53 protein-coding genes and 1 riboswitch (1 of these 54 running past the window's edge) are annotated in these 57,671 nt (G+C 43.8%); of the genes, 29 read left to right on the forward strand and 24 right to left on the reverse strand.

The window, feature by feature from the left end:
- Positions 1–71: 71 nt before the first annotated feature.
- The 3 genes from FQ608_RS22350 to FQ608_RS22360 all read left to right on the forward strand — a co-directional run bounded on the left by FQ608_RS22350 (position 72) and on the right by FQ608_RS22360 (position 5,215).
- Positions 72–1,472, forward strand: coding sequence for a dipeptidase (locus FQ608_RS22350; protein WP_158860724.1), 1,401 nt, complete (start codon positions 72–74; stop codon positions 1,470–1,472).
- A gap of 359 nt (positions 1,473–1,831) precedes the next feature.
- On the forward strand, positions 1,832–3,823 hold the full coding sequence (locus FQ608_RS22355) for a protein-disulfide reductase DsbD family protein (protein WP_158860725.1): 1,992 nt from the start codon (positions 1,832–1,834) through the stop codon (positions 3,821–3,823).
- A gap of 66 nt (positions 3,824–3,889) precedes the next feature.
- Positions 3,890–5,215 carry an apiosidase-like domain-containing protein gene (locus FQ608_RS22360; protein WP_158860726.1) on the forward strand — a complete coding sequence of 442 codons (1,326 nt, stop codon included), beginning with the start codon at positions 3,890–3,892 and terminating at the stop codon, positions 5,213–5,215.
- A 213-nt stretch (positions 5,216–5,428) separates the two neighbouring features.
- On the opposite strand, the gene FQ608_RS22365 is transcribed toward FQ608_RS22360, so the two are convergent.
- Positions 5,429–5,854 carry a secondary thiamine-phosphate synthase enzyme YjbQ gene (locus FQ608_RS22365; protein WP_158860727.1) on the reverse strand — a complete coding sequence of 142 codons (426 nt, stop codon included), beginning with the start codon at positions 5,852–5,854 and terminating at the stop codon, positions 5,429–5,431.
- Positions 5,855–5,965: 111 nt separating this feature from the next.
- Between FQ608_RS22365 and FQ608_RS22370 the strand changes: the two genes are divergently transcribed.
- The 7 genes from FQ608_RS22370 (at position 5,966) to FQ608_RS22400 (ending at position 11,781) form a co-directional block, all read left to right on the forward strand.
- On the forward strand, positions 5,966–6,433 hold the full coding sequence (locus FQ608_RS22370; protein ID WP_158860728.1) for a GlcG/HbpS family heme-binding protein: 468 nt from the start codon (positions 5,966–5,968) through the stop codon (positions 6,431–6,433).
- 86 nt (positions 6,434–6,519) lie between these two features.
- Positions 6,520–7,674, forward strand: coding sequence for a methionine aminotransferase (locus tag FQ608_RS22375; RefSeq protein WP_158860729.1), 1,155 nt, complete (start codon positions 6,520–6,522; stop codon positions 7,672–7,674).
- A gap of 46 nt (positions 7,675–7,720) precedes the next feature.
- Positions 7,721–7,815, forward strand: a riboswitch (TPP riboswitch).
- 31 nt (positions 7,816–7,846) lie between these two features.
- The gene (thiM, locus tag FQ608_RS22380) at positions 7,847–8,644 is read left to right on the forward strand and encodes a hydroxyethylthiazole kinase (protein ID WP_158860730.1); all 798 of its coding nucleotides are present in this window, start codon (positions 7,847–7,849) and stop codon (positions 8,642–8,644) included.
- On the forward strand, positions 8,634–9,278 hold the full coding sequence (gene thiE, locus FQ608_RS22385; RefSeq protein ID WP_158860731.1) for a thiamine phosphate synthase: 645 nt from the start codon (positions 8,634–8,636) through the stop codon (positions 9,276–9,278). The genes thiM and thiE overlap by 11 nt, the downstream gene beginning before the upstream one ends.
- Positions 9,275–10,108 carry a bifunctional hydroxymethylpyrimidine kinase/phosphomethylpyrimidine kinase gene (gene thiD, locus FQ608_RS22390; protein WP_158860732.1) on the forward strand — a complete coding sequence of 278 codons (834 nt, stop codon included), beginning with the start codon at positions 9,275–9,277 and terminating at the stop codon, positions 10,106–10,108. Before thiE ends, thiD begins: the two co-directional genes overlap by 4 nt.
- A complete protein-coding gene (gene tenA, locus FQ608_RS22395) occupies positions 10,092–10,748 on the forward strand; it encodes a thiaminase II (protein ID WP_158860733.1) in 657 nt (218 codons plus the stop codon). The genes thiD and tenA overlap by 17 nt, the downstream gene beginning before the upstream one ends.
- Before the next feature lie 103 nt (positions 10,749–10,851).
- The gene (locus FQ608_RS22400; RefSeq protein ID WP_158860734.1) at positions 10,852–11,781 is read left to right on the forward strand and encodes a sugar phosphate isomerase/epimerase family protein; all 930 of its coding nucleotides are present in this window, start codon (positions 10,852–10,854) and stop codon (positions 11,779–11,781) included.
- A 4-nt stretch (positions 11,782–11,785) separates the two neighbouring features.
- On the opposite strand, the gene FQ608_RS22405 is transcribed toward FQ608_RS22400, so the two are convergent.
- The gene (locus FQ608_RS22405; protein WP_158860735.1) at positions 11,786–12,868 is read right to left on the reverse strand and encodes an endonuclease/exonuclease/phosphatase family protein; all 1,083 of its coding nucleotides are present in this window, start codon (positions 12,866–12,868) and stop codon (positions 11,786–11,788) included.
- A 158-nt stretch (positions 12,869–13,026) separates the two neighbouring features.
- On the opposite strand from FQ608_RS22405, the gene FQ608_RS22410 reads away from it, so the two are divergent.
- The 6 genes from FQ608_RS22410 to FQ608_RS22435 all read left to right on the forward strand — a co-directional run bounded on the left by FQ608_RS22410 (position 13,027) and on the right by FQ608_RS22435 (position 23,461).
- On the forward strand, positions 13,027–14,619 hold the full coding sequence (locus FQ608_RS22410) for an ATP-dependent DNA helicase (protein WP_158860736.1): 1,593 nt from the start codon (positions 13,027–13,029) through the stop codon (positions 14,617–14,619).
- Positions 14,620–14,774: 155 nt separating this feature from the next.
- Entirely contained in the window at positions 14,775–16,919 is a 2,145-nt protein-coding gene (locus FQ608_RS22415; protein ID WP_158860737.1) for a PA14 domain-containing protein, read from the forward strand.
- A gap of 112 nt (positions 16,920–17,031) precedes the next feature.
- Positions 17,032–19,851 (forward strand): excinuclease ABC subunit UvrA, encoded by a 2,820-nt coding sequence (uvrA, locus tag FQ608_RS22420; RefSeq protein WP_158860738.1) that lies wholly within the window; start codon positions 17,032–17,034, stop codon positions 19,849–19,851.
- Between the two features lie 336 nt (positions 19,852–20,187).
- A complete protein-coding gene (locus FQ608_RS22425; protein ID WP_158860739.1) occupies positions 20,188–21,183 on the forward strand; it encodes a formylglycine-generating enzyme family protein in 996 nt (331 codons plus the stop codon).
- Between the two features lie 20 nt (positions 21,184–21,203).
- Positions 21,204–22,523, forward strand: a complete 1,320-nt coding sequence (locus FQ608_RS22430) for a Gfo/Idh/MocA family protein (RefSeq protein WP_158860740.1) — start codon at positions 21,204–21,206, stop codon at positions 22,521–22,523.
- A gap of 23 nt (positions 22,524–22,546) precedes the next feature.
- Positions 22,547–23,461: a hydroxypyruvate isomerase family protein gene (locus FQ608_RS22435; RefSeq protein WP_158860741.1), complete on the forward strand. Its 915-nt coding sequence runs from the start codon at positions 22,547–22,549 to the stop codon at positions 23,459–23,461.
- 72 nt (positions 23,462–23,533) lie between these two features.
- Here FQ608_RS22435 and FQ608_RS22440 read toward each other — a convergent pair whose 3' ends face one another.
- Positions 23,534–24,040, reverse strand: a complete 507-nt coding sequence (locus tag FQ608_RS22440) for a YcxB family protein (protein ID WP_158860742.1) — start codon at positions 24,038–24,040, stop codon at positions 23,534–23,536.
- A 173-nt stretch (positions 24,041–24,213) separates the two neighbouring features.
- On the opposite strand from FQ608_RS22440, the gene FQ608_RS22445 reads away from it, so the two are divergent.
- Entirely contained in the window at positions 24,214–24,447 is a 234-nt protein-coding gene (locus FQ608_RS22445; protein WP_158860743.1) for a hypothetical protein, read from the forward strand.
- On the opposite strand, the gene FQ608_RS22450 is transcribed toward FQ608_RS22445, so the two are convergent.
- Positions 24,444–24,860, reverse strand: coding sequence for a Fur family transcriptional regulator (locus tag FQ608_RS22450; protein WP_158860744.1), 417 nt, complete (start codon positions 24,858–24,860; stop codon positions 24,444–24,446). The genes FQ608_RS22445 and FQ608_RS22450 overlap by 4 nt on opposite strands.
- A 12-nt stretch (positions 24,861–24,872) precedes the next feature.
- Positions 24,873–26,648, reverse strand: coding sequence for a sodium:solute symporter family protein (locus tag FQ608_RS22455; protein ID WP_158860745.1), 1,776 nt, complete (start codon positions 26,646–26,648; stop codon positions 24,873–24,875).
- Positions 26,649–27,097: 449 nt separating this feature from the next.
- On the opposite strand from FQ608_RS22455, the gene FQ608_RS22460 reads away from it, so the two are divergent.
- The 8 genes from FQ608_RS22460 to FQ608_RS22495 all read left to right on the forward strand — a co-directional run bounded on the left by FQ608_RS22460 (position 27,098) and on the right by FQ608_RS22495 (position 35,921).
- A complete protein-coding gene (locus FQ608_RS22460; protein ID WP_158860746.1) occupies positions 27,098–28,165 on the forward strand; it encodes a phosphotransferase enzyme family protein in 1,068 nt (355 codons plus the stop codon).
- 63 nt (positions 28,166–28,228) lie between these two features.
- Positions 28,229–30,322 carry an ATP-dependent DNA helicase RecG gene (gene recG / locus FQ608_RS22465; protein ID WP_158860747.1) on the forward strand — a complete coding sequence of 698 codons (2,094 nt, stop codon included), beginning with the start codon at positions 28,229–28,231 and terminating at the stop codon, positions 30,320–30,322.
- A 126-nt stretch (positions 30,323–30,448) separates the two neighbouring features.
- Entirely contained in the window at positions 30,449–31,288 is an 840-nt protein-coding gene (locus FQ608_RS22470) for an OmpA/MotB family protein (protein WP_158860748.1), read from the forward strand.
- Positions 31,289–31,290: 2 nt separating this feature from the next.
- Positions 31,291–31,878: a pseudouridine synthase gene (locus FQ608_RS22475; protein WP_158860749.1), complete on the forward strand. Its 588-nt coding sequence runs from the start codon at positions 31,291–31,293 to the stop codon at positions 31,876–31,878.
- Between the two features lie 162 nt (positions 31,879–32,040).
- Entirely contained in the window at positions 32,041–33,012 is a 972-nt protein-coding gene (locus FQ608_RS22480; RefSeq protein WP_158860750.1) for an AAA family ATPase, read from the forward strand.
- A gap of 84 nt (positions 33,013–33,096) precedes the next feature.
- A complete protein-coding gene (locus FQ608_RS22485) occupies positions 33,097–34,146 on the forward strand; it encodes a sensor histidine kinase (RefSeq protein WP_158860751.1) in 1,050 nt (349 codons plus the stop codon).
- Positions 34,147–34,160: 14 nt separating this feature from the next.
- Positions 34,161–34,895, forward strand: coding sequence for a LytR/AlgR family response regulator transcription factor (locus tag FQ608_RS22490; protein WP_158860752.1), 735 nt, complete (start codon positions 34,161–34,163; stop codon positions 34,893–34,895).
- Between the two features lie 270 nt (positions 34,896–35,165).
- Entirely contained in the window at positions 35,166–35,921 is a 756-nt protein-coding gene (locus FQ608_RS22495; RefSeq protein ID WP_158860753.1) for a LytR/AlgR family response regulator transcription factor, read from the forward strand.
- On the opposite strand, the gene FQ608_RS22500 is transcribed toward FQ608_RS22495, so the two are convergent.
- The 8 genes from FQ608_RS22500 to rfbC form a co-directional block, all read right to left on the reverse strand.
- Complete coding sequence (locus FQ608_RS22500) at positions 35,918–37,264, reverse strand: PhoH family protein (protein WP_158860754.1); 1,347 nt, start codon at positions 37,262–37,264, stop codon at positions 35,918–35,920. The genes FQ608_RS22495 and FQ608_RS22500 overlap by 4 nt on opposite strands.
- Before the next feature lie 132 nt (positions 37,265–37,396).
- A complete protein-coding gene (locus FQ608_RS22505; protein ID WP_158860755.1) occupies positions 37,397–38,137 on the reverse strand; it encodes a shikimate dehydrogenase family protein in 741 nt (246 codons plus the stop codon).
- Positions 38,138–38,139: 2 nt separating this feature from the next.
- Complete coding sequence (locus tag FQ608_RS22510) at positions 38,140–39,078, reverse strand: DUF368 domain-containing protein (RefSeq protein WP_158860756.1); 939 nt, start codon at positions 39,076–39,078, stop codon at positions 38,140–38,142.
- A 46-nt stretch (positions 39,079–39,124) separates the two neighbouring features.
- Complete coding sequence (locus FQ608_RS22515) at positions 39,125–39,895, reverse strand: phosphosulfolactate synthase (protein WP_158860757.1); 771 nt, start codon at positions 39,893–39,895, stop codon at positions 39,125–39,127.
- Positions 39,896–39,924: 29 nt separating this feature from the next.
- The gene (locus FQ608_RS22520) at positions 39,925–41,337 is read right to left on the reverse strand and encodes a tetratricopeptide repeat protein (protein WP_158860758.1); all 1,413 of its coding nucleotides are present in this window, start codon (positions 41,335–41,337) and stop codon (positions 39,925–39,927) included.
- A 93-nt stretch (positions 41,338–41,430) separates the two neighbouring features.
- Entirely contained in the window at positions 41,431–42,411 is a 981-nt protein-coding gene (locus FQ608_RS22525; RefSeq protein ID WP_158860759.1) for an NAD-dependent epimerase/dehydratase family protein, read from the reverse strand.
- Positions 42,408–43,157: a tyrosine-protein phosphatase gene (locus FQ608_RS22530; RefSeq protein ID WP_158860760.1), complete on the reverse strand. Its 750-nt coding sequence runs from the start codon at positions 43,155–43,157 to the stop codon at positions 42,408–42,410. The genes FQ608_RS22525 and FQ608_RS22530 overlap by 4 nt, the downstream gene beginning before the upstream one ends.
- Entirely contained in the window at positions 43,157–43,708 is a 552-nt protein-coding gene (rfbC, locus tag FQ608_RS22535; protein ID WP_158860761.1) for a dTDP-4-dehydrorhamnose 3,5-epimerase, read from the reverse strand. Before rfbC ends, FQ608_RS22530 begins: the two co-directional genes overlap by 1 nt.
- 284 nt (positions 43,709–43,992) lie before the next feature.
- Between rfbC and hflX the strand changes: the two genes are divergently transcribed.
- The gene (hflX, locus tag FQ608_RS22540; protein ID WP_158860762.1) at positions 43,993–45,258 is read left to right on the forward strand and encodes a GTPase HflX; all 1,266 of its coding nucleotides are present in this window, start codon (positions 43,993–43,995) and stop codon (positions 45,256–45,258) included.
- Between the two features lie 12 nt (positions 45,259–45,270).
- On the opposite strand, the gene FQ608_RS22545 is transcribed toward hflX, so the two are convergent.
- Positions 45,271–46,659, reverse strand: coding sequence for a methyltransferase RsmF C-terminal domain-like protein (locus FQ608_RS22545; RefSeq protein ID WP_158860763.1), 1,389 nt, complete (start codon positions 46,657–46,659; stop codon positions 45,271–45,273).
- A 122-nt stretch (positions 46,660–46,781) separates the two neighbouring features.
- Between FQ608_RS22545 and mtgA the strand changes: the two genes are divergently transcribed.
- Both mtgA and FQ608_RS22555 read left to right on the forward strand, forming a co-directional pair.
- On the forward strand, positions 46,782–47,474 hold the full coding sequence (gene mtgA, locus FQ608_RS22550; protein ID WP_158860764.1) for a monofunctional biosynthetic peptidoglycan transglycosylase: 693 nt from the start codon (positions 46,782–46,784) through the stop codon (positions 47,472–47,474).
- Positions 47,475–47,634: 160 nt separating this feature from the next.
- Complete coding sequence (locus FQ608_RS22555) at positions 47,635–47,955, forward strand: ATP-binding protein (RefSeq protein WP_199856453.1); 321 nt, start codon at positions 47,635–47,637, stop codon at positions 47,953–47,955.
- A 20-nt stretch (positions 47,956–47,975) separates the two neighbouring features.
- On the opposite strand, the gene FQ608_RS22560 is transcribed toward FQ608_RS22555, so the two are convergent.
- The 8 genes from FQ608_RS22560 to FQ608_RS22595 all read right to left on the reverse strand — a co-directional run bounded on the left by FQ608_RS22560 (position 47,976) and on the right by FQ608_RS22595 (position 56,145).
- Positions 47,976–48,578, reverse strand: a complete 603-nt coding sequence (locus FQ608_RS22560) for a DUF2179 domain-containing protein (protein ID WP_158860765.1) — start codon at positions 48,576–48,578, stop codon at positions 47,976–47,978.
- Positions 48,579–48,657: 79 nt separating this feature from the next.
- Positions 48,658–48,927, reverse strand: a complete 270-nt coding sequence (locus tag FQ608_RS27320; RefSeq protein ID WP_234364346.1) for a DUF4249 family protein — start codon at positions 48,925–48,927, stop codon at positions 48,658–48,660.
- Complete coding sequence (locus tag FQ608_RS22570; RefSeq protein WP_158860766.1) at positions 48,873–49,697, reverse strand: TonB-dependent receptor; 825 nt, start codon at positions 49,695–49,697, stop codon at positions 48,873–48,875. Before FQ608_RS22570 ends, FQ608_RS27320 begins: the two co-directional genes overlap by 55 nt.
- A gap of 157 nt (positions 49,698–49,854) precedes the next feature.
- Positions 49,855–51,030 (reverse strand): CynX/NimT family MFS transporter, encoded by a 1,176-nt coding sequence (locus FQ608_RS22575; RefSeq protein ID WP_158860767.1) that lies wholly within the window; start codon positions 51,028–51,030, stop codon positions 49,855–49,857.
- Positions 51,031–51,388: 358 nt separating this feature from the next.
- Complete coding sequence (locus FQ608_RS22580) at positions 51,389–53,293, reverse strand: metallophosphoesterase (RefSeq protein ID WP_158860768.1); 1,905 nt, start codon at positions 53,291–53,293, stop codon at positions 51,389–51,391.
- Positions 53,294–53,426: 133 nt separating this feature from the next.
- Positions 53,427–54,014, reverse strand: coding sequence for a LutC/YkgG family protein (locus tag FQ608_RS22585; RefSeq protein WP_158860769.1), 588 nt, complete (start codon positions 54,012–54,014; stop codon positions 53,427–53,429).
- Complete coding sequence (locus FQ608_RS22590) at positions 54,014–55,387, reverse strand: lactate utilization protein B (RefSeq protein WP_158860770.1); 1,374 nt, start codon at positions 55,385–55,387, stop codon at positions 54,014–54,016. Before FQ608_RS22590 ends, FQ608_RS22585 begins: the two co-directional genes overlap by 1 nt.
- Before the next feature lie 29 nt (positions 55,388–55,416).
- Positions 55,417–56,145 carry a (Fe-S)-binding protein gene (locus FQ608_RS22595; protein WP_158860771.1) on the reverse strand — a complete coding sequence of 243 codons (729 nt, stop codon included), beginning with the start codon at positions 56,143–56,145 and terminating at the stop codon, positions 55,417–55,419.
- A 149-nt stretch (positions 56,146–56,294) separates the two neighbouring features.
- Between FQ608_RS22595 and FQ608_RS22600 the strand changes: the two genes are divergently transcribed.
- Positions 56,295–56,492, forward strand: coding sequence for a hypothetical protein (locus FQ608_RS22600; protein WP_158860772.1), 198 nt, complete (start codon positions 56,295–56,297; stop codon positions 56,490–56,492).
- A gap of 257 nt (positions 56,493–56,749) precedes the next feature.
- Here FQ608_RS22600 and FQ608_RS22605 read toward each other — a convergent pair whose 3' ends face one another.
- Entirely contained in the window at positions 56,750–57,205 is a 456-nt protein-coding gene (locus FQ608_RS22605; protein ID WP_158860773.1) for a hypothetical protein, read from the reverse strand.
- 145 nt (positions 57,206–57,350) lie between these two features.
- Positions 57,351–57,671: the 3' portion of a hypothetical protein gene (locus FQ608_RS22610; RefSeq protein ID WP_158860774.1), read on the reverse strand. It continues 186 nt past the right edge of the window; 321 of the gene's 507 nt are visible here — the last part of the coding sequence; its start codon lies off the right edge, out of view; it ends in the stop codon at positions 57,351–57,353.

The raw sequence follows: 57,671 nt of genomic DNA on the forward strand, positions 1-57,671 counted from the left end.
TTATCGTTGCGAGATTCCATCTGACCGTTAAAAATCAAATTATAAACAGATGAAACTATATATATCCCTTTATGTCAGTCAAAGCCTATATCGAAACTAACAAAGAACGCTTTTTAAACGAACTGCTGGATTTGCTCCGAATCCCTTCCGTCAGTGCCGACCCCAAATTTAAGTCAGATGTGCATCAGGCAGCTGCCTTCGTAAAGGAAAGTCTGGAAAAAGCCGGAGTTGATAAAGCCGAAATCTGCTCGACAGCCGGATATCCCATCGTTTATGGAGAAAAGATAATTGACCCCACAGCTCCTACGGTTTTGATTTACGGGCATTATGACGTACAGCCTGCTGATCCTTACGAATTATGGGATTCGCCACCGTTTGAACCAGTAATAAAAAAGACCGATAGCCATCCTGAGGGAGCCATCTATGCCCGGGGATCTGCCGATGACAAGGGGCAATTTTACATGCATGTGAAAGCCTTTGAATCCATGCTTGCCAAGAATCAGCTTGCCTGCAATATCAAATTTATGATTGAAGGGGAAGAGGAAGTTGGGTCAGAAAACCTGGACCTGTTTGTCAAGGCCAACAAGGAGAAACTTCAGGCGGATGTGGTACTGATCTCTGACACCAGCATGATATCCATGGACCACCCATCAGTGACCGTCGGTCTTCGTGGGTTGGCCTATATGCAGGTGGAAGTTACCGGGCCCAACCGGGATCTTCATAGTGGCACTTACGGCGGTGCTGTCGCCAATCCGATCAATGTGCTTTGCAAACTAATAGCCTCGCTTCACGATGAGGACAATAAAATCACCATCCCTGGATTCTATGACAAGGTGGAGGAATATGATTTGGCCTATCGTACTCAATTAAATAAGGCACCTTTTGAGGAGGAAGATTATAAAAAGAAACTGGATATAGCGGAAACTTCCGGCGAAAAAGGATACTCGACCATAGAACGTGTTGGCATCCGACCAACCCTGGATGTAAACGGCATTTGGGGTGGATATACCGCAGAAGGCGCCAAAACCGTCCTTCCATCCAAAGCTTATGCGAAAGTATCCATGCGCCTAGTTCCCAATCAGGATCACAGGGAAATTGCAAAGCTGTTTGAAAATCATCTAAAGGCCATTGCACCCGCTTCAGTCAAGGTAAAGGTTGTGCCTCATCATGGAGGGCAAGCTGCCGTGGTTCCGACGGATTCGATAGGATACTATGCGGCTGAGGCAGCGATTGAAGAGGCTTTTGGAAAAAAAGCTATCCCAACTCGGGAGGGAGGCTCTATCCCCATCACCTCACTGTTTCAGCAAGAGCTTGGATTAGATCCGATATTGATGGGATTTGGATTGGACACCGACGCCATCCATTCTCCAAATGAACATTATGGGGTAAAAAACTATTTTATGGGTATAGAGACCATTGCCCTTTTCTTCAAGCATTTCTCTAGTATGTATGGAAAAAAGCAGGGTAACTAAGTTAAACCCGGATCCTGTATTTAGGCCCGCAGCAGAAATTCCTATGCATATTCCGAGTTAATAGTAGAGGTGGGGGGAACTAATAGCCTCCCACCTTTCTTTATTATAGCATCATAAACAAGAAATTGAATAGGCTCCCATGAAATCGAGCATGACGCCAGCAACAAACAGTGGGATGATTATAATTGCGAGATTTTCCCGAATAAATTCGGGACAGGCTATCCAGATAAACCGGGGCAAGTTATGACCATTGAAAAACAATTATAAACAGATGAAATCGAGCATGACGCAGGCGACGCACGGAGGGATGATTATAATTGCGAGATTCCATGTGGCAACTGAAAAACAATTATAAACACATGAAAAGTTGGATACCGGTAATCGTTGGTCTTTTAGTAGGAATAGGTCTTAATTTTTCGGCAGCGGCGCAGGTAATTTCACCCCCTTCTTGGGAGGTGTCGCTATCTGCCGAAACTCCCGCGGTAGGAGATGAGGTAGAACTTATATTCAATACAGCTATTCCTCCCGGCTGGTATGTCTATACCAATGATTTTGACCCGGATTTGGGGCCTTTATTGACTATTTTAAACCTTGAGCCTTCGGAGGAATTTGAACTTTCCGGAGAGTTGCGGGCCATCGAACACAAAACCAAGTACGATGACATCTGGGAGGGGGATGTAAACTACTTTGAAAAATCAGGAGAATACCGCCAAACTCTTCTGGTAAAAGGAACTCTTACTGAATTAAAGGGAAGCTTGGAGTATCAAATGTGCTCCGATGTCACCAATCAATGTATTAACTACGAAGAAGATTTTGCACTGGCTATAGGTCAATCGGCAGCGGTACTGGGAGATTCGGATCAAGAAGTCGAACCCACCGACGCGCTGATCGATGGGGATGAATCGGAACCTGCTGAATCGATCATCGGGTTTATGGTTATCGCTTTTTTGGCCGGACTTGCTGCTTTGTTGACGCCCTGCGTTTTCCCTATGATTCCCATGACGGTGACTTTCTTTACTGGTAGGTCTACTTCCAGGGTGAAAGCTATCCGTAATGCCTTTATTTACGGTTTTTCCATTATTGCCATTTATACCGTTGCCGGCACACTGGTGGCGGCCGTACAGGGTCCTGAGTTTGCCAATTGGTTAAGTACCCATTGGGCACCTAATATTTTCTTTACGCTTGTTTTCCTCTTTTTCGCTTTTGCTTTTTTGGGCATGTTTGAGATCACGTTGCCAACCGGCTTGGTAAATAAAATTGATGCCAAAGCAGATCAGGGGGGATTGGCAGGCATTTTCTTTATGGCCTTTACACTGGTTTTGGTTTCCTTTTCCTGTACAGGCCCCATTGTTGGATCAATTCTTATCAGTTCTGCAGGAGGCGAATTGCTGAAGCCTATCGCTGGAATGTTTGCCTTTTCGCTGGCTTTTGCCCTACCATTTACTCTCTTTGCGATTTTCCCTGAGTGGTTGAATTCTCTACCTAAATCAGGTGGGTGGCTAAATTCTGTCAAGGTGGTGTTGGGCTTTTTGGAATTGGCCCTTGCCTTTAAGTTTTTGAGTATTGCCGATCAGGTGTACCATTGGGGAATCTTGGATAGGGAGATTTATTTGGCCATATGGATAGTGATTTTCGCTTTGATGGGGCTTTATCTTCTTGGAAAACTCCGCTTGGCGCACGACAGTCCGATGGAACATATTGGTGTACCGCGCCTGATGCTTGCAATTGCCACCTTTGTATTTGTGATATACTTGATACCAGGTATGTGGGGTGCTCCGTTAAAGGCTCTTAGTGGTTATCTTCCCCCGATGTCTTCACATGATTTTGACATGGTCAGATACAGTCGGGAAGGCGGTGGAGGTACCGCATCCAATACCTTGGATGAGATCCCTAAGTATAGCGATTTCCTACATTTTCCACATGGAATACAGGGTTACTTTGATTATGACCAAGCCATGGCCGCCGCCAAACGTCAAGGGAAACCACTGTTTATAGACTTTACCGGACACGGTTGTGTAAATTGCCGGGAGATGGAAGCGCGAGTCTGGTCTGACCCGAGGGTGCTGACTCGCCTAAAGGAGGATTTTGTGGTTGTAGCACTGTATATTGATGAGCGGTATGAACTTCCAGAAATGGAATGGTACACATCCAGCTACGACGGCAAAGTCAAACAGACCATAGGAAAGCAAAACGCTGACTTTCAAATTACCCGTTTTGACAATAATGCCCAACCTTATTATGTGATATTAGGACATGATGAGAAAAAACTCCAACCGCCAAAAGCTTATGATACCGATATTTTGCGGTTTATAAAATTTTTGGATGATGCCAAGGCGGCATTTGATCGATAGGGGGTTTTTAGGGAGCCTTACGTTTATGTATCTTTGAAATAAAAATAGAAATCAACTATTTCGATTATGCTTCCCACTTCCCTCCCAAATCTAAAAATCTCACCAGATAACCGATATCTGCTTACGGAAAACGGAACACCCTTTTTTTGGTTGGGTGATACGGCATGGGAGCTGATTCACCGCCTGGATAAGGAGGAGTCCTTACATTATTTGCAGGACCGGGCGGACAAAGGCTTCAATGTAGTGCAGGCCGTCATCCTAGCCGAACTCGATGGCCTCACAGATCCCAATGCGCTGGGTGACCTTCCCTTGATAGAGCAGGATCCCTTGAAACCTAACGAGTCCTATTTCACCTATGTGGATTTTCTCGTAGATGAGGCAGCCAAAAGAGGCATCTATATGGGCCTGTTGCCCACTTGGGGGGACAAATACAATAAGGCATGGGGAGTGGGACCGGAGGTTTTTACTCCGGAAAATGCGTTCGCCTACGGGGAGTATTTGGGAAGAAGATATTCAGATGTATCCAACATTATTTGGATAATGGGAGGTGACCGACTACCAGCCAATACCGAGGATTACCAAATTGTTTGCCAAATGTCCCTGGGTATTCGGAGGGGCGGAGCAAAACAGCTGATGACCATGCACCCAAAAGGAGGGAATATCGCCTCTGGAATTTATGGAAAAGAGAGTTGGCTGGAAGTGGACATGTTTCAGTCATACCACATGAAAGGGTGCAGGGAATACCGTTTCACTAAAAGAGCCTTAGCAGCTGTGCCAAAGCGGCCGGTAATAGATGGAGAACCCGGCTATGAAAATATCCCCAATTTTCTTAACAAGATCCATCGAAATAGGCTTGATGCTTACGATGTAAGGCGGGCGGCATATTGGAATATGCTCTCTGGCGCAGCTGGTCATACTTACGGCTGCAATGAGATTTGGCAGATGTTTCGTCCCGGAAAAACACCCTTACACGGTGCGGAAATGCCGTGGTTCCAGGCCATGGACCTTCCCGGTTCCCGTCAGATGGGGTATATGAAGTCTTTTTTTGATCGACTGCCTTGGCAACGGCTTCGGTCGGCTCCTGAGTTTTTGGGTGGGTTTAACTGGAAAACTGCTGGCTATATAGTTGCGATGGTCGACGGACATAGGAAATTTGCCCTAACCTACAGTCCGGCGGGAAGGCGAATCCGAGCAAACTTGCAACTTCTTGAAAGCAGAGAAATTGTAGCATTCTGGTTTGAACCAGCTACGAATAAGATCACTGCCGTTTCTGAAAAAATTGAGCCGCGGCTGACTACATTCAAACCCCGTAACCTTACGGCAGAATCTCCTGACCGTTTGCTTTTGGTCATCGACAAAAGCTTGTTTGCTGCTTTGGATATTGAATTTTAGGCATCAAATGTTGGTCTAAAAAGATTAAAACTTGTCTAAATCCCCCAACCTTCAGCCATAATTTTAATAAAAAGGGAAATGATAGTAGGAGGTTTATATTCCCTGTCTTCAAACATTTAGCCCATGCTACTGAAAGTCGAAAATAATGTGGATAAAATTGTGGATAACAGGGGAAAAAGCGGTTTAAGTACGGATATTTTTGGAATGAGACCATTATATAGACCCAAAAGCAGTAAGTACCAATCTTCGACTCCCTCCACGATTGCGGAATTCCCCCAGATAAATTCCCTGCCAAGTCCCGAGATTTAATCTGCCGGAAGTAATGGGAATTTGGACAGAACAGCCGAAAATACTGCTTTTAATGTGTGCTGGCATGTCATCCGGGCCTTCATAAGTGTGGATAAAGCGGGGGAAATTCTCAGGTACCAGCTCATCGGTAAAACTGTCAAAATCGGTTCGCACACTCGGATCCGCATTTTCATTGATTGTAAGGCCTGCGGAGGTATGTTGTATAAAGACCTGCAGCATGCCTTTACGGATTTTCCGCATCTCCGGGAAGTTATCCACAATTTGCTGGGTAATTAGATGAAAACCCCTACTATAACCCGGCAATTTTATTTCTTTTTGAAGGAACTCCATAGCTTACTACGATTTTAACTGAATCCCAAAGATATAAAATTCCGCTTTGTCCTAATTTTTTTTATCTTTAAGCCAACACTAATCTACTTTATCCAATTAAACACCCTACCTATGAAAAAATTTGCAATACTCGGATTACTGCTTCTCACTGGACTTGTATCCTACCCGAATTATCTTCAAGCCCAAAATGCGCAAATGCTTACCTTGGCAGATGCTGAGAAAATCTCTGATGCCGCCGAAGCGCGGGCAAGGCAGGACAACTGGAATGTGGTCATTGTGATCATGGATGCCGGTGGAAATTTGGTTTTGCTGCGCAGAATGGACGGTACCCAAATCGGAAGCATAGACGTGGCCCAGAAAAAAGCAGAAACAGCTGTAAAATTTAGACGTCCTACAAAAGTTTTTGAAGACGGAGTTAAAGGTGGAAACGTGCACATCATGAGTTTGGGCGTCGCTGCCGTAGAAGGGGGGCTTCCGCTTATGCATGACGGCCAAGTCATCGGATCTATTGGCATCTCTGGAGTCACATCGGCTCAGGATGGCATCATTGCCGCAGCAGGTGCTGAAGCATTAAAATAATTAATCTATTAGTAGTGGAAATGGAGCCCCCTTGGAGTAGATGTACGATTTAGCAAATCTCAGGAGGGCTTCATTCTATATGAACAATGACAAAAACCTTCTCCATACCAACGAAACTGCCTTACGCCGGGACGACCATCTTTACCGTGATGTCCAAATTGGCCGCAGACGAAAATGCCTTCAACCTCTCCCAAGGATTTCCAAGCTTTGACTGCTCACCGGAACTGACCGGATTGGTGGATCACTACATGAAAAAAGGCTTTAACCAGTACTCTCCCATGAGCGGCATTACACCACTCAAAGAAAGCTTGGCAGAAAAAACCTCCCTAGTCTACGGAGTAGATTATCATCCCGACACCGAGGTGACCATCGTCTCCGGAGCTACAGAAGCAATTTTCTGTGCAGTAACGGCGGTGGTGCATCCGGGCGATGAGGTGATCCTGTTCGAACCGGCCTATGATAGTTACCGTCCTGCCATTGATATCAATGGAGGCGTCCCCGTGTACATCACCCTCAATGCTCCGGATTTTGCCATCGACTGGGAACTTGTCCGTACCAAAATTACCCCAAAGACCAAAGCGATAATGATCAATACTCCCCATAATCCGGTAGGCACTGTGCTTAGCCGACAGGATTTGGAGCAATTGGCCGCTATTGTTAAGGATAAAGATATTTTTATTATCAGCGATGAAGTGTACGAGCACATCGTCTTTGACGGTGAGCTGCACCATTCCATGATGACACACCCGATTCTTCGTGAGCGGTCATTTGTCTGCGGTTCCTTTGGTAAGACGTATCATATGACCGGCTGGAAAATTGGCTATTGTCTGGCACCCAAGGAGCTCTCGGACGAGTTTAGGCGTATCCATCAATTCATTACCTTCAGTACAGTTACCCCCATGCAGTATGCCTTAGCCGATTTCCTGAAAATCCCCAGCCACTACTTAAGGCTACCTGAATTTTACCAAAAGAAACGGGATCGGTTTAATGCCGCTATCAAGGACTCAAGGTTTACCTTTACGCCTTCCAAGGGAAGTTTTTTTCAAATCGTATCCTATGACCGAATAACCGATGAGTACGATTATGATTTGGCGGTTAGGCTCACCAAGGAAATCAAAGTAGCGGCCATCCCCGTTTCGGTTTTTTATCAGGATAAAAAAGACGATAAACTGCTTCGCTTTTGCTTTGCCAAAGATGATTGGATGTTGGATAAAGCCGGGGAGATTCTTTGCAAATTGTAAAATATGCCTTACTTTTATCCCTACTAGAAATACAAACATTACGAACTTTAAACTTTAGGGGTGTCCTTAAACTGGACTGAGATCATACCCTGTGAACCTGATACGGGTAATGCCGGCGAAGGGAAAAGTTGCCTGTCTGACAGACATCCCCGAAGTTTTTTAACCTACCCTCATGAAGGCTGTACTATCAAACTTACGGAAAGTCAGGGAAAATTCTCCCCTAGTTCACAACATCACCAATTTCGTTGTCATGAATAATACAGCCAACGCTCTGTTGGCCTTGGGAGCCTCTCCCATAATGTCTCATGCACATAAAGAGTCTGAAGACATGATCGGAATCGTGCAGACGTTGGTAGTGAACATCGGCACCATGGATGAATATTGGGTGGAAAGCATGCTAATTGCTGCCAAGAAAGCCCATGAAATGAAGAAACCATGGGTACTGGACCCCGTGGGTGCCGGAGCAACACCGTTTCGGAATGAGACACTATCCCGATTATTGGAATTTCATCCAACCGTCATCCGAGGGAATGCTTCCGAAATTCTAGCAATGGCTAAGGAGAATATAGAATCCAAAGGAGTAGACAGTACAAATACGTCTCAGGAGGCCCTTGAGGCAGGAAAACGGCTTTCGGTCACCACCAAAGCCGTGGTCTGTATATCCGGAAAAGAAGATTATATCATCGATGGGGACCTAGTGGTTGAAATAGCCAATGGCGATCTGCTGATGGCTAAAGTTACGGGTATGGGATGTACTGCATCTGCCTTAATTGGTGCGTTTTTGGGCGTGGAAAAGGACCCCTTTCAAGCAACTATTTCGGCTATGGCCGTAATGGGAGTGGCTGGAGAAATCGCAGCGAAAGAATCCAAGGGACCCGGCACCTTACAACTTCACTTTTATGACGCACTATATAACCTCACAGAATCCCAACTGGCAGATTCCCTTAAAATCACTATCCATGAACATTGAAAAATTCCCGTTTAAACTCTACTTGGTCACCGATGAGGCGGCCTGCTTGGGAAGAGATTTTTTCTGGGTATTGGAAGAAGCACTAAAGGCGGGTGTGGATCTTGTGCAGTTGCGGGAAAAGAACCTGCCTGCGGAGTTATTTGTGGACAAAGCCAAGCGGTGCATGGAAATTTGCAGCAGATACGAAGTCCCCTTAATTATCAACGATCTTCCAGAAGTAGCCGAAATGGTCATGGCACAGGGCATTCATGTGGGGCAACAGGATATTTCTATCGAGGCCGTTAAATGCCAATTGGGCAAAGATTTTCCTGTTGGATTGTCTTTGGACCGCAGAGAAGACCTGACCGCTAATGGTGCTGAGAGTGCTTGGTATTATGGGGTCAGTCCCATTTTCACCACGCCTACCAAATCTGATACTTTGGGAGAATGGGGTTTGGAAGGCCTTGGATGGCTTCGGGGGAAAACAAAAAAGCCCTTGGTAGCCATTGGAAACATAAATCCCCAAAATGCGGCCAATGTTATTTCAAACGGTGCCGATTGCCTTGCCGTTGTGTCTGCGATTTGCAGCGCACCTAGCCCTGGAAAGGCAGCCGCATCTTTTATCGAAGCGATAACCAAAGCAACATCGAGATGAATAAAAAATATATTTCCGTCCTCACTATAGCCGGCTCTGACAGCAGCGGAGGTGCGGGCATTCAGGCGGACATCAAAACTGTTTCCGCCTTAGGCTGCTACGCGACATCGGTGATAACGGCAGTTACATCACAAAACACAACCGGTGTCTGGGATATTCACCCCATTCCTATTGGACACATATCCTCCCAGCTGGAAGCCGTGATGTCAGACATACGACCCCGGGCAATTAAAATAGGCATGGTGGACAGACCCGCAGTTGCGCAGGTGATAGCAGACTGCTTAAACCAGTTTCCGGAAATACCGGTGGTATTTGATCCGGTCATGGTCGCCACAAGTGGGGATCGACTTATACAGGGTGAAACGGTTGACACCTTAAAGGAATTGCTATTCCCCCTTGTCACCCTGATAACTCCAAATTTGGATGAAGCTGGAATTCTGATCAAAAAGGAAATCACGAAAACCGATGAGATGCTGGATGCTGCCTTGGAAATCTATGATCAAGGCGCACCCGCAGTGTTGGTCAAAGGTGGTCACCTAAAAGGAGAAATAGCTACCGATCTCTTGCTCTGGGGGTATAATCTGTATCGGAAATATGAACTTCCCTACATACAAACCGACAACGGCCATGGTACTGGATGTACGCTTTCTTCGGCCATTGCCGTGGGTCTTGCACAGGGATTTTCCTTGCAGGAGGCTGTTCTTAGGGCAAGGGAGTATGTCTGGGAAGCAATTTTTGCCGGAAAAGATATTCGGACCGGCAACGGAAGCGGACCATTAAATCATTTTTTTCAACCCATAGAAATGAAAGGCCATGACTTGGACAACTAATTCTTGGGAGCGGATAGCTCCCCTCTACGAAAAAATTATTTCGCATCCGTTCAATAAGGAGCTTACAGATGGCTCCTTATCGTTGGATAGATTTTCCTATTATATCGGGCAGGATGCCTATTACCTGATGGAATTTGGACGGGCCTTGGCAATAATTGCGGGCAGAATGGAGAATCCAGATTACATGCTTGCCTTTAGCCGCTTTGCTTCGGGGGCAATCGTAGTCGAAAGAGCACTTCACACGGGATATTTTAAAATTTTCGGTGTGGAAAAAACGCCGGCCCCGTCACCGACTACTAACTTATACACCCAATTCCTTCTCACAAAAGCGTCCCTTTCCAGTGTGGAGGAAGCTGTGGCAGCGGTTTTACCTTGTTTTTGGATATACAAAAAAGTAGGAGACCACATTTATTCCCATCAAATCTCTGGGCAGGCTAATCCCTACCAAGAATGGATAAATACCTACGCCGGGGAAGAATTTGGAGATTCGGTTAGGGAAGCCATCACAATTTGCGACAACTTGGCGGCCAAAGCATCCCCAAATCTGCAAGAGAAAATGTATCAAACCTTTGAAATGGCCACCAAACTGGAATGGATGTTTTGGGACGGGGCATATTGGGAGGAAAAATGGCCAATCTGATTGCCGCTATTCCGGATAAATCACCTACGCATTTATGCGTATTTGGGTAATTTCCGTATTTTTAGCATTCAGCTTTTCAATCAACAGAAAAAATAAGAACCGAATGTTAACATTAGGATTTGTAAGTGCCATCCTGGCCGACAACAGTTTTGAAGAAGTTATCGATTTTGCCGCAAAGCATCAGTTTGGCTGCGTGGAAATGATGTGCTGGCCCAAAGGAAAAGCGGAACGCCGGTACGCCGGAGTCACCCATGTGGATGTTGGCGCATTGGATGAAGCTTCGATTGAGCACATTAAAGCCTATCAAAAAGAAAAGAAGGTAAGCATATCCGGCCTGGGCTTTTACCCCAACCCCTTGGACCCGGATCAGGAAAAAGCTACCCACGCTCTCGCCCATATCAAAAAGGTTATTTCTGCAGCAGCCAAACTGGACATTCCGGTGGTAAACACTTTTATTGGCAGAAATCCCTCCCTCAATATTTCAGATAATCTGCGCCTTTTTGCGGACCGTTTTCCCGATATCGTGAAATTTGCCGGGGACCAGGGGGTGAATATCGGCATTGAAAATTGTCCCATGTTTTTCACAAATGACGAGTGGCCCGGAGGAAAGAATCTTGCGATTTCGCCAGCGGTGTGGGATGAGATGTTTTCCATCATTCCGGACAAAAACTTTGGACTGAATTACGATCCTTCCCACCTGGTATGGATGCAAATGGATCCCATTCAGCCCATCTATGACTACAAAGACCGCTTGCACCACATACACCTGAAGGACGTAAAAGTCTATAAGGAGAAATTAAACCGTGTAGGGATTCTGGCCAATCCCTTGGAATACCATTCACCCAAAATCCCCGGGCTAGGCGATGTGAACTGGGGGCAGTTTGTAGCTGCCTTGACGGATGTGGGATACCGGGGCCCATGTTGTATTGAAGTGGAGGACAAAGCCTTTGAAAAATCCCCCAAAGATGTGCGCAAGGCCATTCTGACCGCCAGAAATTACCTGAGCCAATATATACCGCTGGAAGAGAAGTAGGTGATTAGATACTGACTATATTTGGGTTGGCTTTCTCAATTTTTTCCTCCGCCCACTCTCTTTCTTCCTGGTCAGGCTCTTCGTTCACCGGTTCGTTTTCCGGACTGGGACTAGAAAGCAGGTGGAAATGGCTAAATACCGGAAAATGATCCGAGCCTATAGTTGGAAGCACCTTTAGGTTCCGCAATTTAAAATGTTCGGAAACAAATATATGGTCCAAGGGCCAGCGAAAAAAGGGATATTTGGCATGAAAGGTATTGTACCAACCTCTACCAATTCGGGGGTCTAAAAGACCACTTATTTTGCGAAACAAGCGGGTCGTACGGGACCAGGCAACGTCATTCAGGTCCCCAAAAACTAAAATGGGCAGGGATTCATCTTTGGTGTTTTTCCCGACTATAAGGAGCTCGGCATCCCGGCTGGTAGAGGTGTCACTCTCTGACGGACTGGGTGGCTCGGGATGCAGGCAATGAATTTGCACTTTTTGACCGGATTTGAGGGATACCTGGCCATGAATGGATGGAATGTAATCTTCTACCAAGTATAAAACCTGAGGGTCAAGTAGCTCAAGTTTCGAATACAGGTGCATGCCATATAGATTGTCCAAAGGCACTTTTACGGTATACGGATAATCTTCCTCCAGCGGCTTCAGCTGTTTTTCCCACCACCTATCCGACTCCAGTGTAAGGAGGATGTCGGGTTGATATTGCCGGACAAGCCGGATTAATTTTTCCGATCCCCTATTGGGCGTGTAAACATTGCTGACTAGTAAAGAAATATCCTGACCATCTGCTTTACCTTTGTATTTCTTGACCTCTTTAGGGGAAAAGACGGTATAAGGATAAATGTTGTAGAATTGATAAACAAATGACAGAATCAAGCCAGCGACAAAAACTGATTCAAATATTCCGTTAATTCCATCCGCAAGGAAACTACACACTAGCGCAAGTAAGTGTATCACTAGAATCTGAATGCGCGGGAAATCAAAAACCCTCACCCACCAATCATCCCAGCGTATCAGGGAAGCGAGTGAAGCGATAAGCGAAAGGGAACCCAAGAGCCATTGCAGTACGACAATTACAACCATAAGGGAAAAACAGGGGTGGCGATTTTTTTAAGCATTGGAAATTTATATACAATTATAGTAAATTTACCTTTAAATTAGCGAATGAAGCTCATTTTCTAATCAACTCTATCTCCATCCCGGCGCATTTTTGATTAAAAGATTAACCCAAATTATTTAACATGTCATTCCTGAAAGATTTTTTGAAAAGTGAATTTGAAAAACAAGGGTTAGATACCTCCAATGACGCGTTTATACAGGCATTGGAAATCGCTCTTTACTCAGATCGGTCGATGTTTTTGACAGGCAGGGCGGGAACGGGGAAGACTACTTTTTTGCACACATTCACCCGGCTCAATCAAACAAAAAACATGGCGGTAGTAGCCCCCACAGGCGTAGCCGCCATCAATGCAAAGGGCCGGACGATTCACTCCTTTTTCCGTATCGATCCCCGCCAACTGTTCCTCCCCGGAGATGCGCGACTACAACCCTCAGCCAAAAACAAGAAAGAATCTATTTTCTCCACCTTCCAGTTTACCAAAAGCCGCCTGGATGTGATCAAGAAGCTGGATGTCCTCATCATTGATGAAATCTCCATGGTCCGGGTGGAAATGCTGGATATCATTGATCAGATTCTGAGAGTGTTCCGGCGCAGAATGCAATTACCCTTTGGGGGAGTGCAGTTGATCCTGATAGGAGACCCCTTTCAGCTACCGCCCATCGTGCGTGAACAGGACTGGAATCTGCTTTCCCCCTATTACCAAAGTCGGTTTTTCTTCAGTTCCCATGCCTTTCAGCAGCTCCGCCCCTTTCACCTGGAACTAGAGAAGATATACCGACAGAAGGATTTCCGATTTAAAGAACTGCTAAACCGGATCCGGGAAAGCCAGCATACCGCCGCAGACTTGGCCCTTTTGAATCAAACCTGTGCCCAATATGACTTTAGCCTGCTGGACAAAGGCTATATTCTTTTAGGCACACACAATCAGAGTATCTTGGAAGTGAATAGCCGAAAACTTGCTGAGCTTTCTGGAGAACCCCGGGTTTATAAGGCTGAGCTTAAGGATGATTTTCCGCCAAATATGGCTCCTTTTGATCCAATAGACCTGACCTTGAAGGTCGGCGCCCAGGTTATCTTTATGCGAAACAATCCCGAGTCCAAATTCTACAACGGGATGTTGGGAAAGGTGGTCAAGATGGAGGATAAAACCATTCAGGTAGAGGACGTCAAAGGTTTCCAATACGAGGTGCATAGGGAGGTTTGGGAAAATGTGGAGTTCAAATACGACGAGAAAAAAGAACGAGTGGATTCTGAAGTGATTGGTACCTTTGTACAGTTTCCGCTTAAGCTGGCATGGGCCATCACCGTCCACAAAAGCCAAGGACTCACCTTTGAGCGCTGCGTCTTGGATATCGGCCGTTCGTTTGAAGCGGGACAGGTTTATGTGGCTCTGAGTAGGTGTACCAGCTTGGAAGGATTGGTGTTGAAATCCAAGATAGCTATGGAAAGTGTGAAGGTAAGTGCGGACAGCTTGACTTTCAGCGCACAGCGAAGCCATACCGACGAGATTGAAGAGGAATTGGAGCGGGTAAGGGCATTGGTAGGTCTACGCCATGCTTTCCGCGCTTTTAGGACGGGTAATTACCGGCTGGCGGAGCAGTTTTTTCAGGAAGCCCAGCAGGTGGAGGACTTCCGGCAGTACCCCAAATGGCGGCAATTTCTCCGTCTACAGGACTGGTTGATGGACCGGAACGACAGCCAAAATAGAGGTTAAGATTCAAAAAACATGTGACCAAATGCATTTTTCTATCTATTTTTAAATAAATACTTGCCTGATTATTTGGAAGTTCTGTATTGAAGCTATATTTTTGCTGTACGTAACAGCAAAAACGTATTTCAAATCAATTTTTTCTTTTCGATACGGCAATTATGGAAAATATAAAATGTAGAATAGCAATTTTAAGTATAATACTTTTGTTTTTGACAGGTGGCGGGCTGTTTGCCCAATTAGACTGTGAAAGGGATTTACCCGATGACTGGGACGTGGTGTATCCGACGAATGCATGGAATGCCTTTGTATTCCAGTTGAATTCAGGATACAATGCATATGGCGACAGGAACGGAAGGGAGTTTTTCGCTCAGCGTGATTATAAGGGATATTTGATGCGTGACGGAGATAAATTCCTTCCTACTTACGGTTTAAATTTTGATACCGATTTTGATTCAAATGACGCACAGTCTGGACCTCCTCCAGGAGGTGGAGGCGGTAATGTAGATGATGCAAATTTCTTCGAAACTGGAATTACACCATTGGATGACGATGGCTGTGAAGTCAGACGAAGTCATTTCGGCCTTATTATGAGAGCTCGCTATGTCGTTCCGGAAACAGGAGTATATCTCGTTACCGTTGGGAGTGATGATGGGTCTTATATGCGGATGTTTAAGAAGCCTTTGGGAGTTAATGTATTGCTGAAAGACGTTAATGGGAATGATCTTATTCACGACAACTGGGTGAAGGAGCCATCAGACACGTTATATTTCGATGGTCTGTATAATTTTCTCTATGAAGATAATATTCGAAATTATTATGTGGAGCTTAATGTCGGTGATGAAATTTTTATAGATTTAAATTATTATGAAAAAACTAACGTCAATCGCTTAAGCTTTAATTTGGAGTTATATTACGGTCCGGGAGAAATACGTATCAACAATGTGTTAAAAACAGATTCAGAGACCTATTGTGCTGTAACCCCAGATCCGGATCCGTTTTTTTCCCAGGGTTCTGCAGTCTTTGAAAATGGGACTCTTGATTCCTATTTTTGGGAATGGTCGTTAAGTGATGATCCTGACGGGACTTGGACCAAAATAGAAGACGAAACTGGATCGACATATGATATACCGGGATATTCACCCGATTGGGAGGATGAAGGTACAAAATATTACCGTAGAGGAGCCGTTGGTACTGTTGAATTAGGAAGTGAAAATCAAACGGTTACCACCTATTCCAATATACTAGAAATTAACATGAATTCAATTGCCTATCCGGAAGGTGGGCTTGATCATCATGGAACAGAAGCGTGGCATGGATATTTTTATAGTGGTGTGGCGAGAAACCAAGATGATTATTTTGGAACCTATCCACACAGATTTATGGGAAAACACATTGTAGGTGAGGATGATCTCGTTCATGAAAGGTTCCCCAGTCCCGGTCCCGATTACAAGTTTTTCCCTAATCAACCCGGGAGCTGCGGGTTTCATCCAGCGAATTTTTCTGCTCAGTTCCTTCGGAAATTTGAGGTGCAGCCGGGAACCTATGAATTTACTGTTCGTGCACATGATGGATACAGACTCTTTATAAATGATATCTTGGTTACTACTGCAACACCAGACACGTGGAATCGAGGTAGAGGTCAACCTATAATAGAGCAAAAAATCACCTATGAGGCCCTCGAGCAAGGTACAATAGACCTCCGGCTAGAATATTATAATATAGCCTGGACAAGGGAAATTTATTTTTCCCATGTTTTCAAAGCCCTCCCTGTAGAATGGGGTCAAGTATCCGGAAATGCCTGTGGAGAAAGTAACTGCCTGACTTGGGAGACCCTTCAGGAGAAAAACACCAGCCACTTTACGGTGGAGCGTTCTTATGATGGACAGGAATGGACGCCCGTAGGTGACGAGGTAGCCGCACAGGGATTCAGCACCGAGTCTAACACCTATCAGTTATCCGATGCCGCATTTATGCGGGAGCGTTCTTTCTACCGCATTAAGCAAGTTGATCTCGATGGAAGTATGGACTACTCCGAAACTATTCGGATAGACAACCATTCCTTAAGAAATAAATTGGTTCCCTATCCCAATCCTACAGTCGACCGGGTTCGTTTTTACTCTGCCGAAGAAGTATTGATGATTCAGGTGACAAGCCATGATGCACGGGTCAATACCCGGGCGGATTTTGAACAGATAGACCAAAATATATACGAGTTAGACTTTTCACAGATGCAAAACAGTCATTATGTAATCACAGTTGTGACAAAGGATTCTCGAAAAACCCATAAGATTATTAAAAAGTAGATTTTATATAGTCATATTCACCAACAACCTACACGTTCCCAATTAAACGGGGACGTGTTTTTTTTTGCAACAAATTCCCATTTGACAGGTTGAGTTGGTATCTTTGCAAGTTATGGCAGAAACGGCAACAATAGACACTTCCGAGCTGGAAAATCTGGATACCAAGAAATTTATTATCATCAAAAATGCACGGGTAAACAACCTCAAAAGCCTGAGTATAGCCATTCCACGAAATAAACTGGTGGTTATTACGGGCCTTTCCGGTTCCGGAAAATCCTCCCTGGCTTTTGACACGCTTTTTGCCGAAGGCCAACGCATGTATGTGGAGAGCCTGAGTTCGTACGCCAGGCAGTTTTTGGGAAGGATGGAAAAACCGGATGTGGAATATATCAAGGGCATTTCCCCGGCCATAGCCATACAACAGAAGGTCACCACCAAAAACCCCCGCTCCACGGTGGGGACAACTACCGAAATTTACGATTACCTCAAACTGCTATATAGCCGGATAGGCCGCACCATTTCTCCCGTTAGCGGGGATGAGGTAAAGCATCATACCGTGACGGATGTGGTAGACTATATACATACCTTCGATGAAGACGAAAAAGTAATGATCAGTTGCCCGCTTCAAGTCGCTTCGGATCGGACTGTGGAGAAGGAACTTGAAGTTTTACTCCAGAAAGGGTACACCAGAATCCTGATTGGCGGAGAAGCACATTATGTGGAGGATCTTGTGGGTCAAAAATCTGTTCCTGCAGGAGACTATGAAATACTGATTGACCGGGTAGCGGTCAAAAAAGAAGACGAAGACAACCAATACCGCATTGCGGACAGTGTGCAAACGGCTTTTTTTGAAGGGCACGGCGAGTGTATCGTATTGATCCCCGGACGGGAGCGGAGAGTTTTCAGTGACCGGTTTGAAATGGATGGGATCAGTTTTGAACTTCCATCCGTCAACCTATTTAGTTTTAACAACCCTTACGGTGCCTGCCGGACCTGCGAAGGTTTTGGCAACGTGTTGGGTATAGACCTTGATTTAGTTATTCCCGACAAAAGCCTTTCCCTGTATGAAGGAGCCATAGCGCCTTGGCGGGGTGAAACCACAAGAAAGTGGTTGGAGCCCTTGTTGAAAAACGGCATACGGTTCGATTTTCCCATACATCGTGCTTACGAGGACCTATCCGAGGCCGAGAAGGAGCTCCTGTGGACAGGAAATAGCTACTTCAAAGGAATTGATGCCTTTTTTGCCTATTTGGAAAGCAAACTACATAAAATCCAGTACAGGGTGATGTTGTCCCGGTTTCGCGGGCGGACTACCTGTCCCGACTGTAAAGGAACGCGCATCCGAAAGGATGCCTCCTATGTTAAAATCGCCAACACCTCCATCACGGAGGTGGTCTTGATGCCCATTGAGAAATCCCTTCAGTTTTTCAATACCATCCGCTTAACCGACTCCGAGGCAAAGGTCGCCAGTCGGCTATTGGTGGAAATTACCAACCGACTGGAATATATGGACAGGGTTGGGTTAGGATACCTAAATCTAAACCGACTGACTTCTTCCCTTTCGGGTGGCGAATACCAACGAATCCGCTTAGCTACCTCCTTGGGAAGTGCATTGGTGGGTTCGATGTATATTTTGGATGAACCTAGCATAGGTTTGCACCCGCGGGATACCGACCGGCTGATTCAGGTGTTAAAATCGCTTAGGGATCTTGGAAATACGGTGATCGTGGTCGAGCATGAGGAAAAGATCATCCGGTCAGCGGATCAGATTATAGATATTGGACCGGATGCGGGAGTACATGGTGGCAACCTGATGTTCCAGGGCAATTTGCCAGAACTGCTTGCGGACGGAACAACCTATACCGCTAAGTATCTGAACGGGGATGAAACTATCAGTGAAAAATCCGGCAATCGGAAATGGAGAAACAGCTTGTGGATAAAGGGTGCCAGAGAAAATAACCTGAAAAATCTAAGCGTAAAAATTCCCCTGGGAATATTGACCGTCATCACCGGGGTAAGTGGGTCAGGAAAATCCACGCTGATCAAGAAGGTACTGTATCCGGGTATTGGCAAAATGTTGGGTACTGTAATGGATGAAAGCGGGAAGTTTGACAAACTGGAAGGCGATATCAAGCAGGTGGGTCGTGTGGAATTTGTGGACCAAAATCCAATTGGGAAATCTTCCCGTTCTAATCCTGTGACCTATGTGAAGGCGTATGATGCCATCCGTACCCTCTATTCGGACCAGCCCATTTCCAAACAGCGGAGTTATAAGCCCGCATTTTTCAGCTTCAACGTAGACGGAGGCCGCTGCGAAGCCTGTCAGGGTGAAGGAACTCAGAAGATAGAGATGCAATTTATGGCTGATATCTACTTAACCTGTGAATCTTGTAAAGGGAAGCGGTTCAAGCATGAGATCTTAGAAGTAAAATACAAGGATAAGGATATCTCCGATATCTTGGATATGACTATTGATGAAGCCATGGAATTTTTTGCGGACAAGGCTCCCATCATTAACAAACTCCAACCTCTGCAGGAAGTGGGCCTAGGTTATATCGGTATGGGGCAATCCTCCAATACCCTTAGCGGTGGTGAAGCGCAGCGGGTGAAGCTGGCCTCCTTTTTGGGAAAAAGTGAATCAAAAAGTAAAGACCATATCCTCTTTATCTTTGATGAACCAACCACGGGTTTACATTTTCATGATATCCGCAAATTGCTCCATTCCATAAATGCCCTAATCGATCAGGGGCATTCGGTATTGATTATTGAACACAACACCGAGGTCATCAAATCAGCCGACTGGGTCATTGATTTGGGCCCGGAAGGGGGCGAAAAGGGAGGATACATCACCTACGAGGGCACGCCCGAAGGACTGATGGAAGTTCCCGATAATTACACCGGCAGGTATCTTAAAGAAATGCACAGGAATTAATTCGATGTGGGGAAGAAGCTGTGGTAGGTAAAAATGAAAATTACCGAATTCTTCCGTTTTTTAATGGTTGTGATATTTAGATCCTTACGCTTTTTGGCTTTCTAAGGCCGTTACCACTTGCACGGAGTTGAGTAGCAATCTGCCTTTTGAGTAATTTGTTGGGCGAATAGTTGTGGATTTTTATCATTTTTAGGCTGTAAGCCCCTTACTGCTGGAAAAGGATTTTCAAATGTTAAAAAATAACAGTAATTTACACACCTAGAAAAATCATGCAATCTCCATATCTTTATGAAAAGGGATGATTGCCAATATAACCTTAGAAATTACCTTTTCTCCATGTTAAAGTTCAGTGCAAAGCTTGCTCTTGTTGTCATTTTTGTGTCCGCGACCGGTTGGATCACTTCATTTCAGACTAAAAACGATTTCATACCCTATACCCAGCCTATCCCGAATACAACCATAACCTTTGACATGGTCCCCATACCAGGAGGTACTTTTATAATGGGTTCTGAGAAAGGAAACCCAGCGGCTGCCCCTGATGAGTTACCCCAGCATGAGGTCACTTTAGATCCATTTTGGATGGGTACCCATGAGGTAACCTGGGATCTATTTGAGTTGTTTCTTGACAAGAATTTTGAGACTTCGATTAGCGAAGCACCACTTTCCCCGGAAGTAGACGGGTTAAGCCGCCCGTCGATTCCGTATTTGGATATGACCTTTGGGATGGGTAAAGAAAATAAGCCTGCCATAGGCATGACACAATATGGAGCCATTCAATATTGCCGTTGGCTTTACCTCAAAACGGGGGTTTTTTACAGACTTCCAACAGAAGCGGAGTGGGAATACGCCAGCAGGGCCGGTACAGCTACCACGTATTTCTTTGGTGACGATCCCGCTGACTTGGACAAATTCGCTTGGTACGCGGCAAACAGTCAGGGGGCTACGCAGGAAGTAGGCAAGAAAGATCCCAACCCCTGGGGGCTCTATGACATATTGGGCAATGTACAGGAATGGACGATTGACCATTACCTTCCGGATGCCTATGAAATGCGCAAATCAAAGGGAACTAAAAACCCATTGCACATGGATGAGGAACTTTATCCAAAAGTGATCCGGGGCGGTAGTTATGCAAGCCCCGTCGAAGACCTCAGATCTGCCAACCGAATAGCCAGTACGGCTACGTGGAAGCGCATCGATCCTCAAATCCCAAAAAGCCAATGGTGGTTTCCAGAGGCCCCCTTTTTGGGAATGCGTGTGGTCCGCCCTGTGACACCCCCGAGTGATGAGGAAATAGCTGCCTATTTTGGCACTATACCTTTAGAAGATTATTAACACTATAAATCAATATACCAATGGAACTTACCAAAAATAACCAAAGGCGGGACTTTATAAAGACCTCCGCCATTCTTACCGGAGGGGCATTACTTAGCCCATTTTCCCTTCCAGGCGCTTATGCCGCAGGTAGCGATGTCATTAAGATAGCCGTTGTAGGCTGTGGTGGCCGTGGCACCGGCGCTGTTTTCCAAGCATTCGAGACAGGCCATAACATTCAGCTCGTGGGCATGGCCGATGCCTTTCAAGATAGACTGGACCAAGCCTATGACCGGATTTTGAAAAAATATGGAGCCGATAAAGTGGTTGTGCCCGAGGGCAAAAAACTGGCTGGATTCGAAGGATATAAGGAGGTAATGAAGGAAGCGGATGTTGTAATATTGGCAGCACCTCCCGGTTTCCGCCCCGATCACTTCGAAGAGGCTGTGCGTCAAAACAAGCAGATATTCATGGAGAAACCTGTGGCAACCGACGCCGTAGGCATTCGCAGGGTATTGGCAGCTGCCGAAGAAGCCAAATCCAAGAAACTAAATGTTGTGGTAGGCTTGCAAAGGCATTATCAGGATAACTATATAGAGACAATTAAACGTGTACATGATGGTCAGATCGGAGATGTAATCGGTGGTCAGGTGTTCTGGAATGACGGCGGGGTATGGGTGCGTGAGCGTCAACCCGGTCAGACAGAGATGGAATATCAGATGAGAAACTGGTACTATTTCAACTGGCTTTGCGGAGACCACATCGTAGAGCAGCACGTGCATAACCTTGACGTGGCAAACTGGGTAAAAAACGGATATCCCGTAAAAGCAGAAGGTACCGGAGGTAGAACTGTGAGAAGAGGTAAAGACCATGGAGAAATTTTTGATCACCATGTAGTATTGTTCACCTACGAGGATGGTACAGTCATACATAGCGAATGCCGTCATTTCCCAGGTGCAGCTAACCGGGTAGATGAAAGCTTCCAAGGAACCACCGGAAAAGTATATATGAATGCCGGACACGTAGGTAGGATCTCCAATTATAAAGGTTCGTCAATCTATGACCATAATGGGGAAGGCAACATTAATCCTTATCAAAAAGAACATAACGAATTGTTTGCGGCCATATCAAAAGGTGAATATAAATTCGCTGATGCGGAAAATGGAGCAAAGAGTACCATGACTTCTATTTTGGGAAGGTATGCTACCTACTCCGGAAAAGTGGTGACATGGGACGAAGCCATAAATTCAGATATCAATCTTAAACCAGATAGACTCGCATGGGATGCGATGCCTAAAAACGTGCCCAATAGTGACGGGTTTTATGCCTCTGCAATTCCAGGTCAGAGCAAGGTAGTTTAATTAATTCTCCTAAATAACTTTTAATGGAAAGAAGAAAATTCATAAGAAACATGTCTCTGGGAACGGCTGTAGGGCTCACTGGAGCTTCCCTAGCACCATCATCTGAGGCCGCTTCATTGGCAGACAAGACGTTCAACCTTAACTATGCGCCACATTTTGGCATGTTCAAAAACTCAGCGGGAGATGATCTGATTGATCAGCTGAATTTCATGTATGAGAGGGGATTCCGCAGCCTGGAAGACAATGGTATGATGGGGCGTCCGGTGGACGTTCAGGAAAAAATAGCCAGCCAAATGGCTAAGCTCGGCATGGACATGGGCGTATTTGTTCTGGACAAAGGAGGCAACGGCGCTAATACATTTGCGTCCGGATCTCAAGAGCATACTGATATTTTTCTAGACGGTTGCCGCAGGTCAGTGGAAGTTGCCAAGCGGGTGAACGCGAAGTGGATCACCGTAGTACCCGGTGATTTTGACAGGAGACTTCCGATAGACGTGCAAACTGCAAATGTAATCGAAACCCTTCGAAAAGGGGCTGAGATCCTTGAACCACATGGTTTAGTTATGGTGTTGGAACCTTTGAGTGATACCCCCAATTTGTTTTTGCGCACATCTACCCAAACCTATTTGATCTGCAAAGGGGTGAACAGCCCTTCTTGCAAAATCCTGTACGATGTGTACCATATGCAAAAGAATGAGGGTAATTTAATTACCATGATGAATCATTGCTGGGATGAAATCGCCTATATCCAAATTGGGGATAATCCTGGACGGAAAGAACCCGGAACTGGGGAAATTAATTACTTAAACGTGTTCAAGTACCTCCATGAAAAAGGATATCGCGGCATTTCCGGAATGGAACATGGCAATGCGATTCCAGGTAAAGATGGTGAAGAATCATTGATAGCTGCTTATAGAAAAGCAGACAGTTTTATGTAAATTCCTAGAGGGAACATAAGAAAAAAAACACCTTTTGGAAAATCAAACAAATGAAATTCCGAAAGGTGTTTATTATTTTTGAGAAGCCTCCAACTGCGCTGGCTTTTTCTCCAGCAAGCCTTTACGCTTTAAAATAGTTTCCACAAAACGAATTTCATTTTCGGAATTGAAGGATTTGTACGGGAGATAAATAAATTGGGCTTTAGACATGATAAACAAGAATGCATCCTTTTTGATGGCTGCTTTTTTGATCATGTCCCACTTGATGGGCATTCCTTCCCGCGCACTGACTTTCATCAATATCTGTCGGGAGTCTATTTCATAGGCCATTTTATTGAACATGATCTTGTTCTGTTCCATTTGGGTAACACCGGCAAATTGAATCACCCAAAACAACCAGTACAACGCATAGGCCAACAAAGCCATGCTAATCCACCACCAAGAAGGAATCCATAAATAGCCCAGACAGATAGCAAGGGCTATAAGTGCCACCCACCATTGTTCCTTTAGGATATTCTTTAAACCAAGTTTGATATAGGTTCCAGTTGGCAACTGGTATTTCTTTGTTTTTACTATCATCAGTAACAAATTTTAATCCGCAAATATCCCACCATATCCCTTACATAGCAAGTTAAAAGTGCAATTGACAAGTTATTTTCAACTATTTTTAACAATGGGATAAAGTATGGCGTTTAATATATTGACTTGTTGGCATTAATATTGTAATTTCAAAGCGATTAAAGGGATTGTATATGAGTAGCTTAGTAATAGATTTGATTTTATGTGGCGTAGCTTACGTAGTATTAATTTATTTCGTAGCTACACTCACTAAAGCTCGGATTAATAGAAACCGAAATAACAATGATGACGATGGAGATGGGGGAGTTGAAGACTTTACCCCGCCGAAAATAGATCTCCCGCCAGGTATAATCTGGCCTACCGACGATATCGGAAAACCTACCAAAACTTCCCCACTGGAGGCTTAGCTGCAATTTTTACATATTCCCTGGACCAGTAGACTAGTCTCTTTGCTTATGTACCCTTCTGGCAACAATATTTTTGGAAGGTTCAATTCTTGAATACAGTTGGTATTTCCACATACCTCACATTTGAAATGAACATGCTCATGGTCATGATGGGCTTCGTCATGGTCATGGGCACAGAGTGCGTATTTTGTCGTACCACTGTCATCCAAGACCTTGTGAATAAGGTCACTATCCAAAAAGGTCTTTAAGGTTCGGTATATGGTAACCCTATCGAAATTTTCTTTTAGTTCTTCCTCCAGATCCGCATGGGATAAGGCCACTTTCTTTCCGATAAAGGTAGCCAATACGTCCCTCCTACAGCTTGTTACACGAAGATTGTTTTCCTTTAATATATCCGATGTTTTTTCGGTCATGATATTTCTCTCCTACCTCATTTTATTCCAACTCTTAAATATTAGGACTGCTCCGGCTATTGCGATTATGGTAGCGATGCTCCCACCCAGCACATTCCCGTAAATCCAAAATCCGGTAGCAAACAACGCCGCATATACCATAATGGAACCTACCAGCATCAGCCCAATTTCCATAGGCAACTGACCCTGCTCTGCTTTCTGCTCAGGATAGCGATCCAGCAAACTTTTCCATCCCCAGGATGCCGGCCGTACTTTCTGATAAAAGGCAAGCAAAACTTTGTCGTCCTCCGGTTTGGTGAACAAAGTTACTAAAATCCAGGTAATTGTAGTTATGCTTACGCCAAGAAGGAGTTTTAGGTAACTCATTTCCGGCGGAATAGGTAGAAAACCCAATTTATTATGAATTGATTCAAAATACACAGCAACGATAAAGGAAATTACCATTGCGGAAATTTCGGTATAGGCATTGATCCTCCACCAAAACCATCGCAGTATAAATATAAGTCCTGTACCTGCGCCAATTTGAAGCAAAATATTAAAGGCTTCCAACGCATTGGAGAGGTAGAGGGCTAAGATAGCTGCCAGAATCATCAATCCTACCGTCGAGAGTCTACCTACCAGTACCTGATTCTTGTCGGAGGCCTTTTTATTTACAAAGCGCATGTAGAAATCATTTACTACATAGGATGATCCCCAGTTCAAGTGCGTTGATAGGGTAGACATCACCGCTGCGATCAAAGAGGCCAGCACAATCCCTGTCAAGCCCGTAGGCAAATAGGTCAACATGGCTGAATAGGCCAAGTCATTCCCCAATTTATCTACAGGGATCTGCGGGAAGGCCGCCTGCATATCACTTACCTGAGGGAAAATAATCAACGATGAAAGCGCAATAATGATCCATGGCCAAGGACGCAATGCATAATGGGCGACGTTGAAAAAGAGCGTTGCCCCTATGGCGTTTTTTTCATCCTTTGCTGAAAGCATACGCTGGGCAATATATCCCCCTCCACCAGGCTCCGCTCCCGGATACCAAGTTGCCCACCACTGAATGGCAATGGGCATGATAAACAAAGGTATGAGCAGATTCCAATCGTCAAAATCCGGGATCAAATTCAGTTTGTCAGAGACGTTTGGATGGGTTAACAGGTTGTTTAGCGAACCGATTTCCGGCAAGCCAACGATGTAGTAAGCAGCGCCAAATGATCCAACTATAGCTATAAAAAACTGGAAAAAATCTGTCAAGAGAACTCCCTTTAACCCTCCCAATGAGCTATAAATTACGGTAACCACCGAAACTAACAACAAGGTAGACAAGGGACTGAGTCCCAACATAATGCCGAAGATCTTGATAGCGGCTAACAATACAGTCGCCATAATAACCACGTTAAAAAATACGCCCAAATATATCGCACGGAACGCCCTCAGAAAAGCGGCAGACTTACCCCCATATCGAATCTCATAAAACTCCAAATCCGTCGTTACTTCAGACCTTCGCCAGAGCTTGGCATAAACAAAAACTGTTAGCATACCGGTAAGCAGGAAGGCCCACCATACCCAGTTTCCGGATACCCCGTCCTTTCTGACAATATCGGTAACCAAATTTGGCGTATCTGCGGAAAACGTAGTGGCAACCATGGAAACCCCCAACAACCACCAAGGCATGTTCCTCCCCGATAAAAAAAATTCTTTGGCACTTTTTCCAGCCGTTTTGGAGGCAATCACCCCAATAAGCATGGAAATTACAAAAAAACCAATGATGATGGCCCAATCTAATCCGGATATATTCATGTGTTTATAATTGATTTTTAATGGTCATTACTTGTCCCGGTTTTACGGGGTAGCCTGTCCCGATTCTCGGGAGAATCTCGCATGGTGTATAATCATCCCAATGTGTGACGTTCCTGTCATGCTCGATTTGATGTGTTGATGAAGCTAATGATGAATAGGTGCTTTGGTAAATAATTTTTCGATGTCAATGTAATTTTGTTTCAAATAAATAAAATTTTAATCAACTCTCCCAGCTTTTATTATATTTTTAAATAATTGAATGCTTGTCAACACGCTAAAGCAAGTTTGTTTTCCTCCTTCGGGATTGGATTGGGAGTAAATATAAATGGTTTGAAACAGTAATAAACAAAACTATTGTATTTTTACAGGAGTATTACAAAAAAAGGCATCAAATAGACCAGTAGTCGGGATCGTTTTTTTTTTTTAAACTTCCCGTTAAAAACTAATGTATGGAAAACTCAATAGTTGAGGCTGTATTAAAACAATATCCCTTTGAAACAACTTCCTTGGAATGTGCACCTTTTGGATCCGGACACATCCACAGCACCTTTCGGGTAAAGGTTGGCGGCAACTTATATATATTACAGGAATTCAACGATCAGGTGTTCAAGTTTCCAGAACGAATATCAGGGAATTTGCAGGTGTTGTTAAACGAACTTCAACCTGGCGCGTTACCCTATGAATTACCATTACCTGTCAAGAATAAGCTCGGAGAATTTTTCACATCCATAAGCGGTCGGCTGTTCAGGCTGTTTCCGTTTGTGTCAGGTGTGACCAAAGACAGTGTGGACAATCCGCATCAGTCCAACTTGGCGGCTGAGGCATTTGCTAATTTCGTGAAGGTATTTTTACCTGTCGACGCAAGCTTGCTTCGTGACACCATCCCAAGTTTTCATGACCTTGACTTGAGATTTAGGCAGTTTGAAGAGAGTGTGCAGACTACCGATAGAGAAATTGATTCGGAAACTGCCCAGTTGATCGACTTCTATCAAAAGCAACATGACTTGGTGGAAACATATAATGCATACACCCAACTTTTGCCGAAGCGTGTCACCCACAACGATACCAAAATTAACAACCTGATATATAGTGAGGACCTTACCCGTGTTAATGCGGTCATTGATTTGGATACCATCATGGCCGGCTACGTGTTTTATGACTTTGGAGACTTGGTCCGAACAGTAGTATGTACAGAAGATGAGGCCTCGCACAATTGGGCCCAAATCCGTGTTGATCTGGACAAATATGAGTCGTTGATAGAAGGGTTTTACCTTCCTCTGATTGAATCCATTGAGTCGGAGGAACTAGCCTCCCTGACTTTTGGAGGCGAGATGATGACCTGTATCATGGGGCTGAGATTTTTAGCCGATTACTTAAATGGGAATAAGTACTACCATATAACCTACGAAAATCAAAACCTGCATCGTGCAAAGAACCAAAGCAAGCTGCTCCAATCCTTACGGGATAATCGACCTCAAATCCAGAAATTGGTCGACCGGGTGGGGGTTCGAAATTAATTTGCCACTTCCCAATTAACATTTGAAAATTGTCCGTTAACCTTTTAAATTTTACATACGCAATTGTCCGGTTATTTTGACACAAAGATTGAGTACCTAAAAGGTGTAGGCCCACAAAAAGCGGAACTCCTTAATAAAGAGCTGCAAATTTTCACTTTTGGAGAATTGATTTCCCATTACCCCTTCAGGTATGAGGATAGGACTACATTTTATAAGATCAATCAGTTGAATGCCGACCTTCAGCATGTGCAGGTAGTAGGTCAGATTGTTAGCGTGGAGACACTGGGAGAAGGACGAAGAAAGCGGTTGGTGGCCTATTTCAAAGACGAAACCGGGGTGATGGAGCTTACTTGGTTTAAGGGGATACAGTGGGTAAGCAAGAAATTGATAACGGGTGTCCCCTACGTGGTGTTTGGCAAACCCAACCAGTTTGGCCGGAAATTCAGTATTGCCCATCCGGAATTTGAACCGATTACTCAGCTAAAGGAGGAAAAGAGTTATTTACAGCCCATCTATCCCACGACTGAGAAGCTAAAAAATAGATTTTTGGACAGTAAAGGTATTTCCAAGATAATGGAAATACTTTTGAATCAATCGCTTGGATTGCTTCCCGAGACACTTCCGGGATACTTGATGGAGGCAAACCGGCTAATTCCCAAGCGGGATGCAATCTATCACATTCACTTTCCGGCGAATGAGCAAATGCTGCAGCGAGCCAGATACCGTCTAAAGTTTGAGGAATTCTTCTTTTTACAGCTCCGCTTATTAAAACTGAAATTGACCCGTACTGAGAAATTCAGGGGGCAACCACTACAGCAGACCGGTCTTTTGACTCGTTTTTACAATGAAAACCTGCCCTTCGAACTAACCAATGCGCAAAAGCGGGTCATAAGGGAAATTTATTCCGATCTCAAATCCGGAAAGCAGATGAACAGACTGATTCAAGGAGATGTGGGATCCGGAAAGACCATCGTTGCCTTTATTTGTATTTTGGTCGCCATCGATTCGGGCACGCAAACCTGTCTGATGGCACCTACTGAAATTTTGGCTTTTCAACATTATGAAAGCTTGAAACCTTTTGCGGAAAAGATGGGGTTGCGACTTGCCTTACTTACTGGGTCAACAAAAAAATCCCAGCGGGAAATCATCCATCGGGACCTAATTTCGGGCAACTTACCCATTCTGATAGGTACCCATGCGCTTTTAGAAGATGTAGTCCAATTTAAAAATTTAGGCTTGGCCATCATCGACGAGCAGCACCGATTTGGAGTCGCCCAGCGCGCCAAGTTGTGGGGCAAAAATCTAACATTTTACCCCCATGTATTGGTAATGACCGCAACTCCGATTCCGCGAACCTTGGCTATGACGCTATATGGGGATTTGGACATTTCAGTTATTGATGAGCTTCCCATAGGGCGGAAGGCCATTCAGACCGTTCACCGCTACGACAAAGACAGGCTGAAGGTGTTTGGATTTTTGAAAAAGGAAATTGATATGGGAAGACAGGTGTATATGGTCTACCCACTCATAGAGGAATCTGAAAAAATGGATCTAAAAAGCCTCATGGATGGACATGAAAGCATCTGTAGGGCATTTCCCCAATATCCCATTGGGGTGCTGCATGGCAATATGAAGCCTGTTGACAAAGATTTTGAAATGGCGCGGTTTGTAAAAGGGGAAACCAAAATCATGGTAGCTACCACGGTAATTGAAGTGGGTGTGAATGTCCCCAATGCCACGGTGATGGTAGTCGAGAATGCGGAGCGCTTTGGACTCTCCCAACTTCACCAACTCAGAGGTCGGGTGGGAAGAGGATCCAGTCAATCCTATTGTGTGCTTATGACCAAGTATGAACTGTCCAAAGACAGCCGGATACGGTTGGAAACCATGGTCCGAACGAATAACGGTTTTGAGATTGCCGATGTGGATTTGCGGCTAAGGGGACCGGGAGATCTCACCGGAACCCAGCAGTCGGGAATCACGGATTTGAAATTAGCAGATTTAAGTCAAGATGCGGGAATTCTAACCCAAGCCAGGGATGCAGCCCGGGATTTACTGGAAAAGGATCCACAAATTTCATTACCTGAACACGCGGCAGTCTACACCCAAATACAGAAACAAACCAAACAAGCATTGAACTGGAGCAGGATATCCTAAAAGTGAACAAAGGCGTATGGAATTGAGGAAGTTGTGAGGGAATAATAAGTTATTAAACGATTCCTTGCGCAGGTTTGGTACGATTATTATATATATGGTTGTATAAACATAAAATAACCCAGAAAAATGAATTTAAAAATTACGATGCTAATTATTGCTGTTGGTGTGCTGAGCCTATCCTCCTGTGTTTCGAAGAAGAAATTTACAGATGCAACCTCACACATCGGTAGGCTAACGGGTGAATTGGGTGATACAAAAGAGTCACTCGCTGAGACTCAGAAACAACTTGCGGATACACAAAGGCAACTACAGGAAAGAAACGAAGAACTAAGTCGGGAAAAGGAGTTGACCAAAACCCTTAACAACCGGCTGAGTCAGGCCGTCTCTACCTCTTCGTCCGTGCAGGAGCAACTCACCGAGAAAGAACGGACTTTGATGGAGCAACAGGAACGTCTTGATATGCTTCAGCGCTTATTAGATGAACAAAAGGCCGTAATGAGCAGCTTGAAGGCAACGGTAGACCGAGCCCTGAACCAATACCGGTCAGATGAATTACAAATTTATGAGCAAGATGGTAAGCTATATGTATCCTTGCAGGATAAACTGCTCTTCCCTTCAGGAAGTGCTACCGTAAATAAGGATGGTAGGGAAGCACTTGGAAAACTGGCGGAAGTGCTCAATACCAATGAGGAAATCCAAATTATGGTAGAAGGCCACACAGACAATGTACCCATCAGTGGACGGTTTGAAGATAACTGGGCACTTAGCACTGCACGGGCCACCGCGATTGTCAGGATACTGACAGCAACATACAACGTAGCTCCTGAACGGGCAATAGCCGCGGGAAAAAGCTATTACGAACCCAAGGATTCAAATGAAACTGCAGAAGGAAGGGCAAAAAACAGAAGAACTGAAATTATTCTGACTCCCAAATTGGACGAGCTCTTCAAATTGCTACAACAATAAGCATGCCCCGATATTTTGTGATATACAAGCCTTTCGGGATGCTCACCCAGTTTAGTGGGGAGGGAAATACCCTTGGGAATTTGGGAGACTTCCCACCGGATGTGTATCCGGTGGGAAGGTTGGACAAAGACAGTGAGGGACTCCTTATCATTTCAAATGACAAGACGTTGAACCACCGTCTCTTGGATCCGGTCCAAGGTCACCGAAGGGAATATTTTGTACAGGTGGAGGGGGATATTACCCACGAGGCCCTACACCAGCTTGAGTCCGGTCTGCTTATACAGGTTGACAAGCGGGCCTACAGGACAAAAAAAGCGGTTGCTAAATCTCTGAAATCCTCACCTATACTACCTGAGCGGGTTCCTCCGGTAAGGTATAGAAAAACGGTGCCGGATTCGTGGATATCGCTAACACTTACTGAGGGGAAAAACCGTCAAGTTCGAAAGATGACAGCAGCAGCGGGGTTTCCAACCCTGAGGTTGGTGCGGTGGGCTATCGAGGACCTTACTATAAAAGGATTTGAAAGCGGGCAGGTAGAAGAACTGTCACGGAAAGCGATATATTCTTCGTTGGGGATTTTGGAAAGGTAGCAGCCTTAGGAAAATGTTCATAGAAATTCACCTCTTTTCAGACAAAAAGAAAGATCGGTCCGTTCTAAATTGTGTTAAACAAGTATTTGTTCTAATTTAGGCCGGGCAAACCGTTGGCCTATGAATTAGAAGGGTAAATGGGGGAAAAATTAAACAGAGAACATGCATCAAGATAAAATAAAGGACGCGATCCGCGAAGTGAAAAAAATTGTTGTGGGTCAAGATAGAATGGTCAACCGGCTATTAATCGGCCTTTTTACAAATGGACACATTTTGCTGGAGGGTGTTCCCGGTCTGGCCAAAACGCTTACGGTGAACACATTGGCAAAAGTGCTGCATTTGGATTTCAAACGGATACAGTTCACTCCGGATTTGCTTCCTTCGGATTTGATAGGTACCATGATTTACAATCAGCTTACGGCTAGTTTTGAAGTCAAGAAGGGGCCAATCTTCTCCAACATCATTTTGGCCGATGAAGTCAACAGGTCCCCCGCGAAAGTGCAGTCTGCGCTTTTGGAAGCCATGCAAGAAAAGCAAGTTACTATTGGTGATACGACATATACGTTGGACAAGCCGTTTTTGGTTCTTGCGACGCAAAACCCGGTGGATCAGGAAGGAACCTATCCGTTGCCCGAGGCCCAGGTTGACCGCTTTATGATGAAGGTCAACATTGACTATCCCTCCAAAAAAGATGAAATGGAAGTGATGCGCCGAATGACGGATGCTTTTTTTGTTTCTGAGGTTAATCCAATTTTGGAAAGGGAGGATATCTTTGCGATCCGGGCGGAGATAAATAAAGTAAGAATAGCAGAACCCCTTGAAAATTATATTATAGAATTGGTGTTTTCTACCCGCTTCCCTGAAAAATACGGAATGAACGAAGAGGCCAAATACATACAGTTTGGGGCTTCTCCCCGAGCAAGCATCAACCTTAATTTGGCAGCAAAAGCGGTAGCTTACATGGATCAACGGGATTATGTATTGCCTGAGGATATTAAGGAAATCGCCGATGATGTCTTAAACCACAGGATTATCCTGAACTATGAGGCCGAAGCGGACAACGTCAGTACCAGAGATTTGGTTAAGCGTATATTAGATCGGATTCCCCTAAATAAATCAGCCGTTTTTAATTGATAGTGATCCATCAGCCATCCCAAGTGAGCATATTCAGAAAAGGAGGGGTGATGGATTGTTTTTTTCTATATTTGATTCCAATTTATGGATAAAAACAGATTATATTGGGTCCTACAGATAGGCGGTTGGCTGGGTTTTGCCCTTGTCAACCTTTTTTTCATGTCCCTGGACCGGGGAATTACCGCCATTCAGGTAGGAGCCTACTTTTCTTTGGCTACATTCTATTTTCTGTCTACGCATTTTTTAAGGTATACGATCAAGAAAAATACCTGGTTTGAATTTCCCCTTGAAAAGCTGACCAAAAAGGTACTTACCTCGGTAGTGTTGCTGAGTCTGGTGAATATGCTTGCTCAAATAGTTATCAACCTGGCATTCGATACGCTGAATCCAGTTTCGGATATCAAACCTTTGGTGCTGTTGGCCAACCTTTTTACCAGTTTTCTATTTTACTCACTGTGGGTGTTGATGTATTTTCTGTTTTATTTTTTAGACAATTACAATTCCTCGCTGAAGTATCAGGCGAAAATAAACGAAATCAAACTTATCCATTTACGCAATCAGCTGAACCCACATTTTATATTTAATGCCCTGAACAGTGTCAGGGCCTTGGTGGATGAAGACCCAGTAAAAGCCAAATCGGCCATCACGCAGTTGTCCAATATCCTCCGGTATTCCCTTGTCGTGGATAAGCACAAGGTGATCCCCTTCGGAGAGGAATTAAATACAGTCAAAGATTACCTAAATCTGGAACTGATTAGGTTTGAAGAGCGGCTAAAAGTCATTTACGAAATCGAACCCGCGGCTTTCCACTACAAAATACCCCCCATGATGCTTCAGACTATTGTGGAAAATGCCATAAAGCACGGCATCTCCAACTTGATGAAGGGTGGCATCATTGAAATCAAATGTAATCTGGGTCTGTTGGATGATTTGTATATTTGGGTAAGAAACAGTGGACAATACAAGGGAGACACTACCAGTAAGAAAAAGGGGGAAGGGCACGGGATCACCAATACAATCCAACGGCTAAAATTGATCTATGGTCCTAGGGCTTCTTTTAAAATTTACAATCAAGGACAAGAATTTGTCGTTACAGAAATAAAAATACCAAAACAAAACCTTATCTTAGACTAAAAATAGATATCCCAATGCGCGCATTAATAGTAGATGATGAAAGATTAGCAAGAAAAGAGCTCACAAACCTGCTATCCACCCATGAAAATATTGAGGTAGTCGGTGAAGCCCTGAATGTGGAAGACGCGAAAGAAAAAATCGAGCAACTGCAGCCTGATGTGATATTTCTGGATATACAGATGCCGGAGAAGACGGGGTTCGATCTGCTGGAAGAATTAGACCATGTTCCATTGGTTGTATTTATTACTGCCTATGACGAATTTGCCATACAGGCATTCCAAGTCAATGCCCTGGACTATTTGCTTAAACCCATAGAGCCAGCAAGACTCGCTGAGACGTTGGTGAAGTTGGAACGCAAAATGGAGGAATTGAAGAAAGAACAGACCCAAGAAGCTGGTGGCCCAACTAAAAAATTGACATTACATGATCAGGTTTTTGTCAAGGACGGAGACCGATGTTGGTTTGTAAAGCTTTCAAGCGTCCGATTATTCGAATCAGATGGCAACTACATCAAGGTTTATTTTGACAATAATAAGCCCATGATTCATAAATCGCTGAATGCGTTGGATGAGAGGTTGGATGAAAAGTCGTTTTTCAGGGCGAGCCGTAAACATATAATAAACTTAAGTTGGGTAGAATCCATTGAGCCCTGGTTCAACGGTGGCCTGGTTGTCACCTTAAAGGGAGGAGACCGGATAGAAGTAAGTAGGAGGCAGGCTGCAAGGTTTAAGGATTTGATGAGTTTGTAAACATTCCTCTCCCTACAAATAAAACCTTTATTTGCCACTTAATTACAATTTGTTGTATATTTAATCTTATATTGGTAAAGTAATAAAGACAATTCAATTTGAACATCTAAAAAAAACCTGTTGAAACGGATGTTTCACTTTTATAAGTTAGTTATGCCCACTTTGTCTCAAGGTGAGGTGGAAAAAGAGTCCACTATGGTTGGATTCTTAATTTAGTAGAGAGAATGTCTATTACACAGTTTAATTTTTAATTAAAAAATTAAGTTACATATGAAAGAGGAAAGAATCCTAATTGTAGAGGATGATGTGAACATTTCTGAAAACATTGAGGAAATTTTACAACTTTTAGGTTATGTTAACATCGACATAGCGAATTCAGCGAATCAAGCCGTGAAGGTGGTCAAAAAATACAGGCCGGACATGGTCTTTATGGACATCAAATTAAAGGGCGACAAAGACGGCATCGAATTGGGTGAGATCATTCAACAAATGGTGGATGCGCCTATTGTGTATGTCACCTCCTATAGTGACCCTGCAATTATAGAAAGGGCAAAAAGAACCCATCCTGCAGGATTTATCGTAAAGCCCTTCAACAGCAACGACATCCACGCAATGGTTGAGATTGTGCTTTACAATCAACGAACCCGACCTATGATGTCGGAGGCTGGGGGTCCTGTCGGTGAAATTAGTCCCTATTTGGTTACTGATGCGGTGTTTATCAAAGCAGATAATTCTTTTGAGCGTGTAGACTATACGGACATTTACTACGTAGAGGCAAATGGCAACATGGTTACGATTTTCACAAAAAACAGGAAATTTATCATCCGTAAATCAATGAAGGATATGGAAGAAAAGCTTCCGTCAAACCTTTTCCTACGAGTACAAAAATCATTTATTGTCCAACTTGCCCAGATAGACAACTTCAACACAAAGGAAATTACCTTAAAAACCAATGATGTCGTGCCCGTTGGAAGACAATATTACAACAGCTTTTTAGCCAAGCTGAATACGATCACAGAAAGTTAAAGAAGATCATTTGCCAGATTCGCCAATTCAGACCGTTCGCCTTTCTCCAATTTGATATGGGCATAAAGCGGATGGTTCTTGGCGCGATCTATCAAATAGGAAAGTCCGTTACTCTGACTGTCTAAGTAAGGAGTATCTATTTGAAACACATCTCCGGTGAATATGATCTTTGTGTTTTCACCAGCCCGGCTTATGATCGTTTTTATTTCATGGGGAGTGAGATTCTGCGCCTCATCGACGATAAAAAATATATTGGACAGTGATCTGCCTCGGATATAGGCCAAAGGTTGGATGATCAGTTTTTCCTGTGTAATCATTTCGTTGATTTTCTGGTACTCCTTGTCGGATTCTTTGTATTGGTTTTGAATAAACTTCAAATTATCCCAAAGAGGTTCCATATACGGATTAAGCTTAGATTTGATATCCCCAGGAAGGTATCCTATATCCTTATTGCTTAAAGGAACAATTGGCCTCGCTAAAAATATCTGTTTGAAATCCCGGCGCTGCTCCAAAGCTCCTGCCAACGCAAGCAAGGTTTTCCCTGTTCCGGCTACCCCCTGTATGGAAACAAGTTTAATCGCCGGGTTCATGATTGCATGTAACGCAAAGGTCTGTTCTGCGTTTTTCGGTTTTATATTATAAGCCAGTTTTTTCTCTATCTTTTCCAATACATTCTCTTCGGCATTAAAATAAGCCAGTACGGATTTGTTCAGGCTTTTAATAATGTAAAAAGTATTAGGCTCTATTTCACGTTTGCCCAAGATGCTTTTCGCATCAATAACCTGTTTCTCATACAGCTCGTTGATCAGCTCGGCATCAACGTCTTCTAAAACCCGTTTCCCCGTATTTTCCAGCTCGGAGATGTTCTTTATTTTGCCGGTTTCGTAATCTTCCGCATGTATTTCCAACGATTTAGCCTTCAACCTCAGGTTAATATCCTTGCTGACCAATATAACCTTTCTTCCTTTTTCGGATTGCTTTAGACTAAGCGCTGCGTTGAGAATCTTATGATCGTTTTTCTCCTCTCCAAAAATTTCATTTGCGTTCAGGCTGTTCTGAGGATTCATCAACACCTTGAAGTTGCCCTTCCCCTTGCCGTTAAGCGGGGTCCAATTGTGAATCATGTGATCCTTCGAAAGCGTATCGAGAAGGCGGATAAACTCCCGGGCCTCAAAATTCTTGGTATCGGATCCTTTTTTAAACTGGTCCAGCTCTTCAAGAACCGTTATCGGTATAACCACATCATGCTCAGCAAAATTCATGATGGAATTATGGGCAAACAAGATGACGGATGTATCGAGTACAAAAATTTTACTGTCGTTCGTGGCTTTTACTCTTGGCATAGATAAATATTAGTTGCTAATTCAATTTCAAATAAGTTAGAAAAATATTCCATAGCTTGGCTTGAATCCTTAACATATTACGCAAATTCTGATCCAGAATAGGATTATATTCTTGATAATCAACATGAAAATTTAATTCCAAATATCCCAAGCTGCTTCCGCTTGTAGATGAAGCATTTCCATACCATTTTTTACTTTTCCCCCCTTACTCGCCACAGCTTTCATAAGGGCGGTGTTTTCAGGATTATAAATTAAATCATACGCATAATGATCCTCTCCAATACGCTCCATTGGCAAGGGGGGCATTTCTTCCGTATGGGGGTACATGCCAAGTGGTGTGGTGTTAATCAATAAGCGATGACTGTCTAATATTCTGAGGTTATCTGCCAGCTCCTCGTAGGTAATGATGTGTTCGAGGTCGGATTGATTTCTGGATACCTGTAAAAAAGGGGTTTTAAGGTCAACTAAGGCCTGCATTACAGCTTTAGCCGCTCCCCCCGTGCCCAATATTAGTGCCTTCGGTTTGGAGCCTGGAATCCAATTATCCAGTGAATTACGGAATCCCACGTAGTCTGTATTGTAGCCGGTAAGTTTACCATTTTCTATCCGTATGCAGTTTACTGCACCAATGGCACTACAGGCAGGGTCCAATTCATTTAGATAGGGGATTACTTGAAGTTTATAGGGAATGGTGACATTTAAGCCCACCAATTCATTTTCCCTTTCCAACAAGGCAGGTAAATCCCGGATATCTGAAATTTCAAAAAGATCATATCTACAGTTGGCTAAATTTTCTCTTTCAAATTTTTCTGTAAAGTATTTTTTTGAAAAGGAATGGGTTAAAGGAAACCCGATTAATCCAAATCTTCTCATAGTTACTCAGGTTGTTGTTTGTAAGCAGCAATACGTTCAATGCCAACCACAAGTATAACACCCACCAAGAAAGCAAGTATGGCGACGAGAAATTGGGATTCCTGTCCGCTTTCAGCGAGGTAATGGTGTGGCCAAATATTTTCTGTGATGAAAGGTTGCTGTATTCCACTACTAGACATCCGGTAACTGAGGACCCGCTTCCAAGGCCATATTTTATTGATGGAACCCAACATAAACCCGGACAAAAAGGCGATGGTAATTGCGTGATAGTGCTTTAACAGCCATGAAATTACTCGGCTAAATGACAATAATCCAACAACACATCCCAGACCAAATACTCCAATTGTAACCAGATTTCTCTGATTCACCGCGGTCAGAATCTGCTCATATTGCCCCAAAATAAGAAGTAAAAAGCTACCGGAAATTCCCGGTAAAATCATGGCGCAGATGGCAATCGCTCCGGCAACAAAAGTAAACCATAGCGAATCCGGTGTGGTTACTGGTGGGATTTCCGTGATTTGATAGGCCAAATAGGCGCCTAAAGGAATAATCAGGATCGCAATTACGTTCCATTTCCGTATATCTCTGAGGATGATTAATGCACTGATAAGAATCAGTCCGCAAAAGAAGGACCACAAAGGAATAGGGTGGTTGGTCATCAAAAAGGTGATGAGTTTGGACAGGGAAAATATGGCCGTAAGTATCCCCACAAGCAATGTCAGGAGAAAGGAACCGTTCACATGTTTCCAAAATTCCCTAAACCTAAATGAGGCCAATAACCGAAGCGCATCCAAATCAATGGACTTGATGCTGTCCAGCAATTCCTGGTAGATTTTCGTAACCAAAGCGATAGACCCTCCAGATACTCCCGGCACAATATCTGCGGCACCCATGCCAACTCCCTTTAAAAATAAAAGGAGTTTATCTTTGACTCTATTCATGGTCTATTGCTAGTCAATAAGAATTGAAAATTGATTTGGTCTGGAATTATTTTTTCTCCAATTCCAAGAAATGATCAAAAGTATCACCCCTGAGTCCTAGACGTAAGGTCTCTAAGGGAATAAATTCGTTTGGAGCAATATTTCCCAGGTTGACATTTGCGCCAATCAGTTTGATAAACCAAACTTGTTGTTCTTTCTGTGGGGCCTCCCAAATGATTTTTTCCTCAGGGATTTTCGTCAGGATTTCCTCTACCAATCCTTGTCGGACTTCCCCCGAATCTCTGAAAAGACCAACCGTGCCACCCTCACGGGCTTCTCCAATTACTTTCCATGCCCCGGCTTCTAGTTCCTTCTGCATTTGCTCGATCCACTTGTATGGGGGGATAATTTTAGCGGCATCTTTGGACCCCACTTCCGATAGAACGGTGACTTGTTCTGAAAGCGTGCGAATGTATTCGCATTTCTTGTTGTGGTCCAAGACAATGGAACCGTCTGAGACCTCCGCAAAAGTAAGCTCATAAGTGTCCAACAGTTTTCGGTAATCGTCAAACTGGTCCCGGATGATAAAAGCTTCAAAAAGTGTCCCTCCAAAATAAACAGGAATACCTGCCGACCGATAGGTTTCGATTTTTGTTTTTAAATTTTTGGTAACGTATGACGTAGCCCATCCTAATTTGACAATATCCACGAAATCGCCACTCATACTAATAAAATCCTCCACCTCACGGAGACTTAATCCCCTATCCATGGCCATAGTAAACCCTGCTTGTCTAGGTTTTTCCGTCCGATAGGGGATACTTTTAAGAATATAATTCATTCAATCAATAGTTTGTATAAAGGGAAAATTTATTTGGTTGAATCAGTCTTATACTGATTTATGATTTTGTAGATAGCCTTTTGTTGCTCCAGCTCAGGCATAAGGTCAAACAAGATCACGTGTTTTTCAAAGTCCAAAGTTAATGCATTTTCCAAATATGAAAAGGCTTCTTTATATTTCCCAGTTTTAATCAAATAGACGACCAGGCGGTAATATAACTCCGGTTCTTCCGGTAGCTCTTCAATTCCCTCTTTGATCACATCCTCTGATTCCTCAAATCTGTTTTGATCAAAATAAATGATTGACAAGTTGATGTAGGTTTCTAAGAGGCCGGGTTCCAGGTTGATGGCCTCTTCATACGCTTCGGAACTTGCCTGTAGGTTTCCCAAATTATATTCAGACTCCGCCAGCCCAACCCAGTAATTGGCATTTTCATCGGAAAGGTTAAGTGCTTTTCTGAAATAATGAACGGCCTCAAAGTATTTCTTCCTTTTAAGCATGCACATCCCCAATCCAAACCAAGCATCATCGTATTCCGGGTCCAGTTTTGCGGATTTCTTAAAATACTTAAATGCCATGTCGATTTGGTCTAACTTCTCATAAGAGGCTGCCAAATAGCAACAATTCTCGGCATTGCTTCCTTCACAGTTGATGGTGTTTTGGTAAGCTTCCAGTGCCAACTCGTACTGCTTGGTATTCATCAGGGCATTGCCCAAGTTGAAATACGCTGAAGCAAAGGTGTCATCTATTAGTAGTGCATAATCATATGCCTTGATAGCTTCCTCGAACTTGCCCAGCCGATTATAAACTACGCCAAGGTTGTACCACGACCCCGAATTATAGGGATCCTCATCGATAAAATCCTGGTAAAATTGAAGGATATCATCAAAAGATCCATCCTCTTCCGTGATCATTGCGAGCTGGAAAAGGGCATCTTCGTGATTAATCTTCAACGTCACCGACTTTTTATAGCAAAAAATAGCCTTTTCGGTTTGATCTTCCATTCTATAGAAGTTGCCCAGCATATAATAGATCTCAGCTTTATCCTCTGCAATTGGAAGAAAACTCTCAAGAATTTCTATGGCATCTTTGTTTTGCCCCAGCAGTGAATATACATTGGCTAATGCCAAGAGGATCTCCTCATTATTGGGTGAAAGATTATTGAGGTTTTCCAGCAGCTCTACCCCTTCCTCCAGTTCATCGAGAAAGATAAGCCCTTGGGCAAGTAATAACTTTAATTCAATTGAAAATGGGAATTTATTGGTAGCGAGTTGACTGGTCTTGAGGGCCTTTTTGAATTTCAGATTATCCATGTAAAACTTGATGATATCCTCAAATTCCTCCTCGCCAAAATAAAGATCCTCGTTGGACTTTTGAGCATGTTCAAATCGCTGAACCAACTCTCTTTCCTGTTCTGAGTGGTTTTCAAAATCTCCCGTCATCGATCTTTTTTTAAATTCAATCTTAAGTTACCAAAATATTTGATAGCTTAAGGGGGTTAGGAAATAATTTTTTGCTTTTGCCTAAGATGGATATTAAACGGTTTGGTGCTTTTTTTCGTTCCTTATTGCCCATGCCAACGTTTCTTGGAGAGGTATGTAATTGTGTTTCAGGATGGACTGCACTTTTCCGTTGTCGAATGAGATATTCAGCTGGGCTACTTGGGCTGTTTGCCTATTCAATGGAAGGAGGGTTTTCCGAAACAGACTGGTTATTTTTGTCCAAACTAGGGCAAGATTCAAAATACCTGCAGATAATTTTTTGTCAGGAGCCTTTTTTTGGAAAACCGTGGCCATATTTTCGAAAAACTGTCGATATGAAATGGTTGCCGCATTTAGAATATAACGCTCGTTCCAAGGGGCCTTATCCATCAATGAGCGAATGAGCTTCACCGTGTCCCGAATATCGATGTAGTTTATTGACCCCAATGGATAATAGTCCTTTTCTTGGAGGACATATTGATAAATGGCTGCACTTGATCGATCATCATTTACTTTGCCCAGAATAATTGACGGGTTGAATACCATTACCTCCAACCCTTCTTGAGATCCTCTCCACACTTCTAGCTCTGCCATGTGCTTGGAAATCCCATAGGGAGTGTTCAGGTCTGACGTGACCCATTTGTAATTTTCATTGATGACACTCATTTCTGCGTCCCGGCCCAAAGCGGCAACTGAACTTATAAACGCCAGCCGCTTAATTCCCTTGTCAAGCATGACATTGACTACGTTGGCAGTGCCTTGCGTGTTGACCGCCAAAAGTTTTTTACTGTCTTTGGACGAAAAGGAAACCAACCCAGCACAATGAATTATAAAGTCCATGCCTTCGAAAGCCTCCTCCAAGGATTCATAATCCGTAATGTCACCTATATGCCATTGGATTTGATTTTCCAAGTCCCCCAAAAGCTCAAAGGTGCTACTGACCCTTCTCAACCCGTGGATTTCTCCCACTCCTTGTAATTCTCTAGCTAAATAGCTCCCCAGCAGTCCCGTGATACCGGTGATAAGAATTTTCATAGGTCAGGATTCAACAAGGTTAGATTCATAAGTTTGTGGTAATACTTTTCCTGTGGCAGGCGCTCCAGTGCTTCCAAATAGCGGATATTGTGACAATCTGTACCGACAACCTTTATTAGTCCACGGTCAATCAGTTTTTCCGCAAATTTTTTGATGGGTTTGGAATAATAACCGGTGAGGGACAGAAGGTTCATTTGAAAGAAGATATTTCTGTCGGCAAGCGAATCGAGCAATTCGGCGTCATGGTGGAGGTACAGGTATCTTTCCGGGTGGGCAAATACAGGCTGGTAACCAGCCATTTCCAGCCGGAAAAATGTTTCAATCAAAATTTGAGGTTTGCTCAAAAACCCAGTTTCAACCAATACCTTATTCCCTCCGAAAGTAAGGAGTTTCTGTTTTTTCTCTATCTTTTCAAAGAAAATTTCGTCCATATAGTATTCTGCCGCCGCTTCCAGTTCGATTGCAATTCCTTCCTTTGCCACTGCCTTCCGCATTTGCTTCAACCCTTCTTGGATGATTTCAGGGGTATTTCTGTAGAATTCACTCATGACGTGTGGAGTCATTATCAGCTTTTTCAAGCCTAATCCCTGAAGAATCCGGATAAGTTCGAGGGATTCCTCCACAGTTTTGGATCCATCATCGATGCCTGGGATGAGATGGCTGTGCATATCCACTTGCAACCATTCCAGATTGAGTGGTTCATTTTTTTTCGATGGGCTCTTTCTTATTAAATCAAATAGTGACATTAAAGGCCTCCTCCGCTAATTTTCACAAATTCTTTAAGGGTGGGCCAAGTTTGGTCTTTTTCGGACAAAACGGCTTCACTTACCCCCCAGTCTATACCTAACTCAGGATCGTTCCATAAAATTCCACCTTCGCTTTCCTTGTTGTACAGATCCGAACATTTGTAGGCGAATACTGCGTCCTCCAAGACCGAGAATCCGTGGGCAAAACCTTTGGGAATGTACAGCATATTTTGAAGTTTGGCATCTAGGACGACAGCATGGAATTTTCCGAAGGTAGGCGAGTCTTTTCTGATATCCACACACACATCGAGCACCTTACCGACAACAACGCGAGCAAGTTTTGCCTGGGCAAAAGCGCCTCGCTGGAAATGAAGGCCTCTTACCGTACCTGCCTCAGAAAAGGACTGATTATCTTGTTTCCACTGGGTTGGCAAACCGTGTTTTTCAAAAACATCCTGCTTGTATGTCTCTAAAAAGTAGCCCCGGTCGTCTTTAAAAATCCGTGGGTAAATCTCATACACATCTTGGATGGGGGTTTTTCTGATTTCCATAATAAAATAATCACATTTTAATAGTCAACTAATAGATGAAACAACAGGGCAATTAAATTGGAACACGCCACATAAATTTCGTCATTTCCACAATTTGTCAGCAAAATTAACTATTTTGCCTTTGAAGGGTAAAATATATCGCAAATTTTATTCTGATATGCCGATCCGGCATATGATTTGACCGTAAATGTGCTCAAGCGTGAGGTTATTTACGTATAATGAATCTAAAAGATGTGTAAATCGTTACCTCTTTACTAAAATTATTAATCAGTGAAATCGAGTGTATGAGTAAATACTCCAGAAAATTAAAAAAATTGAACGATACAGCTCCGGAACCTGAAACTGCTATCTTGGTTGCTTTGATCCATCAGCAGGATACGGAGAAAGGTGTGACGGATCATTTGGATGAGTTGGCGGAACTGACGGAGACATTAGGAGCCAAAGCCATCCATCGCTTCACCCAGCGGCTTGAACGGCCGGATGTTCGGACCTTTGTGGGGTCTGGAAAACTGGAGGAAATAAAAAACTATGTAGAGTTTTTTAAGGTGGACATGGTGATTTTTGACGATGACCTCTCTCCTTCCCAAATGAGGAATCTAGAAAATGAGCTGAAGGTCAAAGTCTATGACCGGTCTTTACTTATTTTAGATATATTTCTTAATCGGGCACAAACAGCCCAGGCTAAAACACAAGTGGAACTGGCTCGGTTTCAATACCTACTGCCACGGTTAACCCATATGTGGACGCACTTGGAGCGGCAACGTGGGGGAACTTCCACGAGGGGTGGTGCCGGTGAAAAGGAAATTGAAACGGATAAGCGGGATATTCGTAGCAAGATTACACTTCTCAAGGACAAGCTTGACAAAATAGAAAAGCAGGGATTCACCCAGCGAAAAGGCCGGGAAGGTATAGTCCGTGTCGCCATGGTGGGATATACCAACGTGGGAAAAAGTACGCTGATGCGACTGATGACAAAAGCCGACGTGCTCGCCGAAGATAAATTGTTTGCAACAGTGGACTCAACGGTTCGAAAAGTAGTGCTGGAAAACATTCCCTTCCTGCTTTCAGATACCGTAGGCTTTATTCGCAAGCTGCCCACACATCTTATTGAATCCTTTAAATCCACACTGGCCGAAATTAGGGAAGCAGATCTCCTTGTACACGTGGTGGATGTGTCTCATCCAGGATTTGAAGACCAGATCACCGTCGTAAACCACACCCTTAGTGAAATGGGGGTGAGTGATAAGCCTGTCATTTTGGTGTTCAATAAAATTGATATAGCAGCCAAAATGCCTTCCGAAGAAGAACGTATGTTTATGACGGAATTGGAAATTGAAGAAGGAAGCTTTATCGATTTCGAAAAACTGGAACAAAGCTACGCCAAGAAATCAGCCATCAGGCCGGTGTTTATGGCTGCAGAAACAGGGGAAAATGTAGAAGGTTTCAGGGCGGTGCTGACCGCAGAGGTGAAAAAATGCCACCAGAAAATATATCCCCATTACCTAGATGATGAGGTACTCGATCTTTCTCAATGGGAAGATTTATCTTAAAGGATTATCAAATCATGACCGGATTCTCCACGCTTTGGGGTAATAATTGTTTACCCGGTTACCTAGGTTTTTTACCCAACCAAGCGGCAAACCCAAGTAGGTAATTAATAGCCATCCTTTTTGGGAGTTATCCGCTGAAATCGAATCCTTTTTTAAAAATTTTAATGCCTCATCCCTCGACAGTTCAAGTCGGGGGATATTTTTTTTCTCCAACACCGAAAGGGCCCACTCGTGACTAGGGAGCCATTCACCACGAATCACCTGACCCAATTCTACACCGAAGTATCGAATATTTAAGCAGTCTGCCAGCTTTTCGAAAATTGGCTGTTTCTTTTCAGGTATGGCAAAATAGCTTTCCCCAAGCTGATACAGGCGAATTGCTCTTGTGCTATCAAGCTGGGAACTGATTTCTTCGGGAATGTCTTTAGGAGAGACACGCTTAAGGTGGGAATGGCGAAATTCTTTTGTAAGCCCCACCGACTGATCAGAATTCCCAGTGCGCCGCAGCACGCTGATAAATAATCCTTCCCCGGTGACCTGATGTGGAAAAAATCGATACCCGTAATAGGTGTCATCTTCCACAGCTATCTCACTTTCTCGGATTCCCCACTCCTCCCGCACCGGAATTCGGACGGGGTCGTAGGCAAACTCCCGAGTTAGAAAGGCAATACTTTCTTCATTTTCTTTTCGGTTGTAGGTGCAGGTGGCGTAAATTAGATAGCCTCCACCTTTGGGCAAGGCGCCTACCTGATCAATGATGCGTTGCTGCCGGGCTACACAGAGCGACACATTTTCGGGAGACCATTCAGAGATCGCCGCCGGATCTTTCCGAAACATCCCCTCTCCCGAGCAAGGAGCGTCTACCAGTACTATGTCAAAGAATCCTTCCAAATCTGAAAAATGCGAGGGATCATTTTGGGTAACTATTGTATTACCCAATCCCCATTTGATAATATTTTCTTTAAGTACCTGCGCCCTGCTTTTTATTACTTCATTTGCAACCACTATTCCAGTCTCCCCTAGATACGAGCTTAGCAAGGTTGATTTACCACCGGGAGCAGCGCAGAGATCCAGCGCAATGCTGGAAGGTGGAAGTTGTATGGTACTTAAGATGTGATGTAGGAATGTGGAGGAGGCTTCCTGTACATAATACGCTCCTCCGTGAAAACTGGGGTCTAGTGTAAACGACGGTCGCTCGGGTAAATAGTAGGCCGTAGGGCACCAAGGAACTGGATCCATGTTGGATGCCGATGAAATCGGTTTGTGTGGGTTAAATCGGATAGATGTAGGGCTGGCCTTTGCGAGACTCTTTCGAAAATCCTGGATTTCCTGTGGGTCCAAAACAGTTTCCAGCTGTTCTAAAAATTTACCGGGAAGGCTTTCCGATGGTTTATTTGGCATGAATTCGTTTTGTTATTTATCCCTATCAAGAATACAAAAATAGATGGATAAATATGTTATTGCATTTTTCATCTGAAATTTATCGTAAATTCGTGCAATAATTTTGGAAGTTTTCTGAAGGAATGAAGACTATAGTAAAGAGAATTGTTCGTTTCGGGGTCATCTTAGCCCTGGGTTTTTTTCTGGCCTCCATCGTTTCTGTGGCGATTCTCCGCTTCGTTCCGGTGTGGATTACCCCACTGATGGTCATTCGCAGTGTGGAGCAACTTTTTGATCCGGAAAAGGAGGTCATGTTAAAGAATTCATGGGTACCACTGGAGGACATTTCTTCCCACGTTCCGCTGGCTGTAATAGCTGCCGAAGACCAGAAATTTAGGACGCATGGCGGCTTCGATTGGGAGTCGATCAAAGAAGCTAGGAAGGATATCGATACCGGCAAGCGATTTCGTGGAGGAAGTACCATCAGTAATCAGACTGCCAAGAATGTCTTTTTATGGCAGGGCCGCAACCTGTTGAGGAAGGGAATGGAAGCCTATTTTACCTATTTGATTGAATGGTTTTGGGGTAAAAAGCGGATCATGGAAGTGTATTTGAATGTGATCGAAATGGGGGAGGGAATCTATGGCATAGAAGCCGCTTCGCAACATTTTTATAAGAAGCCAGCCAAAGAACTCTCCCGACAGCAGTCCGCTTATATCGCCGCGACCCTACCCAACCCCCGTCGCTGGAATCCCACCAAGCCAACAAACTACCTTCAGAGCAGACAGGCCTGGATATTGAGGAATATGAATAACTTGGGTCCGGTTGAATGGTAAGGAGGTTGAATTGACTATCGATTCTTTTTATTGGGGATAAAGTAAATAGATTTGGTAAATTTGACTCTAGTGCCCGACATCTTTTGGTATTAAATCGAAACGCAAAAACCCAGTCTGAAACAAAAACTAGCAGGGCATTTTAGAAATTTCTGAAATGGCCTTGCAAGAGCTTCTAGAAAACGCACTTATTCACCGAGACTATATAAAAAATGCTCCCGTTAGACTGATGGTATTCGATAACAGGATTGAAATTATAAGTCCGGGAAGTTTGCCCAACAGCTTGGTGGTTGAGGAACTTCGGTACGGAAACCCGGTGGTGAGAAATAACTTAATGGTAGGTTATGCCCTTCATACTATGCCCTACAGAGGATTAGGCTCCGGATTAAAAAGGGCTTATGAACATCAGCCTAATATTGAATTGATAAATGATGCCGAAGGCGAGCTGTTCAAAGTAATCATTCCGAGGCCGGAGAAGAAATGAGGTTAAATTTTAATCAAACCCTACTTCCTAATCTTCCCTATCACCCGAGAAGCAAAACTTGGCTTATCCCCGGTCAGCGTAAAATCATCCTCACTGACCCGCTTGACACTTTCTATCGTATAAAAAGCCTTGTCGTTTACCTGCTTTACTTTTTCAATATACGCTTTAAGGTTTTCCCGCTTCAAAACAGTAAACATCACCTGCACCCGGCCGTAGCGTCCCTCGGCTCCAACAATAGTAAATCGATGCTCTTTTTCCTTCATATAGTCCACCAGTTCGTTCATGGGTTCTGGTGTAATGATTCGTACTAGGACCCTCCCAAGAGCCAGCTTTTCCTCAATGGTCATCCCTACATAAATCCCCATCGCAAAGCCTCCTGAGTATGCAATGTACGACAAGGGGTTGTCAATGTTTTGAAAGATTTGCCCAATCGCCAAAAGCCAAATCATTGATTCAAAAAATCCCATTAGCGGGGCAATGAATTTCTTGCCGGACATTACAAATACAATACGTAGGGTATTGATGGATACATCCCCGATCCGAGCAAGAAAAATAAGCAGGGGCATAATTACATAGGAAAAAACATCGGATGATATCCCGAATGACTCAACGAATTCTTGCATGGAGGAACTGTTATGGAGAGGGCAAAAATACCCATTATATCCCGAAAAAAACAGGTAATTCTAGTTTTCGTCAATTGTCCTACTTATATTGAAATATATCCAAGGTAGAACCCATCAGTATTCCCAACCCATTGGGAATATTTGAAAAAACCTGTACGGGCTGGGCAAAGGGATCTCCTTCATTCCAATCCTGCAAGTCTGAAGTGGTATGATACTGATAGTAACTTTCTGTTACTGATTTTAGATTAAAATAAATCTCTCCCTCATAGGTTTCCTCCATCATAGTGCCTTGGATTAGCAAATCCATGATTGCTTCCTCTCCGTCAAAGAGTCTATCATCAAAAAGCAGAGTCTGTTCCGAATAGTAATCGGTCTCATAGACGGGATTTTTTGGAACAAAATAAGCGTTGCAGGAAACCTGATACTGAATGGGATTTCCATATGAATCTGATCGATGACGGAAGAAAGCCGACCACCATAGCGTAAAGGAAAACCACCCTTGATCAATTCTACGTTGTTGATAGCGTCTGCATTGAAAACACTGAAAAATCCGAATAGATGGGATGCGTTGTAAACAGGGACTCCATCCAGTAAGATTAGATTTTGGTCCGGTCCTCCCCCCCGTACATACAATCCACTGGCGCCTCCGGTACCGGATTGTACGCCAGGTAATAGCTGAAGAATTTTAAAAACATCCACCTCTCCCATAAGCGCTGGCAATTCCTTAATCTGCTTGATAGGAATATTAATGGTACTCATTCGGGTTACTTCCTGAATTTGATCCATGCTCTCCGCAGATACCACCACCTCTTCTAACATGGTGTCCAAACTCAGCTGGATGTTTAATGTCGTGTCTTGGGAAAGTATAAGCCGTACCCTAGCGGGCTGAAATCCTACAAAACTCACATAAAGATCTACGCTATCTGTTTGTGTGGTATAGCTGTAGAAGCCATAGGTATTCGTGACGGCGCCCTTTTGGGATATCCGGTCATATATATTTGCACCGATTAAGGTTTCCCCTGACGCTGACTCTTTTACCGTACCACTAATGGTAACCCGTTGCCCAAAACTCTTTTGCATAAAGCAAACGATGGCCAAACAGCATAGAAATATTCTCATCTCAATTATTTATTGGACTACTTAAAAAAGTAAAAAAACATCCTTTCAATAAAAACTTCCCTTGGCTAGGCTTTCTGGAAATTTCCCGCAAATATGCAAGAATTTTTTGAAAGGTAATCAGCCTTTTTAAAAAGCAATGGAATATTAAAATTAGGCTTCAGATGGTTCGGTTTTTACCCGCAAAATAGCCAAATCCGGCAAAACAAACCGAGCATGCCAACATCAGATATACCAAATTGTTCCAATTTGGCCAGATGTCTATTGCAACTCCAAACAACAAAGGACCGCAGGCTGCCAAATAGTATCCGGTGGATTGTGCCATGCCGGAAAGTGCCGCAGTGGTTTGGTCATTCCCAGACCGAACGGTGATCAGCATATAGGCCATGCTAAGGCTTGCCCCCATACATAATCCCGCAATGGAAATTCCAATGACATTGAGTAGCAGATGCGGAGATAACAAAAGGCCGAAACCTACTAGGTAACAGGATCCCAGAATTAAAATCATAAGAGATTGTTCACGGAACTTCAGGGCAATAATAGGGGATACAAAAGTTCCGATAAGTCCCACGACTTGCATCAGCGCAATGATCAACCCAGCATTAGTTGGGGTCACCCCCCGGAATATAAAAAAATCCGGCAGCCAGGTAATCAGCGTGAAAAACAGAAAGGACTGAACCCCCATAAACAGACTCACCTGCCAAGCCAGTTTGGAACGCCACACATTGGCCTTTTTATGCTCGTCGTGATTATTTGAAACAGTTTTTTTGGGTTTTATCTGTGGTATCCAAAAGAATATAGCGATACCCAAAAATAGCACCCAAAAGAGCAGTGATCCCCTCCAGCCCCAGCCTAAGTCCATTGCCAAGGGAACACTGATGGCGGAAGCTATGGCGGCCATTAGTGACATTGCCGTGGCATAAATGCCGGTGACTTTTCCCACTTTGCCAGGCATCCTTACCTTTACTAATGGAATTAACAAGACGTTACAGATCACAATGCCGATTCCTGTCAGGCCAGTTCCAATAAATAGTATCCAAGGACCACCCAAAACCCGAAACACAGAACCCACCGTGATCACAACCATACCGAGGAGGATCGCTCGGGCATGGCCCAGCCTTTTACCGATTGCGGCCGAGAATAAAGAAAATGTAGCAAAACTGATAAGCGGTAGCGTCGTCAAAAAACCTGCCCAGGCATTTGATAATGCCAAGTCTTCCCGGATAAAAGGAATCAAAGGTCCAACGGCCGTGATAGAGGGTCGCAGGGTAAAAGAGACCAAGAGAATTCCCAAAAGTAAAAATCCGGGTTTGTCGGATGATGGCAATTTATACATGTACGTAAAATTAGTGGAATTTATGCAGGGATGTGACCATTTAGGTCCGAGAAAAAATTAAATTAAAAAATATGGGGACAAAAAAATTTCGAAACAATTGTCCCCATTTTGGTAAAAACACTAAGTTTGAAAAGTTGCTTAATCACCCGATGTAAAGGTATGGCAATCCCATGGGTTAAAAAATACCCCGATCGGGGTATTTTTAGTATGGATTACTCACCATATTTACGAATTACTACGGTTAATACTACCATAGGCGTTTATAAACCAACAAAATACATTTTTTTATATTTAAAATATTTCCTTCTTGAAGGAAGTATTTTCACCGGTAAAATCAGAATTTAGCAACTTTGATTACCTATTTAAAATAGAAATTCAAGTCCGATACCAACCCCTTTTTTTCGTCTGGATTTGTGAAGAAAAATTGCCAGTAAAGCGCGTTTCTGTCAGGGAGATAGTACTCTAATCTAACGGGATGTAGGCCTTTTTCAAGAAATACTTCGCAGGTATAATCCACCTCACGATTATATTCCTCAATTTTCAGTTCTCCATGAAGATAAAAACGAAACAGCTGATAGGCATGTCCTGAGAAGGTATAATATCCACTTTCCGGAATCTCCAAATAACCGCTTAGCTCTGCACCCCAATTCAGGGCTTGCGCAGGAATCAGGTTTGGATCTAATGATGCTATTGTTCCCGTTGATTTCAGGGTCAGTTGATCGGATAGGTTACCTTTTGGATCAGTAAGTTTACCTATAAAGTACCTGTATTTTAAGCCTGACTGAAATGTTTCGTCTTTTGGAACAGCAGGCAGCAGATCGGTTTTTTCAAAGGTATATTCCGCCATGGGACTATCTCCCTGCTTATTAGATGCAATGGCTTTTACCGTACTGGATTCAGTGAGTTCGATAGGCCCCCCATATCGGGGAGATTTTCTGGATGGACTGCTCCCATCAAGGGTAAAATAAATGTCATCCGAAGCTTCAGCCGTCTGAAGTTCCAGCAAAAATTGATTGGTAAAGATTCTCCGTTCTGATGTCGGCTGCGGGGTTGTTGGGGGAAGTGAGGCAGTAGGCAGTTTTGGCCGACTGCCATCCAGCGTAAATTGATCGAATAAGTTACCGTCCTGATCAATGGCCTGAAATTGCAATTGATTGCCATTGATAGCAATATAGCCGTAGTGATGCAAGGTCCTCACTTTATTGGTGAACCATGTCCGGTTTGGTGCGGCCTTCTCTAGACCTCCACCTGACCCGCCCAAAATCAGATATCTTACCCCATTTTTTTCCACCACCTTTTCGTCCAAAATGGGCCAAGTGCGTTCGTACATGTGCAAGTGGCCGGAAAAAACAATATCCACGCCAAATTTTTCAAATAAAGGAACGAGCAACTTGGCTTCCCCATCCCCGTAAGTGGAAAGCTCGAAATTGGTGTCCCCGTAGTCATTTTCTTCGGAGGAAAAAGGTGGGTGATGTTGGACAACAAATTTCCATGTGGCCTGTGAGGTTGCCAGTGCTTTTTCGAGCCACCTGTATAGGGGAGTGCCCGGTTCTTGGAACTGATCTGTATCTATCATGAAAAATTCGGCATTTCCATACTTAAAACTATAGTAATGTTCCGGGTCCGGATTTTTCATGTATTGGTAGTAAAAAGCGGCATCATGCTCGTGATTTCCAAGGGTGGAGAAAATCGGAATTTGCTTCATAAACTGATAGGAAGGAGCAAAAAACTCTTCCACCCATTCCGATTTTCTATACCCTAATCCCACCAAATCACCACCGTGTATTGCAAAGTTTGGCCTCTCGTCCCGCGCCAGAGCAGTGATTTTTCCCCAAATCTCCGGGTTGTTTTGCGAATCGCTGAAAATGGTAAAGGCGAAGGGTGTTTCTTCAAAAACTGCTGTCTTGAATGGAAGAATTTCTGTCCGAAGGGTATCTCCTGCCTCCGTGACAGAAGATACACGGTAAAAATAATGCGTTTCCGGCTCAAGGGATTGCATGGTCAGCTCATGCATGTGCTTTAATACTCCGTCGGAAACCTGTTGGTCTAAAATTGCTTCCCCCGAGTCAAACCTTGCCTTTCCGAATTCGATGAGCGCAGTAGTGGGATGGGTTGTTTCCCATAGGAGGCTCATTTCTGTTTGGGTGCTAAGCTGAAGGTAGGGTTTGATTAGGAAGCCGGGCCGGTTGTCCCTTATCTGTTGGGATACGGCGGAATAGAATCCGGTAAACAAACCTAGGAAAATAAATAATGTTAGTTTCATTTGATGCTGTTTTAGATGTATTGAATATACACCTAAATCCTTCAAATGGGCTGTTCACTCTATTAAGAATAGATTAAATCTTATATGGAGTTCATTTTCTGCTTAGGGTTTTTAGTTATTTGAAACGAAGAACCTACTCTGACAACAAAAACACCGTCATACTTCTCGGACCGTGGGCACCGATAACCAGGGACTGCTCGATATCGGCTGTTTTTGATGGTCCTGCGATAAAGACTCCATACCCTGGATCATCTACTTTGATTTTTTCATAGACCGCATGCATATCACGCACCAGGTGGCGGCTCTCAATGACCACGGCTAGGTGCTGCGCAATAAAGGGCAATGCCCGGTGAGCCAAATTCTCCTCAGGCATCCAGATAGCAGCGTTTTCCGCCACCGCCCATGTGCCCTTCAAAACCGCTAATTCCACTGCTTCCAAATCATGGGGATCCAGTATGGTGGTAATATCCAGGCTACCCTTTAGCTCAGGTATCAGGGATACTATCTGTAGTTTTTTGTCAAAATGAACCTGTAGGTAGGAAGAGATTTCTTCTAAACGTTTGATAACAATTGTCTTCCCACCGTTTAACAAGCTGGCCTGCTGAAAATGTTCGATCAACTGATTTATTTCCTCCTTAGGGTATGAGAGGTGCTCCGGTAACCCTGTTGCATCGGGCTTGTTTTTTTTGACAGCTGCCAGTATTTGTTCCTTACTACTCATTACTTTCTGTTTTTCTTGTACCATTCCTTGAAACTTTCCTTGGGAACCTCCGGCAGGTCCCGCTTTTTTCCCCATGCGTTGAGCTTGGTGTATATAAGGCTGGCCGGTGTAATTTTCAGTGCGGTTCGAGCCGATTTTCCCATAAAATTATACCATGCCGGGCTGCCCAACACTTTCCCGGCCAACTTCATCGACCACTTTTTGGCGGGTTGTGCATCCCCCTCTTTCGTGATAACCTGTCTCCATTTGTAGAGCTGCTCGTGGATATTGATCTTTACAGGACATACATCCGAACAAGAACCGCAAAGCGTGGAGGCAAAAGGGAGGGTGCTATGTTTTTTCAAGTCTATCCCAGGTGATAAAATCGATCCGATCGGTCCGGGTACAGTAGATCCATAGCTAAATCCGCTGCTTCTTCGATAGATTGGACAGGTATTCATACAGGCCCCACAGCGAATGCACTTCAGGGAGTTGCGGAAATCTTCCCGGCCAAGCTGCTCCGTTCTGCCATTATCTACAAGGATTAGGTACATCTTTTTTCCTGCGGATGGCCTGTGAAAATGCGAGGTATAGTTAGTGATGCTTTGCCCTGTGGCGCTTCTAGCCAAAAGCCTTAAATACACGCCTAGGTCGGCAGCCCGAGGGATAAGTTTCTCAATACCCATACAGGCAATGTGAACATCCGCCAAATGGGTGCCCATATCGGCATTTCCCTCATTCGTACAAACCACAAATCCGCCAGTTTCCGCAATACCGAAATTCACCCCTGTTATGGCGGCATTGGCTTGGATAAATTTTTCCCGTAGGTGAATACGGGCTGCCTCGGTCAAGTACTGGGGATCATCCGCTCCAGCGTCAGTGCCCAGGTGCTTATGAAAGATATCCCCAATTTCCTTTTTCTTCAGGTGGATGGCTGGCATCACGATATGACTGGGCACTTGGTCGTTAAACTGAATGATCCTTTCTCCCAAGTCGGTGTCCACTACGTCGTATCCCTTCTCTTCCAGAAAGTGGTTAAGCCCACACTCTTCGGTAAGGATGGATTTACTTTTAACCAGGTTTTTCACCTTGTTTTCCTGAAAAATACGGTACACGTGTTCGTTGTGTTCCTGCGCATTTTTTGCCCAAAGAACCTCTATTCCGTTAGCTGTGGCATTTTTTTCAAACTGAACCAGCAATTCATCCAAGTGGGACAGTACATATTCTTTGATCTGTGAGGCATTTTCACGCAATACTTCCCATTCCGGAAGTTTTTGAGCAGCAGTATCCCTTTTGGTACGGACATGCCATAAGGTATCGTCGTGCCAATGGGTCCTTTCCTCGTCCTTCAAAAACTCGTCTGCCGCCGCTGCGTGGGTTTTGTATACCGCCATAATTCATTGATTTTTTTTGGGTTGTACGATTAGGAATGAATTGAATTTCCGTTGAGAATCTCCGCAATATGCATGATCTTTACGGGGCTTTTTTCTCTTTTTAGGAGTCCCTCCATATGCATAAGGCAGGACATGTCAGCCGCCGTAATCACCTCCACCCCCTTACTCAGGTGGTCAGCGAGCCTGTCCTTTCCCATCTGTACAGAGATGCCTTCTTCAAAAACTGCAAAGGTTCCTCCAAAGCCGCAACATTCATCCTTTCGGTCCAAGGTTACCAGTTCCAGACCAGAGACCTTTTCCAACAGGCTGACGGGTTTGTTAAAATCCACACCCACAATCTCCGAAGGCTTGGCCAGATGCAGTCCGCGCAGACCGTGGCAACTAGAGTGAAATCCCACTCGGTGGGGGAAGCTGACGTGCAATTCCTCTACTTTCAGCACATCAGTAAGAAACTCGCAAAGTTCATATATTTTCGGCCCTGTCCCGTCATGGGAAAGAAGGTGCTCTTTGACGTGCAAAGTACAGCTGCCGGAAGGAGCGACTATGTATTCGAAATCTCCAAAGTTTTTCATAAAGAGTTCCCCGGCATCCTTTCCATATTGTTCATATCCCGAATTGGCCATTGGCTGACCACAGCAGGTCTGATCCATGGGGTATGTTACATCTACTCCAAATTTCTCCAACAACTCCAACGAAGCGATGGCCGCAGAAGGGTAAAACTGGTCTACATAGCAGGGGATAAATAGTCCTACGTTCATTAGGGTTATATTACAGGTTTTAAACCAAGACAAGGAGGTAAAGTTTACCTTTGGTTCATAAAGATACTTATCAAAATAGTCAGGTTCAAAGATATCGTGTTATTTAGAAATACTGTCCTGTACTATGCTGTTGAAAAATTTGATATTCGTTGATATTGGATATTGATGGATATTATGAGGTAAATGAAATATGGTGGATATACGGTAGAAACATGGCCTACGGCCGAAATAGGGTGGAAATAGGACGTTATCGAAGAAAGAAATTGAAATATGGTAGATATACGGTAGAAACATGGCCTGTCGGCCGAAATATTGGGGAATTGATACTTGCAGAAAATGTATATTGATATTGGGACTGGATTGAAATATGGTTGAAAAATGGCCCAAGACCTAAATAGAGCGGTAATATTCGATGTCGAAAAATATAATTTTGTTATCGGCCCCGTTAGGGGTCAGATGTGGGTAGAATGGATCGATTTTTCTTCCCAGTTTTGGCGCCCAAGAAGGTTGAAATAGCATTACCTCTCCGCCAAAACCCGAGTCTATTAGTGTTAGCAACACACAGAACGTTGATTTACGGAGCTCTAGATAAACGAACGTTGCTTCAATTTTGAATTTCTACTGAAATTTCCTGTTGGGCAAATTCGTTTGGAATAATGCCAAAGCAGTAGATAACCCCTCTTCCTGTAAAATCAGAAATATCAATTTTTATTTTATACTCCAGGTCGGTATCGCCTATTCTATAAAACCCCTGATCCCTAAAAATGGGAAACCCCATAGATTCAAATCGAGTGGCTAACAGAAAAAAGTTACTGAAATCAACTTCCGGAAGCTCGACGTTGCAGGAAGCGAGTACTTCAAAATCTTCTGGGTTAGTGATCCTCATGCTGTTTTGTTGTGAAAAACTATCCTCAACGTTTTCATCCAAGCAGGTAAACGAATACATCCAATAGCTGTCTACCGGTATTTCAGTTACTGTGGGCTCTTCTTGACTTTCAACGCATGAAATCAAAAGCGTTAAGAAAATCAAATAACTTACTTTTGACTTAGGTTTTTTCAATTTATTGGTTTTTCAGGTCCTAAACTAATGATACGAAAAAATTTTAGATGTTTTAAAATTCAAATTTTCTCATTTAGAGCTTTCGATTTAATCTTTCTGCGACCGCAATCTTCAATTTAAAAGAGTAAACGTGCGGAACGGAACTTCAATCAACAGGCTTGAATAATAGGTATTTCCTTGGATCATGAAACAAAGCAAGTCCTTTAGTTGAGATTTGATACAAATACACTTTTTTCATTAACTCAATATATAAATATCCATCAGGGGTTTCACCTGCATAGGTGCTAGGCGCAAATAGAGAGAGGTCAATCTTGTTTGCTTCCAGCGGCGGCAGAAGAACGTATTCCCTCCAAACAATATTAGATGAAGTAAACCCCTCCAAAACGCCATCTTCCTTAAAAGTCAACGTAAAGCTCCTCTCCTGGCTATCTTCCGCCAACTTTATTGTATTCCGAGTCGCATCCAC

This window comes from Lunatibacter salilacus, assembly GCF_009797935.1.
GTDB lineage: Bacteria > Bacteroidota > Bacteroidia > Cytophagales > Cyclobacteriaceae > Lunatibacter > Lunatibacter salilacus.

Excerpts from the sequence above, each read along its gene's own strand:
- FQ608_RS22350 (WP_158860724.1), top strand. The coding sequence starts at position 72 with ATGTCAGTCAAAGCCTATATCGAAACTAACAAAGAACGCTTTTTAAAC.
- FQ608_RS22355 (WP_158860725.1), top strand. The coding sequence starts at position 1,832 with ATGAAAAGTTGGATACCGGTAATCGTTGGTCTTTTAGTAGGAATAGGT.
- FQ608_RS22360 (WP_158860726.1), top strand. The coding sequence starts at position 3,890 with ATGCTTCCCACTTCCCTCCCAAATCTAAAAATCTCACCAGATAACCGA.
- FQ608_RS22365 (WP_158860727.1), bottom strand. The coding sequence starts at position 5,854 with ATGGAGTTCCTTCAAAAAGAAATAAAATTGCCGGGTTATAGTAGGGGT.
- FQ608_RS22370 (WP_158860728.1), top strand. The coding sequence starts at position 5,966 with ATGAAAAAATTTGCAATACTCGGATTACTGCTTCTCACTGGACTTGTA.
- FQ608_RS22375 (WP_158860729.1), top strand. The coding sequence starts at position 6,520 with ATGACAAAAACCTTCTCCATACCAACGAAACTGCCTTACGCCGGGACG.
- thiM (WP_158860730.1), top strand. The coding sequence starts at position 7,847 with ATGAAGGCTGTACTATCAAACTTACGGAAAGTCAGGGAAAATTCTCCC.
- thiE (WP_158860731.1), top strand. The coding sequence starts at position 8,634 with ATGAACATTGAAAAATTCCCGTTTAAACTCTACTTGGTCACCGATGAG.
- thiD (WP_158860732.1), top strand. The coding sequence starts at position 9,275 with ATGAATAAAAAATATATTTCCGTCCTCACTATAGCCGGCTCTGACAGC.
- tenA (WP_158860733.1), top strand. The coding sequence starts at position 10,092 with ATGACTTGGACAACTAATTCTTGGGAGCGGATAGCTCCCCTCTACGAA.
- FQ608_RS22400 (WP_158860734.1), top strand. The coding sequence starts at position 10,852 with ATGTTAACATTAGGATTTGTAAGTGCCATCCTGGCCGACAACAGTTTT.
- FQ608_RS22405 (WP_158860735.1), bottom strand. The coding sequence starts at position 12,868 with ATGGTTGTAATTGTCGTACTGCAATGGCTCTTGGGTTCCCTTTCGCTT.
- FQ608_RS22410 (WP_158860736.1), top strand. The coding sequence starts at position 13,027 with ATGTCATTCCTGAAAGATTTTTTGAAAAGTGAATTTGAAAAACAAGGG.
- FQ608_RS22415 (WP_158860737.1), top strand. The coding sequence starts at position 14,775 with ATGGAAAATATAAAATGTAGAATAGCAATTTTAAGTATAATACTTTTG.
- uvrA (WP_158860738.1), top strand. The coding sequence starts at position 17,032 with ATGGCAGAAACGGCAACAATAGACACTTCCGAGCTGGAAAATCTGGAT.
- FQ608_RS22425 (WP_158860739.1), top strand. The coding sequence starts at position 20,188 with ATGTTAAAGTTCAGTGCAAAGCTTGCTCTTGTTGTCATTTTTGTGTCC.
- FQ608_RS22430 (WP_158860740.1), top strand. The coding sequence starts at position 21,204 with ATGGAACTTACCAAAAATAACCAAAGGCGGGACTTTATAAAGACCTCC.
- FQ608_RS22435 (WP_158860741.1), top strand. The coding sequence starts at position 22,547 with ATGGAAAGAAGAAAATTCATAAGAAACATGTCTCTGGGAACGGCTGTA.
- FQ608_RS22440 (WP_158860742.1), bottom strand. The coding sequence starts at position 24,040 with ATGATAGTAAAAACAAAGAAATACCAGTTGCCAACTGGAACCTATATC.
- FQ608_RS22445 (WP_158860743.1), top strand. The coding sequence starts at position 24,214 with ATGAGTAGCTTAGTAATAGATTTGATTTTATGTGGCGTAGCTTACGTA.
- FQ608_RS22450 (WP_158860744.1), bottom strand. The coding sequence starts at position 24,860 with ATGACCGAAAAAACATCGGATATATTAAAGGAAAACAATCTTCGTGTA.
- FQ608_RS22455 (WP_158860745.1), bottom strand. The coding sequence starts at position 26,648 with ATGAATATATCCGGATTAGATTGGGCCATCATCATTGGTTTTTTTGTA.
- FQ608_RS22460 (WP_158860746.1), top strand. The coding sequence starts at position 27,098 with ATGGAAAACTCAATAGTTGAGGCTGTATTAAAACAATATCCCTTTGAA.
- FQ608_RS22470 (WP_158860748.1), top strand. The coding sequence starts at position 30,449 with ATGAATTTAAAAATTACGATGCTAATTATTGCTGTTGGTGTGCTGAGC.
- FQ608_RS22475 (WP_158860749.1), top strand. The coding sequence starts at position 31,291 with ATGCCCCGATATTTTGTGATATACAAGCCTTTCGGGATGCTCACCCAG.
- FQ608_RS22480 (WP_158860750.1), top strand. The coding sequence starts at position 32,041 with ATGCATCAAGATAAAATAAAGGACGCGATCCGCGAAGTGAAAAAAATT.
- FQ608_RS22485 (WP_158860751.1), top strand. The coding sequence starts at position 33,097 with ATGGATAAAAACAGATTATATTGGGTCCTACAGATAGGCGGTTGGCTG.
- FQ608_RS22490 (WP_158860752.1), top strand. The coding sequence starts at position 34,161 with ATGCGCGCATTAATAGTAGATGATGAAAGATTAGCAAGAAAAGAGCTC.
- FQ608_RS22495 (WP_158860753.1), top strand. The coding sequence starts at position 35,166 with ATGAAAGAGGAAAGAATCCTAATTGTAGAGGATGATGTGAACATTTCT.
- FQ608_RS22500 (WP_158860754.1), bottom strand. The coding sequence starts at position 37,264 with ATGCCAAGAGTAAAAGCCACGAACGACAGTAAAATTTTTGTACTCGAT.
- FQ608_RS22505 (WP_158860755.1), bottom strand. The coding sequence starts at position 38,137 with ATGAGAAGATTTGGATTAATCGGGTTTCCTTTAACCCATTCCTTTTCA.
- FQ608_RS22510 (WP_158860756.1), bottom strand. The coding sequence starts at position 39,078 with ATGAATAGAGTCAAAGATAAACTCCTTTTATTTTTAAAGGGAGTTGGC.
- FQ608_RS22515 (WP_158860757.1), bottom strand. The coding sequence starts at position 39,895 with ATGAATTATATTCTTAAAAGTATCCCCTATCGGACGGAAAAACCTAGA.
- FQ608_RS22520 (WP_158860758.1), bottom strand. The coding sequence starts at position 41,337 with ATGACGGGAGATTTTGAAAACCACTCAGAACAGGAAAGAGAGTTGGTT.
- FQ608_RS22525 (WP_158860759.1), bottom strand. The coding sequence starts at position 42,411 with ATGAAAATTCTTATCACCGGTATCACGGGACTGCTGGGGAGCTATTTA.
- FQ608_RS22530 (WP_158860760.1), bottom strand. The coding sequence starts at position 43,157 with ATGTCACTATTTGATTTAATAAGAAAGAGCCCATCGAAAAAAAATGAA.
- rfbC (WP_158860761.1), bottom strand. The coding sequence starts at position 43,708 with ATGGAAATCAGAAAAACCCCCATCCAAGATGTGTATGAGATTTACCCA.
- hflX (WP_158860762.1), top strand. The coding sequence starts at position 43,993 with ATGAGTAAATACTCCAGAAAATTAAAAAAATTGAACGATACAGCTCCG.
- FQ608_RS22545 (WP_158860763.1), bottom strand. The coding sequence starts at position 46,659 with ATGCCAAATAAACCATCGGAAAGCCTTCCCGGTAAATTTTTAGAACAG.
- mtgA (WP_158860764.1), top strand. The coding sequence starts at position 46,782 with ATGAAGACTATAGTAAAGAGAATTGTTCGTTTCGGGGTCATCTTAGCC.
- FQ608_RS22560 (WP_158860765.1), bottom strand. The coding sequence starts at position 48,578 with ATGCAAGAATTCGTTGAGTCATTCGGGATATCATCCGATGTTTTTTCC.
- FQ608_RS22570 (WP_158860766.1), bottom strand. The coding sequence starts at position 49,697 with ATGAGAATATTTCTATGCTGTTTGGCCATCGTTTGCTTTATGCAAAAG.
- FQ608_RS22575 (WP_158860767.1), bottom strand. The coding sequence starts at position 51,030 with ATGTATAAATTGCCATCATCCGACAAACCCGGATTTTTACTTTTGGGA.
- FQ608_RS22580 (WP_158860768.1), bottom strand. The coding sequence starts at position 53,293 with ATGAAACTAACATTATTTATTTTCCTAGGTTTGTTTACCGGATTCTAT.
- FQ608_RS22585 (WP_158860769.1), bottom strand. The coding sequence starts at position 54,014 with ATGAGTAGTAAGGAACAAATACTGGCAGCTGTCAAAAAAAACAAGCCC.
- FQ608_RS22590 (WP_158860770.1), bottom strand. The coding sequence starts at position 55,387 with ATGGCGGTATACAAAACCCACGCAGCGGCGGCAGACGAGTTTTTGAAG.
- FQ608_RS22595 (WP_158860771.1), bottom strand. The coding sequence starts at position 56,145 with ATGAACGTAGGACTATTTATCCCCTGCTATGTAGACCAGTTTTACCCT.